This window comes from Streptomyces sp. NPDC091280 (assembly GCF_044768565.1).
In the GTDB taxonomy this organism is placed as follows: Bacteria; Actinomycetota; Actinomycetes; order Streptomycetales; family Streptomycetaceae; genus Streptomyces.
In genome coordinates this window covers 57,159-102,319 of record NZ_JBIVUZ010000025.1, presented here as the reverse complement: position 1 = coordinate 102,319, position 45,161 = coordinate 57,159, and the positions used below count along the sequence as shown (strand labels likewise).

34 protein-coding genes (1 of these 34 only partly in view) are annotated in these 45,161 nt (G+C 67.4%); 17 read left to right on the top strand and 17 right to left on the bottom strand.

The features are described 5' to 3' along the window. Window positions 1-305: 305 nt before the first annotated feature. The 5 genes from ACIQPR_RS47195 to ACIQPR_RS47175 form a co-directional block, all read right to left on the bottom strand. Window positions 306-797, bottom strand: coding sequence for a cupin domain-containing protein (locus tag ACIQPR_RS47195; RefSeq protein ID WP_403663364.1), 492 nt, complete (start codon window positions 795-797; stop codon window positions 306-308). A gap of 49 nt (window positions 798-846) precedes the next feature. Beyond that, window positions 847-1,488 (bottom strand): 3-oxoacid CoA-transferase subunit B, encoded by a 642-nt coding sequence (locus ACIQPR_RS47190; protein ID WP_403663361.1) that lies wholly within the window; start codon window positions 1,486-1,488, stop codon window positions 847-849. Then, on the bottom strand, window positions 1,488-2,141 hold the full coding sequence (locus ACIQPR_RS47185; RefSeq protein ID WP_403663358.1) for a CoA transferase subunit A: 654 nt from the start codon (window positions 2,139-2,141) through the stop codon (window positions 1,488-1,490). The genes ACIQPR_RS47190 and ACIQPR_RS47185 overlap by 1 nt, the downstream gene beginning before the upstream one ends. A 48-nt stretch (window positions 2,142-2,189) precedes the next feature. Continuing rightward, window positions 2,190-3,074: an alpha/beta fold hydrolase gene (locus ACIQPR_RS47180; RefSeq protein WP_403663355.1), complete on the bottom strand. Its 885-nt coding sequence runs from the start codon at window positions 3,072-3,074 to the stop codon at window positions 2,190-2,192. Window positions 3,075-3,135: 61 nt separating this feature from the next. Beyond that, entirely contained in the window at window positions 3,136-4,353 is a 1,218-nt protein-coding gene (locus tag ACIQPR_RS47175; protein WP_403663352.1) for an acyl-CoA dehydrogenase family protein, read from the bottom strand. A gap of 830 nt (window positions 4,354-5,183) precedes the next feature. Between ACIQPR_RS47175 and ACIQPR_RS47170 the strand changes: the two genes are divergently transcribed. After that, window positions 5,184-6,125: a VOC family protein gene (locus ACIQPR_RS47170; protein WP_403663349.1), complete on the top strand. Its 942-nt coding sequence runs from the start codon at window positions 5,184-5,186 to the stop codon at window positions 6,123-6,125. Window positions 6,126-6,383: 258 nt separating this feature from the next. Here ACIQPR_RS47170 and ACIQPR_RS47165 read toward each other — a convergent pair whose 3' ends face one another. After that, window positions 6,384-7,430 carry a LysR family transcriptional regulator gene (locus ACIQPR_RS47165; RefSeq protein ID WP_403663346.1) on the bottom strand — a complete coding sequence of 349 codons (1,047 nt, stop codon included), beginning with the start codon at window positions 7,428-7,430 and terminating at the stop codon, window positions 6,384-6,386. A gap of 1,000 nt (window positions 7,431-8,430) precedes the next feature. Here ACIQPR_RS47165 and ACIQPR_RS47160 point away from each other — a divergent pair. The 5 genes from ACIQPR_RS47160 to ACIQPR_RS47140 all read left to right on the top strand — a co-directional run bounded on the left by ACIQPR_RS47160 (window position 8,431) and on the right by ACIQPR_RS47140 (window position 13,110). Continuing rightward, entirely contained in the window at window positions 8,431-9,297 is an 867-nt protein-coding gene (locus ACIQPR_RS47160) for a fumarylacetoacetate hydrolase family protein (protein ID WP_403663342.1), read from the top strand. Continuing rightward, window positions 9,294-10,226: an amidohydrolase family protein gene (locus ACIQPR_RS47155; protein ID WP_403663339.1), complete on the top strand. Its 933-nt coding sequence runs from the start codon at window positions 9,294-9,296 to the stop codon at window positions 10,224-10,226. The genes ACIQPR_RS47160 and ACIQPR_RS47155 overlap by 4 nt, the downstream gene beginning before the upstream one ends. A 232-nt stretch (window positions 10,227-10,458) precedes the next feature. Continuing rightward, entirely contained in the window at window positions 10,459-11,637 is a 1,179-nt protein-coding gene (locus ACIQPR_RS47150) for a thiolase family protein (protein WP_403663336.1), read from the top strand. 259 nt (window positions 11,638-11,896) lie between these two features. Next, entirely contained in the window at window positions 11,897-12,469 is a 573-nt protein-coding gene (locus ACIQPR_RS47145) for a TetR/AcrR family transcriptional regulator (RefSeq protein WP_403663333.1), read from the top strand. A gap of 41 nt (window positions 12,470-12,510) precedes the next feature. Beyond that, window positions 12,511-13,110 carry a TetR/AcrR family transcriptional regulator gene (locus tag ACIQPR_RS47140; RefSeq protein WP_403663330.1) on the top strand — a complete coding sequence of 200 codons (600 nt, stop codon included), beginning with the start codon at window positions 12,511-12,513 and terminating at the stop codon, window positions 13,108-13,110. A gap of 594 nt (window positions 13,111-13,704) precedes the next feature. Here ACIQPR_RS47140 and ACIQPR_RS47135 read toward each other — a convergent pair. Further along, a complete protein-coding gene (locus ACIQPR_RS47135) occupies window positions 13,705-13,947 on the bottom strand; it encodes an acyl-CoA dehydrogenase family protein (RefSeq protein WP_403663327.1) in 243 nt (80 codons plus the stop codon). A 591-nt stretch (window positions 13,948-14,538) separates the two neighbouring features. Between ACIQPR_RS47135 and ACIQPR_RS47130 the strand changes: the two genes are divergently transcribed. Continuing rightward, entirely contained in the window at window positions 14,539-16,950 is a 2,412-nt protein-coding gene (locus ACIQPR_RS47130; protein ID WP_403663324.1) for a SpoIIE family protein phosphatase, read from the top strand. Window positions 16,951-17,120: 170 nt separating this feature from the next. Here ACIQPR_RS47130 and ACIQPR_RS47125 read toward each other — a convergent pair whose 3' ends face one another. The 7 genes from ACIQPR_RS47125 to ACIQPR_RS47095 form a co-directional block, all read right to left on the bottom strand. Further along, entirely contained in the window at window positions 17,121-17,900 is a 780-nt protein-coding gene (locus tag ACIQPR_RS47125) for an ATP-binding cassette domain-containing protein (RefSeq protein ID WP_403663321.1), read from the bottom strand. 2 nt (window positions 17,901-17,902) lie between these two features. Then, complete coding sequence (locus ACIQPR_RS47120) at window positions 17,903-18,988, bottom strand: ABC transporter permease (protein WP_403663318.1); 1,086 nt, start codon at window positions 18,986-18,988, stop codon at window positions 17,903-17,905. Continuing rightward, a complete protein-coding gene (locus tag ACIQPR_RS47115; protein WP_403663315.1) occupies window positions 18,985-19,983 on the bottom strand; it encodes a sugar ABC transporter substrate-binding protein in 999 nt (332 codons plus the stop codon). The genes ACIQPR_RS47120 and ACIQPR_RS47115 overlap by 4 nt, the downstream gene beginning before the upstream one ends. 982 nt (window positions 19,984-20,965) lie before the next feature. Continuing rightward, the gene (locus ACIQPR_RS47110) at window positions 20,966-21,991 is read right to left on the bottom strand and encodes an aldo/keto reductase (RefSeq protein WP_403663312.1); all 1,026 of its coding nucleotides are present in this window, start codon (window positions 21,989-21,991) and stop codon (window positions 20,966-20,968) included. Between the two features lie 406 nt (window positions 21,992-22,397). After that, a complete protein-coding gene (locus ACIQPR_RS47105) occupies window positions 22,398-23,342 on the bottom strand; it encodes a ribose-phosphate diphosphokinase (RefSeq protein ID WP_403663309.1) in 945 nt (314 codons plus the stop codon). A gap of 293 nt (window positions 23,343-23,635) precedes the next feature. After that, a complete protein-coding gene (locus ACIQPR_RS47100; protein WP_403663306.1) occupies window positions 23,636-24,181 on the bottom strand; it encodes a flavin reductase family protein in 546 nt (181 codons plus the stop codon). A gap of 79 nt (window positions 24,182-24,260) precedes the next feature. Next, a complete protein-coding gene (locus ACIQPR_RS47095; protein WP_403663303.1) occupies window positions 24,261-25,730 on the bottom strand; it encodes an aldehyde dehydrogenase family protein in 1,470 nt (489 codons plus the stop codon). Window positions 25,731-27,068: 1,338 nt separating this feature from the next. Here ACIQPR_RS47095 and ACIQPR_RS47090 point away from each other — a divergent pair. The 5 genes from ACIQPR_RS47090 (at window position 27,069) to ACIQPR_RS47070 (ending at window position 34,521) form a co-directional block, all read left to right on the top strand. Then, window positions 27,069-29,306, top strand: a complete 2,238-nt coding sequence (locus ACIQPR_RS47090) for an MMPL family transporter (RefSeq protein WP_403663300.1) — start codon at window positions 27,069-27,071, stop codon at window positions 29,304-29,306. A gap of 109 nt (window positions 29,307-29,415) precedes the next feature. Continuing rightward, window positions 29,416-30,654: a sensor histidine kinase gene (locus tag ACIQPR_RS47085; protein WP_403663297.1), complete on the top strand. Its 1,239-nt coding sequence runs from the start codon at window positions 29,416-29,418 to the stop codon at window positions 30,652-30,654. Next, entirely contained in the window at window positions 30,651-31,328 is a 678-nt protein-coding gene (locus ACIQPR_RS47080) for a response regulator (protein ID WP_403663294.1), read from the top strand. The genes ACIQPR_RS47085 and ACIQPR_RS47080 overlap by 4 nt, the downstream gene beginning before the upstream one ends. Before the next feature lie 621 nt (window positions 31,329-31,949). Beyond that, window positions 31,950-32,834 (top strand): fumarylacetoacetate hydrolase family protein, encoded by an 885-nt coding sequence (locus ACIQPR_RS47075; RefSeq protein WP_403663291.1) that lies wholly within the window; start codon window positions 31,950-31,952, stop codon window positions 32,832-32,834. Between the two features lie 712 nt (window positions 32,835-33,546). Further along, entirely contained in the window at window positions 33,547-34,521 is a 975-nt protein-coding gene (locus ACIQPR_RS47070; RefSeq protein WP_403663288.1) for an MFS transporter, read from the top strand. A 448-nt stretch (window positions 34,522-34,969) separates the two neighbouring features. On the opposite strand, the gene ACIQPR_RS47065 is transcribed toward ACIQPR_RS47070, so the two are convergent. Both ACIQPR_RS47065 and ACIQPR_RS47060 read right to left on the bottom strand, forming a co-directional pair. Then, window positions 34,970-35,467 (bottom strand): cupin domain-containing protein, encoded by a 498-nt coding sequence (locus ACIQPR_RS47065; protein ID WP_403663285.1) that lies wholly within the window; start codon window positions 35,465-35,467, stop codon window positions 34,970-34,972. A gap of 189 nt (window positions 35,468-35,656) precedes the next feature. Then, complete coding sequence (locus tag ACIQPR_RS47060) at window positions 35,657-36,844, bottom strand: acyl-CoA dehydrogenase family protein (protein ID WP_403663282.1); 1,188 nt, start codon at window positions 36,842-36,844, stop codon at window positions 35,657-35,659. Between the two features lie 456 nt (window positions 36,845-37,300). Between ACIQPR_RS47060 and ACIQPR_RS47055 the strand changes: the two genes are divergently transcribed. From ACIQPR_RS47055 to ACIQPR_RS47040, 4 genes are all read left to right on the top strand, one after another. Further along, window positions 37,301-38,242: a VOC family protein gene (locus ACIQPR_RS47055; protein ID WP_403663279.1), complete on the top strand. Its 942-nt coding sequence runs from the start codon at window positions 37,301-37,303 to the stop codon at window positions 38,240-38,242. Window positions 38,243-38,779: 537 nt separating this feature from the next. Continuing rightward, a complete protein-coding gene (locus ACIQPR_RS47050) occupies window positions 38,780-39,112 on the top strand; it encodes a hypothetical protein (protein WP_403663276.1) in 333 nt (110 codons plus the stop codon). Next, entirely contained in the window at window positions 39,109-40,737 is a 1,629-nt protein-coding gene (locus tag ACIQPR_RS47045) for a hypothetical protein (RefSeq protein ID WP_403663273.1), read from the top strand. Before ACIQPR_RS47050 ends, ACIQPR_RS47045 begins: the two co-directional genes overlap by 4 nt. Before the next feature lie 1,235 nt (window positions 40,738-41,972). Further along, window positions 41,973-42,263, top strand: coding sequence for a HAMP domain-containing protein (locus ACIQPR_RS47040; protein ID WP_403663373.1), 291 nt, complete (start codon window positions 41,973-41,975; stop codon window positions 42,261-42,263). 300 nt (window positions 42,264-42,563) lie between these two features. Here the strand turns inward: ACIQPR_RS47040 and ACIQPR_RS47035 are convergent, their stop codons facing one another. Continuing rightward, a complete protein-coding gene (locus ACIQPR_RS47035; RefSeq protein WP_403663270.1) occupies window positions 42,564-44,051 on the bottom strand; it encodes an NAD-dependent succinate-semialdehyde dehydrogenase in 1,488 nt (495 codons plus the stop codon). Window positions 44,052-44,557: 506 nt separating this feature from the next. On the opposite strand from ACIQPR_RS47035, the gene ACIQPR_RS47030 reads away from it, so the two are divergent. Beyond that, window positions 44,558-45,161 carry the 5' portion of an ornithine cyclodeaminase family protein gene (locus ACIQPR_RS47030; protein ID WP_403663267.1) on the top strand. 419 nt of this gene lie beyond the right edge of the window, so the window shows 604 of its 1,023 coding nt (coding positions 1-604); the start codon lies at window positions 44,558-44,560; its stop codon lies beyond the right edge, outside the window.

Sequence of the window (45,161 nt, the reverse complement as noted above, 5' to 3'; positions counted from 1 at the left end):
TCCTCCGCGCCCTCCCGCGTTCTCACGGCGTGCCGACCTGCTGACGGATCGTAGGCGGGGGCCGGTCGTGGGCGCAGCCGAACCCGGCATCCCGCCGGAGCCGGACCTGCCCGATGACCTACGCCGTGGTCATCGGCCGCCGACCGGCACGAGTACCCAACTCGCCATTCACACCAGACCCGTGACCAGCAACTTCACGATGCACACCGCTCAATGCCGCCCGCTCAGGTTCCACGTGGCGGGCGGCTGGAGCCCAGTGCGGGCCGGGGACGGGACGAGAGATCCGTAATGGGCTTGGGTGTGAATCAGTTGTTGTTCGTCGGGCGGTGGAACGGTGTCGGTTCGAGCACCCGGTCACCGATCTTCACGGGCTCCGCGTCGATCAGGATCCACGCCATGACGACGGGCTCGTCGGTGTCGTTGAACCAGACGTGGTTGGTGCCCCGCTGCACGACGACGTCTCCGGCCTTGAGCCGGACCACATCTCCGCCGTCGAGTTCCATGCCCATCTCGCCCTTGAGGACGAGGCCGTAGTCGACCGAGTTGGTGCGGTGCATGGGGGAGCGGCCACCCGGCTCGAGCTGGCCGACGCGGAAGACCGTGCCGCCCGGGGCGGTGACTCCCACCGCCCGCTCGGAGCCGTCCGTCTCGTCCGTGTTGTCCGCGGGACTGGTGACGGTGGACCAGATGACGCGTCCCAACTGGCTGGGCTCGTCGAAAACGTGGTCCTTGGCGATGACCGCGCGGCCCTCGCTGTCGTGCCCAGTCACCACTCGGCGTACGTTTGGTGCGGCCATCGTGAAGTTCTCCATGTCCTGCGGAAGTCGGATGGTTTTCGGTGTCGGTTCAGATCGCCGAGGTGAACGGTGCGTCGGTGGCTGCGGCCACCTCGTCCTTCGTGACGCCGGGCTGCAGTTCGCGCAGGACGAGTTCGCCGTCTTGCACGTCGAAGACGGCGAGTTCGGTGACTATGACGTCGACCTCGTTCTCGGCGGTGAGCGGGTAGGTGCATTCCGGGACGAGCTTGGAGCGTCCCGAGGAGTCGCGGTGTGTGGTGGCGACGATGACCTTCTTGGCGCCCACGACGAGATCCATGGCGCCGCCGACACCGAGTACGTCGCGGCCGGGGACCATCCATGACGCCAGGTCACCTCGTCGGCTGACCTGGAGCGCCCCGAGGACCGTCACGTCGATGTGGCCGCCGCGGATCATCGCGAAGGCGTCGACGCTGGAGAAGCTGGAGGCGCCTGGGGTGACGGTGACCGGTTGCCGGCCCGCGTCCACCAGGTTCAGGTCGGTCTCTTCGGGTGATGCCGGCGGGCCCACTCCCAGCAGGCCGCTCTCGCTGTGCAGATGGACGCGGCGTCCGTTCAGGAAGGAGGGGATGAGCGTGGGGATGCCGATCCCGAGGTTCACCACGTCGCCGTCCCTGAGCTCGGCTGCGGCCCGGCCGGCGATCAGCTCTTTGACATCGGACACTCTGCTCATCAGGGCACCACCACAGCATCGACATAGAGGTGGGGAGTCGTGATCTCCGCAGGGGGCAGCTCGCCGACCTCCACGACCTCGTCCACCTCGGCGAGGACCAGGCGGGCGGCGGTCGCCATCGCGGTGTTGAAGTTGTGTCCCGCGCCCCGGTAGGTCAGGTTGCCCAGGCGGTCGGCCTGGTGGGCGTGGATCAGTGCGACATCGGCGTGCAAGGCCCGTTCCAGGAGGTAGGCGCGGCCGTCTTCGAACACCCGTGTCTCCTTGCCCTTGGCCAGGACGGTTCCCGCGCCGGTGGGTGTGTAGAACGCCGGTATGCCGGCTCCGCCCGCCCGGATGGCCTCCGCCAGGGTGCCCTGCGGGAGCAGGGTCACCTCCAGATGCCCGTCGCGCTGGGCGGCGGCGACCTCGGGGTTGCCGGAGAAAAAGGAGCCGATCACCCGGCGTACCTGTCCGGCCCGGAGCAGGGCGCCCAGTCCCAGGCCCGGCTGACCGAGGTTGTTGCTGACGATGGTCAGGTCACGCCGACCGCTGTCCAGTAGCGCGTCGATCAGGCGTACGGGCAGGCCAGCGGGGCCGAACCCGCCGACCATGACCGTGTCCCCGTCCCGTACCTGGGCGATCGCCGTCTTCGCGTCCTCGAAGACGGTGTCCATGTGAAGTCCTCCCTGCCTGAAATCTACGTCGGCGTTCGACGCCTGACGTCAGGCCTCGTCGGCCGTGGTCGTGCGGGCGAGGTCCAGGATCAGCGGTGCCGCCTGGGCGTTGAGGTCGAAGGCGTTGTTGGGACCGCCGGTCTTGAGCGTGTTCGCGAAGGCCTTCTCCCAGGCGTCCTCCGCCCACGGCGGCTCCACCACGCGGGAGCCCCTGATCAGTGCGTGGACCGAGTAGCAGGTGAGCAGCGGGTGCTCCTCGTCGTTCTGCCCGCTGCGGATGATGACAGTGGGGGCGGCGATCGAGGCGATGTCGTCGTCCCTCACGCCGGGGATGACCTGGCCGGGGGTCGGCACGAAGGCGGACAGCCACAGCTTGAGGGTCCTGATGAACTCCTCGTCGGACAGCGCCTCGAAGCGCTCCTTGTTGCGGGGGTTCTGCTCGATGCGCTGCTTCCAGTGCGGGAGCTGGGTCACCGCCTCGACGCCGCCCTTGCGGGCGATGGCGATGTTCTCGACGATGTAGCTGTTGCCCAGCGCCAGGGTGGGGTAGATGCCGCCAGCGATGTGCCAGAGGAACAGGCCGCGAGTCACCTCCGGGTACTGGAGAGCGGTGATGATCGAGACCCGGGCGCCCGCGGAGGCACCCACGATGATGGTCGGCCCCCAGGCCAGGTGCTTGATCAGCTGCTGGAGGGTGTCGGCGTGCATGTGGGACTCCGTCGGCCAGCGGTCGGAGAACTGGATGTCCGACTCCCCTCCGTTGGGACGGTCCCAGATCAGGACCTTCATCCCACTCTCCGCCAGGCGTTCACCCAGGGACCGCAGGAAGCCCCTGGGTGCCCGCCCGCCCGGCGTCAGGACGGCCGGTATCCCGTCCTCCTCGCCCAGGATCTCGTAGACGACGGATCCGCCGTTGATCTCCACCGAACTCATCACTGCCTGCTTTCCTTGAGGTGTGTCCCGCTGGGGTTTCCGCTGGTGCGATGGCCGACCGTCACCACACCTCCATGGACGGCTTCACGCCGAGCCGGACCCGGCCGTACAGCTCGGCGATGCTGTCCCATGTCAGGGCAAGCTGGTGGGAGCCGGCGTTGACGTCGCGGTGCATCCGGGAGATCCGGCTGGGGTTGAGGATGGCGCGCGCGCCCGAGGCCGAGTACAGCCGGTCCACGGCGCTGACGGCCAGCTGGGCGGTGTAGCCGTGGTTGCGCCGGAACCGGGCGCGCTCCAGATCGGTCAGCGGCTTGCCGGCTGCGCCAAACGCGATCAGATCACGCAGGTCGGCCCGGAGCAGGGCGACAGCCGCGTCGGCCTCGGCGGACGACTGAGCGAGCCGGATCTGTGCCGCGGTGCCCTCGGCCGCGCTGGGGCGGCCGGGCATCACGGTGCGGTTGCGGGTCCGCTCGGTGAATTCGTCCAGGGCACCCTGCGCGATCCCGATCAGCGGGGCGGCCAGCACGAACGGCATGATCTGGGACTGCGGCGCCCCGTAGGAGGCGCGGCCGTGCCGGTCGCGGGCCTCGGGAGCGGCCGGGCCCGGCCACAGCGTGCGGTGTTCCGGCACGAAGACGGGCTCGTCGATGACCACGCTCTTGCTGCCCGTGCCGCGCAGACCGGCCGGGTACCAGTCGTCCTCGATCCGGATGTCAGCACGTGGTACCAGCAGGTAGGCGAGGCGCTTGACCTCCTTGTCCAGCGCGCCGAGGTACACCCACTCCGCGTGGTCCACCCCGCTGGAGAAGGGCCAGCGACCGGAGATGAGCCAGCCGTCCGACACCCGCTCGGTCTTCCCGGTCGGTGCGAAGGCGGAGGAGGAGATCACGTCCGGAGAGGCGAAGTACTCGTTTTGGGCCTCTTCGGTAGCCGTTCCGATAATCCAGTTGTGGCTCTGGGTGACGGTGTAGAACCAACCGGTGGCGCCGCAGCCCTGGGCCAGACGCCAGCCGACCTCGAAGAGAGTGTCGATGTCCACAGCGTGTCCGCCGTAGGTCTGGGGAGTGGCGACCCGGATCAGCTCCGCGTCGATGAGGTCGCGGACCGACTCGTCCGGTACTCGCCGCAGCTCCTCGGTCCGGGCCGCGCGCTCGGCGAGGATCGGTACCAACTCCTCCGCACGCGCGATCAGCTTGTCGGAGACGGACACAGCGTTCGCGGCTTGGTTTTCAGGAGAGGCCGGCTGCGGCTTGGGGTCTTCGGAAAACAAGTACGACATGGGCCCTCCTAGGCCGCGGGATGCGCAGAAGATCGAAGTGACTTGGGAACGGCGGGCGAAACGGTCTGTCGGCTACGGCGAAGGAACCGACCGCGGTTACGCGGTGCGTTCGGGCCTCTGGGGAGTCCGCGACCGGATCACTCTGTCCGCCAGGCACCGAGCGAGCCGAAGTCGTGGAGGCGCGGAGGTAAGTGCTGTGGCTTCAAGTGACTGTGCTGCAGTGGTGCGAACGTGGCTGACGGCTTGCGCTCGGCGAGGCGATCACAGCCGTCGCGTGCCGCGTTCGCCCTGTTCGCTCGGATGCGGAACAGTTCTCCGCGACCGCAGCCGGGCTCGGCCCGCGCATGTCGTACCAGGGAGCGCGCCGCCCAGCGCGTCCCACGGGCAACGAATTGGAGAACGGGGCGACGGGCTTCACCGTCCGTGCCCCGGGAGACTGGACGCGACAGCGCCGCCGAGTGGGGTAGTTCGGCCTCCCGGAAGCTCGTAACAGTCACTGCCGGCTCTTTCCTGGTGATCCATTGACAGGATTCCTGAATTCCTGTGCCGTGTGACGGTCGTACCCGTAGACGACTCATGCCACTTTGCCGCTGTTGCTCCGACGTGACAAACGTGTGGTGTCGATACCTGCTATGAACGGGCTTCGCACCAGGGATGCGGGAGCGTTCTGTCAGCGGAGTGCGGAGTGCGCGTCAGTGGCCCCATGAATACGCAGCATTAACGGAATCAATTTCATGACGTGTATGACCGCTGGCAGACTTGACGTCCCAGAGGCTATTTACGGCGATGCTGTGCCGCAAATCTGCATCCTATTTCACCGAGGGACGATCATGACCAAGCGCCTTATCACCCATCTGCGGCATGTGGACATCGCCGTGCCGGACTACGACAAGGAGCTCGAGTTCTATTCCGGGGTCTGGGGCCTGGCCAAGGTCGCGGAGGATTCCGGTATCTCCTTCCTGGCCGCGGAGGGCAGCCCGGAGCAGTACGTGGTGCGGCTGCGGAAGGCCGAGGAGAAGCGGCTGGACCTGGTCTCCTACGGTGCCGCGACGACGCTGGACGTGGACGCGCTGGCGGAGAAGCTGCTGGCGGGCGGCGTGCAACTGATCACGCAGCCGGGGCGGATCGACACCCCGGGCGGGGGCTACGGTTTCCGGTTCTTCGACGTCGACGGCCGCACGGTGGAGGTGTCCGCTGACGTGGCGCCGCGCAAGCACCGCAAGATCGAGGAGCGTGAGTCGATCCCGGTGCGCCTGTCGCACGTGGTGCTGAACTCCACGGACCTCAACAAGACCCGGGAGTGGTACGAGCGGCACCTCGACTTCGCGCTGTCGGACACGATCTACCACCCGAAGATCGGTGACGCGATGCACTTCATGCGGGTGAACTCGCAGCACCACTCGATGGCGATCGCCCAGGGGCCGCACATGTCGGTGCATCACGTCTCCTTCGAGATGCGCGGCATTGACGAGTACATGCGGGGCACGGGCCGGGTCAAGAAGGCCGGTACCAAGATGTTGTGGGGGCCGGGTCGGCACGTCGCCGGCGACAACACCTTCAGCTACTTCTGGGACCCGCAGGGCAACATGGTCGAGTACACGACGGAGCTGGAGGTGCTGGACGAGGACACCTGGCACCCGCATGTCTACGACCCGTCCAAGGGAAACATCTCGGATCAGTGGGGGACGGCCAACGACCCGATGGAGGGGAACACCGGCAAGGAGGCCTTCAACGACCCCGACAAGAGCGCCTTCATCGCGCCACCGGTCTGACCGGTCACCCCGGCGGCGGTCGGGGACGCACGCAGCAAAGGCTGGCGGGGGCGCGATTTCCGGACGGTGCATGTGAACGAGGGTGCGCCCGTTCCTGAGCGACGACCTTCGACACCCCCATCGAGACACAGGAGCGTGGCTCGGGTGGGTTCATCACCGAGCAGGGCCCCGACGACTACCGGCGCAGCCCTGGGGGTTCGGATGTGTTCGGAAGGTGCTGTACGCCCCGTGACACGGAGCAGCTGACGGAAAGGGGTCTCAGAGTGCCCCGACTGCGGAGAGCACCCGGTCATCGGACTCCAGACGAGATTGACCAGGTGAGAGGGGCGAGCCAAGGTCGGCCGAAGCTGAGGCGACATCCGCGATCATGCGCCGCAGCCAGGAGTGCGCCGGATCGGTGTGGGCCAGATCACTCCAGTACATCGTCTCGTGGATCTCCGGTATCGGAAACGGCGGTTCGAACACCTTGAGTCCGGCCGAATCACGGAAACGGTGAGCGAGGCGCTCCGGGACCAGTCCGACCAGCCGGGTTCCCTGCACGAGGAAGGGCGCCAGTACGAGGCTGTCGGCAACGACGTCGGCATGGCGGACGGCACCTCGATCCTCCGCCGGACGAGGACCGATGAAGGTGGAGAGCTCGGCGATGAGCGATCCGGCTCCGGGCTTCTGTGTGAGAAGAGCGCTCATCCACGGTTGCCATGCGATGGAGAGGTGGGGAAGGGACTCGAGCAGGCTGAGCGGCAGTTCCTCACCGACGTCCGGATTGTCGGCGGAGACGATGCATACGAACCGTTCAGTGGACAGTCGCTGCGAATGGACACCGTCGAGATCGAGGCCCGGCCCGATGACGAGGTCGGCGCCGCTCTGTCCCAGTATCCGGGGGACCAGGTCGTTGAGCTGACGTGCTTCCAGTCCGATGCCTGGCGCCTGGGTTGCCGTACGGCACAGAGCGGGCTGGAGAATTCGCAGCATCGTGTAGTCGGACATGAACACGGAGAAGCGGCGGGATGCCACGGCGGGATCGAACGTGACTCGGTGTTCGATCGTGCGCCGGACCCGTGCGACCACGTCTTCCACTGGCTCGATGAGGCCCCGCGCGAGTGGCGTCAGTTCGTAGTGGCGGCCGACTCGGACCAGCAGCTCATCATCGAACATGCGGCGTAGTCTGCGCAGCTCGGCGCTGACGGCCGACTGCGTGAGGTTCAGCTGCTCACCTGCCTTGGTGACGCTGCGGGTATGAAGCAGCGCGTCGAGCGCCACCAACAGGTTGAGATCGAACTTCCGGAGATTCACGCCTGACGTCATGATCACCTAGCCAAGGAACGGGGACGTCACGCCGGGCCGTTTCCCGCCGGTGATGGCTGAGGACGGCTCTCTCTGCGGCTCGTCGTGAAGTCCGACTGCTTTGATGCTGAGGTCTGGGGCCCGGCGGTCGCGGGCTCTGTGGGGCCTGGCGGCTCGGATCGCCGACTCGCGAGGCACCGTTCGCGAGTGTGTATCCGTCGTTATAGTAAGGTACCGTACCGTACGATAAATGTAGTGCAACGTCAGGGAAACGCAAGTAGGGCGACGATCTGAACTCGCTTGATCTGCGCGGGGAGCGGTGCCTGCGCAGCGCGGGGCGCGCGGCCGACAGTCTTGATGCTGCCCATCGCCCGGACTGAGACATCGTCATTCGATCTTGAGCTTCAAGAGGCTGATCGCGCGGCGAGTCGCGACATCTGTAGGGCGGTCCGAGGTGGGTTGCTCTTTCCGTTTACTCGCCGCTTCTAAATCGTCCTCGCGGCCCAGCCTCGTAGAGGATTGAACCGTCGGTCATTGCTTCTGGTCATGTCACGGATGGATGAGCGTGCTTTTCCCCAGGTCTTTCCCTCTGCGTTCTCTGCTATCTTCTGCGGAAGGGGAGGGCGGAAGTGGTCATGAAAACGACACCGCCCCCTGCATGGTCGCCGATCCGACTGTGGTGTGAGTGACGTTTCGGTCGTACGAGCATCGAGCCTAGTCGGAACGGGCGGAGCCGCCCTGACTTCCGATCCGTGAAGAGCGGGGAAGTGTCCGGTGGTTCCGAAGCGTGCGAGTCGAGGGCATCAGCGACCGGTGCTTCGATTGACTCCGCCCAATTGGTCGCGTGTCGGTAATTTCATCCGCGATGACTGACGTAAATGTCTCACATTTATGCCAGTCACTATTCGAGGGCTTGGACGTGGGTCCCACCGTAAAGGAAGGTATGCGCATGACTTTCGGACTAGGTACATTCTCCGGCACGGATGGTGTTCCCTTTCCCGGTTTGGTAGTCGACGGTCGTGTGTACGACTTGCGGGCGGAGTTCAGCGACACGCTGTCGATGCTGAACGACTGGGACGCCTGCCTGAGCCGGCTCCACGAACTGGCCGTCGCACCCCCCGGTAACGGCGCGACGCTCGCCAGCCTCCACCCGCACCCGCCGGTGGCCTCCCGCCAGGTGCTGTGCGGCGGCGCCAATTACTACACGCACCTGGAGCAGCTGCACGCCGCGCTGCTGCGCAAGCAGGGTGACACGCGTTCCGACGAGGAGCTGTTCGCCGCGGGCCGGGAGTTCGGGCGGAGCCGCCTGGACGGTGAGGCGTTCGTCTTCGCCGGTCTCCCGAGCGCAGTGAGCGGGGCCACCGACGACGTGGTGCTGTGGGGCCCGGGCGAGCAGCACGACTGGGAGCTGGAACTCGCCGTGGTCATCGGCCGCGGCGGCTTCCACATCAAGGAGAAGGACGCGCTGGACCATGTCGCGGGCTACACGATCTCCAACGACATCAGCACCCGCGAGGTGATGCACCGTCCCAACACAGGGATGACCGACTACCTGATGTCAAAGGTGCGGCCGACGTTCTTCCCCACTGGCCCCTACATCGTGCCCCGCGAGTTCATCCCCGACTACCGGGACCTGCGCATCACGCTGAAGGTCAACGGCGAGGTGATGCAGAACGAGAGCACCGATGACATGATCTTCGGGGTCGAGCAGCTCGTTGCTCATGCCTCGACCCTCGTCGAGCTGCAGCCCGGTGACCTGCTGTTGACGGGTTCCCCGGCGGGCAACGCCGGACACCACGGCAACCGCTGGCTCGTCCCCGGCGATGTCATGGAGGGCGAGATCACCGGGCTCGGAGTGCAGCGCAACCGCTGCGTGAAGCCCGAATGAGGATCGACACTCACGTACACATCAGCTCGCAGAGCCTGCCCGCTCCCCCCGTTCCGGCCGGTGTGCCCGGGGTGCCGGTGGTCACCGCAGACGCGATTCTGGGCATGATGGACCGCTACGAGATCGATGGCGCGGTGCTGTCCCCGATGGCCCTCGGCCTGCAGAGGGCGGAGGGAGCCCAGGCGGGCAAACTGGCGCGGATGGTCAACGAGGAACTCGCGCAGACGGTCGCGTCCCACCCGAACCGTTTCGCCGGCCTAACGGTGCTGCCGCTGCCGGACGTCGACACGGCCCTCACGGAACTCACTCACAGCCTCGACGTCCTGGAGCTGGACGGCGTCCTGCTGATGACGAACTACCGGGGCGCCTATGTGGGGGACGAGAGCTGGGAGCCGTTGTACGCGGAGCTGGACCGCCGTGGTGCTTACGTCTTCTTGCATCCTTCCATGCCCGCCTGCGGTACGGCGCTGGAGCATCCGCCGTGGCTGTACGAGTTCACCTTCGACACGACCCGGGTGCTGGCGAACCTGATCTACAACGGGATTCTCGAGCGCTACCCGCGGATCCGGTGGCAGGTGGCGCACTGCGGCGGCACGGCGCCCTTCCTGGCGGAGCGGATCGCCTCGCTGGCGGTGCGTGAACCGCAGATGGCGCAGAAGGCGCCGGCTGGGGCTCTGGAGTACCTGTCGCGTCTGTACTACGACACGGGCCTGTCCAACAACGAGATCGCCTACCGGACGACCCGTATGGTGGCGCCGGCGGACCGGATCGTCTTCGGTACCGACTGGCCGAACCTGCCGCTGCCGGAAGACACCAATGACCCTGGTCCCGGCCTGGCGTTCCTCGACGAGACGACGCGCTCCGCGCTGGACGAGAACGCCGCCGTGCTCGTACCCCGGCTGGCGAGGGCCATCACATCTTCCGCCTGACCGACCCGGCCAGACGCGGCGACCAGGCCACGTCCAGCTGGCGAAGAAGTACCGCGGGGCTCACGGAACGTGGGCCCCGCTGGGGCACAACGCCCCTTCGTACGCTGCTCTCTCGAAGACCGCACGAAGCGGGCCCCGGCACGCTCAACCGTGACGCGCACTTGCCGCACTCCCGACTGCGGCCCGGCGACGCACGGCCACGCGGGACCATCGCATCGGATGAGGAAAAGGCATGACAGCAAGTTTCGTGTACTCGGCCGTACGCACCGCCTTCGGCCGCCACGGTGGCGCCCTGGCCGGGGTGCGGCCGGACGATCTGGCCGCCACGGTGATCAGCGCGCTCATGGAGAAGACCCCGCAGCTGGAGCCGGGGCGCGTGGACGAGGTGGTCTTCGGCAACTCCAACGGAGCGGGTGAGGACAGCCGCAACGTCGGCCGGATGGGCGCGCTGCTGGCCGGCCTGCCGGTCAGCGTGCCCGCGAATACAGTGAACCGCCTGTGCGGCTCCAGCCTCGACGCGGCCATGATCGCCTCCCGTGCCGTCGAGACCGGCGACGCGGATCTCGTGCTCGCCGGGGGCGTCGAGTCCATGAGCCGTTCGCCCTGGGTGCTGCCCAGGCCGCAGAAGCCGTACTCGACGCGCGACGAGACGCTGGTGTCCACCACGCTGGGCTGGCGGCACACCAACCCCCGTTTTCCGCAGGAGTGGACGGTGTCGCTGGGCGAGTGCAACGAGCAGTTGCAGGAGAAGTTCGGTATCTCCCGCGAGCGGCAGGACGAATTCGCGCTGCGCTCCCACCGGCTCGCCTCCCAGGCATGGGACGAAGGGTTCTACGAGCCGCTCACGACATCGGTCGACGGCGTCGATCTCCGCCGTGACGAGGCTATCCGAGCGGGCTCCACAGCGGAGAAGCTCGCCTCGCTCAAGCCAGCGTTCAGACCCGACGGGACGATCACCGCGGGTAACGCCTCTCCACTCAGTGACGGCGCGTCGGCCCTGCTGATCGGTTCCGAACGAGCGGCGGACCTCATCGGAGCCCAGCCGCTGGCGCGCATCGCCGGGCGCGGCGCGGCCGCACTGGAGCCGCAACTGTTCGGGTACGCACCGGTCGGGGCGGCGGAACGGGCTTTGTCGGCTGCCGGAATCAGCTGGAGCGACGTCGGCGCGGTCGAGTTGAACGAAGCCTTCGCGGTGCAGTCGCTGGCGTGCATCGACGCCTGGGACATCGACCCGGACATCGTCAACGTCCGAGGTGGCGCGATTGCAATCGGCCACCCGCTGGGCGCCTCCGGCGGCCGGGTCCTGGGCACACTGGCCCACGTGCTTCGCGAGCGCGGTGAACGCTGGGGAGTCGCGGCCATCTGCATAGGAGTCGGACAGGGCCTGGCTGTCGTCCTGGAAGCGCTCTGACCGAGATCCGCCCGGACACGTACAGCGTGGCGCGCAATGTCTCCCAGCACCGGCGCGACGAGTCGGCGCTCTGACTCGTTCCACGGAGAACCCTGCCCCACGCATCCACACCGAGATCCTCGGCACCCACACGCATCAGGCGGGCCAGTGATGTCAGTCGTGAACGGAGGCGAGCAGCATGACCACCCCGGAGCCACAGCGACGCCGTCGCATGACGCCCGCGCGTGAAGCAGAGATATACGAGGTTGTACTGAGCATCTTGCGAGATGACGGGTACGAGGCCCTGACCATGGAGGAAGTCGCCGCGCGCACGGGTTGCGGCAAGGCGACCCTGTACCGGTGGTGGGACGGCAAGCTCGAACTGGTCGTCGGAGCCATGCGCTATGCCGTACCGGTCGAGATGGACACGATCGACACCGGTTCCCTGTCCGGTGACCTGGTCGCGTTGATGGCTTCGGAGTCCGACCGTGTGGCTTACCGGCAACCGGCCCTGATACGGGGTGTCGCGGCAGCCGCTCAGCAGAACCCCGATCTGTTGCGGGCGCTGCACGACTACGTCGTCGAGCCGCAGACGGCAGCTCTCCGCCGTTCGGTGCAATACGCCGTCGACCGAGGGAACATCCACCCGGACTGCCCCGCGTTGGAGTTCGTGCCGAGCATGCTGTTCGGAGCGGTGATGGTCCGTGTGCTGGTCGAGGACCAGCCGCCGACAAGGGCGTGGCTGGCCTCGTACATCGCATCCGTCGTACTGCCGGCTCTCGGGTACATGTCCGGGGGAGCCGACGTCGGCAACGCGTATGGTCACGGGGACCGGGAGGTCTCGCTACCGTAGTAAAGTACGGAACCGTACGGTTTTATTGAGGGGTTTCTGGCATGGTCGAGCAAGCAGTGCACAGCTCTGTCCGTCGTCCGCGGATGACGCCTGATCGCGCGATCGAGCTCCTTGATGTCACGCTCGACCTCCTGCGTGAGGTCGGATACGGCGCCCTGTCCATGGATCTCATCGCCTCGCGGGGTCGGTGCAGCAAGTCCACCATTTACCGGCAGTGGGGCAGTAAGGCGCAGATGGTGGCAGCCGCGGTGGCGTCTCTGCGGCCGGCGGAATGGCCTGGCATCGACACGGGGAGTCTCCGTGGCGATCTGCTGCTGTTGTTCGAGCAGTTGGGGGCCCGAGCGGACAAGGACACACCCGTGATCGCGGCTCTGCATCACGCCATGCTGACGGATGCGAAGCTCGGCGAGGCGTTCCGTACGTCCATGCTGGAGCCTGCGCGGGAGGAACTTGCGGGAGTTGTGGAGCGTGCGATACAGCGTCGTGAGCTGTCTCGCCGGCCAGGGGCGGTGCAGTTCCTGCCGCAACTGGTGTGGAGCGCGTTGGTGGCGCGTCCCTTCTTCGTAGGCCACACGGGGGACGCCGACTACCTGGCGCACTTCGTGGATCACGTCATCCTGCCCGCCCTGCGACACTCGTGAGGCGATGGCGCCTCACCATCCCAAGTACTCGGCCCCCGCGACGCCTTGAGTCGTGTCCGCCACGTGGGTCGGGAGCTCAAACGGGCCTCAGGCCGGGACCGTAACGCCCTGCGCCTCCACCTCGAACGGTGTAGGCGCAGGAAGCGAGCGGTCGGGGGACTGCCACGACCTTCCTCGACCTCATGGGGCGAGCGTCACGCGTAGGGGTGTCGCGAGTTCGGCCATGATGGCCTTGTCTCCCGGTGCCGGGGCACGAACACCGGCTCGCCGATGACGATCGTCTTGCTGCCGGTCCCCTTCAGGCCGGAGACGTGCCAGTCGTCGTCGATCGCCCCACGTCGGCACGAGGGACCATCAGCTGGTAGATGCCCTTGGATTCCGCATCGAGCGCGCCGAGCAGGACCCAGTCGGTGTGGTCGACGCCGCTGGAGTACGGCCAGCGGCCGGCGATCCACCAGCCGTCGTCGGTGCGCCTTGTCTGTCCGGTGGGTGCGCCGAGGAGGAGATCACATCGGGCGAGGCGAAGTACTCCTCCGGCGCCCTCTCGGAGGCCGTTCCCATCACTCAGTTGTGGCTCTGGGTCACCGTGTAGAATCAGGCGGTCGCACCGCACACCCGGCCCAGCCGCCAGCCGATCTCGAAACTCGTGTCGATGTCGAGGCCATAGCCTCCGTAGCGGGTGGGATTGGCCACGCGGATGAGTCCCGCGTCGATCAGGTCACGCACCGTCTCCTCCGGGACGCGTCGCAGCTCCTCCGCCTTGGCGGCTCGCGCGGCGATGACGGGCAACAATTCCTCGGTCCGCCCGATGCGTTCGGCCGCACTCCTCGTGCTCACGACTTCTCCTTCCGGATTGCTTTGCTGCCTCTGCAGTCCGGCAAGAGGGTTTTGGCAATCGGAGTGTCATGCCAGACACGTGCGTTGTTCATGCCGACCGGATTGGACGCCCGGTGCACTGTGTTGGCATTTCCTCTGTTTGATTCCGCGTCGGTCGATGGCAGCCGGTCAGCGAGCCGCGCGGATGGGGAGTGCAGTGATCGCACTGATCACGGCGAATACCGCGCCGTACGTTTCGTGTCACGCCTATCCCGACAGTTGCGCCGACCGCAGAGGCTGAATGCCTGGGTGGGGCGAGTGCCGGCTCCGGAACGATCGGCAGCGTCTGCGCAGTCCAAGGTCCGACAGCTCCGCTCCGCCGTCGGCCGTCGGTATCACCCTGTGTTGTTCGGCGATTCCTCGCTGCTGCTCGCAGAGGCTCTGGCGCGCCATGACGGCTGGCCGGAACACACCGGTACGCCGGAGTTCAACAGCAGTACCGGCACATGGGCGAGGTCGCCCGCAGTGACGGAACTGGGCTCCAGGACCACCTGCGTACGGTCATAATGGACATAGCGACCAGGAGCGGGTTCACCGAGTCTGAGGAGCGAGATGCGCGGGTCCACCACCGGTGCCGGAGGGAGAGAGGCCTCGCTCGCCGGTATCGCGACAGCCCTGCTCGACGGCGAGGGCACAGTGCTTCGCTGGTCCCAGGCGGCCGCCGAGCTGCTGGAACGTAGGGCCGAAGAGGTCTGTGGCCGCCCGGTCCGGTCCCTGCTCGCCGACGCATCCGATCACGAATACGGCGCCGCGGGGTGGAAGGCCGGGATCCCGGCGGGGGGCCGAGCACTACTGCGGCATCGGTCCGGCGGCTCGGTCGATGTCGCCTTCCGGGTGCTGCCCTCGGACTCCACCGGGTCCCTCCTGCTGTTCGCGCCCACTCAGCGAGTGACCGACTGGGAGCAGGGCGCGAGTGTGCTGCGTGCCCTGGTCGCCCGGGACCGCGTCGGGATCGTTGTGCACGACGTGGACCTGACCGTCGTGCGGACCAACATCACGCCCGAGACGTTCGGCGGCTTCGCCCTACCCCCGGGCAGCCGACTGACGAACGTGATCTCCCCGCGGGACGCCGAGGTCACCGAGGCCGCGCTGGGCCAGGTGCTGGAGACTGGTGTGCCGCTGATCGGGAGAGACCTGCTGGTGCGGTCGGCGCAGGTACCGGGGCGGCAGTGGTCACTGTCGCTGTCGGCATTCCGGATGGAGGACTCTCGGGGGGCTCCGTCAGGCGTCGTCGCGATGGTCACGGCCACCACCGGGCGGCAGCAGGCCCGCCGCGATCGGGAGCTGCTGCACGAGGCCGCCGCCCGCATCGGCGGCTCCCTCGACGTCACCCTTGCAGCACAGGAACTCGTGGATGTCCTCGCCCCCGCCTTCGGGGACCTGGCCAGTGTCGAGCTCGCCGAAGCCGTACTCGAGGGGGATGAGCCCCCGAAGATCCTCGGTGGGGGAGATCTGCACCTCCGCCGGGTCGCCGTAGCCTCGGCCACCGGGTTCTGGCCCGCTGCCCTTCTTCAGCTCGGTGGGACGCCCCTTCCGGTGCCAAATACAGCACTCCTGCGGAGCTGGCAACAGGGCCGGGCCGTCCTCCTCGACCCGGTGAAGGTAGGCGCTGTGATGGGTGACCCGGCAGTGAGGCGGCTGTTCGTCCCCGAGCACGGGCACTCGGGTGTATGGGCTCCGCTGTTCGCACGCGGCCTGGTGCTCGGATCCGTCACGGTCTGGCGCACCGAGCAGCCGGATTCATTTGAAGCGGGGGATGCAGACCTGCTGAAGGAGATTGCCTCCCGAGCCGCGTTGAGTGTGGACAATGCCCGCCGCTACACCCGCGAGCACCGCGCTGTGCTCGCGCTGCAGCATCGCCTGTTGCCTCCGGCCACCACTGACACCCCGGCGGTGGAGACCGCGGGAATCTACCTGCCTGTCGGCGACGGAACCGAGATCAGCGGCGACTGGTACGACGTCATCCCCCTGCCCTCCCTGCGGGTTGCGCTGGTCGTCGGGGACGTGATTGGTCATGGCCTGAACGCCACCGCCACCATGGGCCGGCTGCGCACCGCCATCCGCACTCTCGCCGACCTCGAACTCGACCCCACCGAGCTCCTCACCCACCTCGACGACCTCGTCCAGCAGCTCGCCAGCGAGACTGACCCCGGACACAAGGACACTGTTGGCGCCACTTGTCTGTACGTCGTATACGACCCTGTATTCCGCCACTGCGCCCTGGCCAGCGCCGGCCACCCACCGCCCGTGGTGGTCCGGCCCGACGGCACCATCGAGGTGATCGATGTCTTCCCTGGACCGCCTCTGGGGGTGGGCGGCATGCCGTTCGAGACCACCATCATCGACCTGGAGCCCGGCAGCCTCGTCGCCCTGTACACCGACGGCCTGATCGAACGCGACGACGGCGACCTCGACAGCGGACTGCTGCGGCTGACGGACCGCCTTGCGGCACTCTCCGACCCCGGCCGCGCCTTGGACGACATCGGTCGCGCTCTCCTGGCCGGCCTCGGCGACGCCCCGCCCCGCGACGACATCGCCCTGCTTCTGGCCCGCAACCGCGCCATCCCGGCGGAGTCCACCGCGAGCCGGGAATTCCCCGCGGACCCGGCCGTCGTGGCCGAGGCCCGCCAGGCCACCGCCCGCCAGCTGGCCGCGTGGGGGCTGGACGAGCTGGCCTTTACCACCGAGCTGATCGTGAGTGAACTTGTCACCAATGCCGTCCGGTACGCCAGCGGCCCCGTCGGACTGCGGCTGATCTGCGAGAATGTGCTGGTCTGCGAGGTCGCCGACCCGAGCAACAGCCAGCCCCGCCTGCGCCGGGCTCACTGGACCGACGAGGGAGGCCGCGGCCTGTTCCTCGTCGCCCAACTCTCCACACGCTGGGGTAGCCGCTACAGCCAGCACTCCGGCAAGACCATTTGGGCCGAACAACCACTCACACCAGCGCTTGGCCACCTCACGTAGCCATGACCGGCAGGTGGCTGCCTCGCAGTCGCCGGCGAGGGCACCGTCATCACCACGGTCCTCCCAGAAGCACTCTTCGCCACCGGCCGACAGCGGCCAGTCTCGTCTACCCACTGTCGGTGGCGCTGACCGTGACAACCACGGCTTCAGCCGTCGGGTCGGCTCACCTGTCAGGGACCGAACATCGAGGACCGGGAACCGGTGATCCAGCCGACGACGTCATCGCGGTCGGCATCGGCAGTCGCGATGTCGGCGACCCTCCGCCCGCGATTGAGAATCACCATCCGGTCGGTCACCTCGAAGCAGAGCGGCAGATCGTGCGAGACGACCACGACCGCCGTGCCCTGCTCAGACAGCCGGCGGATCAGATCCTCGACATGACGGGTCTGCTCGTATCCCAGCGCGGCGGTCGGCTCGTCCAGAAGGAGGACCCCGCCGCCCGAGGCCCCGCTGACGCGGATCGCACTGCGGGCGAACGCGATCGCCTGGCGCTGGCCGCCCGACAGCATCTCCACCGGGCGGGTCATCGGCGCGCTGCGGATGCCGAGCTTGTCGAGCTGTTCCTCCGCCCGGCGCCGTTGCGCCCGGTGGTTGACGAAGCCGAGCCAGCCCAGCGGACCTCGGCGAAGGATCTCCTCGCCGAGATTCAGATTGGTCGCGATGTCCTGGGGGTTCACCAGGGCCAGGTCCTGGTAGACCATCTGGATTCCCGCGGCGGTGGCGTCCTTCGGGGCGTGGAAGGTCTGCGGCTCGCCGTTGACGCGGATCTCGCCGTGTGTCGGACGGTGCGCCCCCGACATGACCATCAGCAGGGTGGACTTGCCCGCTCCGTTGTCGCCGAGCAGGCCCACGACCTCTCCGGGATCGACATGGAAGTCGATGCCGTCCAGGGCGCGCACGTACCCGTAGTGGTGTTCGATGCCGGAGAGTTCCATGGCGGGAACGGACATACTCAGACCTTCTTCTGGTGAACCGAGAGATTGGCGGACATCAGCCGATTGGCGACACCGGCCTGGATGGCCCGTTCGAAGAAGAGCGAGCCGATGAGGAGAACTCCGGTGGACACCGTCGCCCAGTACGGCTGCACCCCGCGGATGAGCAGGCCGTTGGCGATGGTCGCCAGGATCAGCGAGCCCACGAGGACACGGGGCAGGCTGCCGCGGCCTCCGCTCATGGCGATGCCCGTGAGGGACACGGCGGTGAGTGAGTCGAAGATGATCCCCGCGCTCGCCGTCGGGCTGGCCTGGGTCACCGTCGCGGTGCTGACCAAGCCACCGAGGGCTGCAAGGGTTCCGGAGATGACGAAGCCGATGACCTTGTAGAGGCCGCTGTTGATGCCCGCGCGCCGTACCGCTTCTGGGTTCGCCCCGACCGCCATGACCCGCAGTCCGTCACGGGTCCGTGTGAGGAACACGAATCCGATCGCGTAGACTGCCGCCACAATGAGAACCGGCGCGGGAACGCCGGCGAAGCCGCCGAACGCGAAGTAGTGACGCGTCCCCATGAACTCGAGCTGGGTCAGGCCGGGGAACGTGTTGCCGCTCGTGATGATCGCCGCGAGCCCCGACAGTACCGAGAACGCACCGATGGTCACGATGATCGAATTGAAGCCGCGCAGGACGATCAGGCCGTTGATGAGGCCGATGACCAGACCGCAGGCGAGGCCCGCGAGCAGGGAAAGCCAGGTCGGGCTGCCGTGGGTCAGGAGCCAGCCGCACACACAGCCGGCGACGGCCGCCGTTCCGGGCAGCGAGAGGTCTAGTGAACCGGTCATGACGCCTATTCCGACACCGGCCGCGAAGATCGCGGTGACCGCCCCGGCGTTCGCCACCAGCATGGCGTTGTCCACGGTGAAGAAGTACGGCGAGCCGACGAAGGCGAAAACCACGATCAGCACACCCCAGAGCACAAAGACGCCCTGATCTCTGAGGAAGACCAGCGCCGACACCGAGCGGGGCAGTTTCGGTGTCGCCGTCGGGGTGGGGGGCAGCTCGTCGTCGGTGGGCACGGTCTGCGGATCGGTCGGAATGGTTGTCACTTGTCCGCCTTGGTGGTCTTCTGCGGCACGGTGAACTGCTTACCCATGGCCTTCGGGTTCTTCATCATGCCCATCAGGGCGTCCATGGCCTGGGCCATGTCACGCTGGAAGTCGAGTGCGACGAGCGCGTAGAGCTTGCCGGACTTGACAGCCTGCTCACCTTCCGGGGAACCTCCCGCGGCGACCGCGCAGGGGAGGCTCTTGCCCGCGGACGCGTACGCGCCCAGAGCACCGAGCGCGCCCGTGTCGATGTTGGCCAGGACCGCGTTGGCGCTGGGGTGTCCCTGGAGGGCGCTGGCGAAGTCCGTCTGGGCCTTGGCCTGATCGACGGTTATCTGCACACTCGTGACGATCTTCGCGCCCGGCGCGGTGGCCGCGATAGCCTTTCTCTCGGCCGCCTCCGTCACGCTTGCACCCGGGATGCCAGGGGCGGCCACACCCAGGATGACCTGTGCCTTGCCCCCGAGCTTCTCGTTGATGCACGTACCGAGTTCGGTGCCGGCAGCCTTGCCAACGGCCGCGGAGTCGGTGTAGTCGAGGCTGACCCCCGGCACGAGCCCGGAAAGTCCGTAATCGGCGGGCAGCCCCGTCGCGAACACCGGCACACCGGCCTTTCGCGCGGCCTGTATGACAGGGCCGGCCGACTTCGAGTCGAGCATGAGGGCGTAGACGCCCCCGGCCTGCCCGTTCCCGATCGCGCTCGTCAACTGGGTGACCTGCGTCTGCGGGTTGTTGTCCGCGTCCTGGACAATCACCTTGTAGCCGTGAGCCTGTCCGTAGGCCTTCACCCCGTCGGCCAGGGCCTTCAGGGTCGACACCTTGGTGGTCCCCGGCGAGAAGATGATCGTCTTGTTCCCGGAGCTGGCGCCACCGGATTTCGACGCGGCGGTGTCGGCAGCGGGGGCTGTTGTGCCGCCGCAGGCGGAGAGCGCGACGAGCGCGCCGGCGGAGAGCGCAGCGATTGCTGCAGGGCGAAGGGGGCGGGCGAAGTGCATTGGTGCTCCTACTTCCGAGGACGGCTTCATTTCGTCCGGGGGCTCGTACCAGCGGTGCTCACGAGCAACCGACGTCTGCGCGGACAGCACCGGCGTCGTCGCTCCGGTCTTGCGATGTCGAGAGGGTCGACATCCGATCGAGGTTCCCGAGCTGCTCCTCGTGCTGGACACAGTCCCTGAAGAGCGCAACGAGTTCGTCCCGAGCTGCGTGATGATGCACCACCACGTATCGGCCGCAACCGTAGGTCCTGCACCACAAGTTCTGCGAGTTTCGTGCACAGCACTGTCGTCAATAATGGATATTCACGGCACCAATGGCGCAGGGACTCGCGCGGGCAATGCTTTGCGGTGAATCTCTTGCCGGTATCGAGCGGCAATTAATCGAGGCCGAAGACCCATCCGCGTCCCGTTCACAGAACAGCATCCTCTTCTCCCGGGCTTCCAACTGGCCGAGTAAAACGTCACCTGATTCACGTTCGAAAGGCGGAAGCCTCATAGGCCCAGCAGGCCGTCGACACCAGGGTTGCTTCCTGGGAAGTGGTGCACTGGCTCCCACCCTGATCCGGGCGGTTGCTCCGGCGACTCCCCGAACGCGAAATACGGGCATGTCAGCCACGTGCGGGGCAACACCAGTCAGCGCGACGTTCGGTGGAGCGGGCGGCTGGCGGGTCCGCAGCCAACCACCGCACACAGCAGGGTGTCCGGCTGCAGGATGAGAGTTGCTTGATCGGGGTTCAGGATCAGCGCGTCTGCCTGCGGCTACGGGCGTGAGGGCGGACTGGTTCTGTGTCGATCCACGCGTGTAGCGCCCGAGGCGGGCGGCACTGCCTCTCGACGCGGTGGCGATGGCGCGCGCCTTGCCGGGGTGGAACGGGCGAAGAAGAAGCGATGCGTTTGAGGTCAGGCGAGCGACATGCGGCGCGTGGACTGGGATTCGGGTGATCAGCCCCATGTCCAGGGCGAGCGCGCGGGTGCGGTGACGTCAGCCGGGCTCGTGGAGAAGGGTGTCGATCGCCGCGCGCTCCTCGACTGTCAGATTTCGCTCGGCCGCGGCGACTTGGGGAGCCAGTTCCTCCGGGGTGTTCGGGCCGATTAGCAGGGCGGTCACCGGTTGTTGGGCAAGGACCCAGGCCTGCGCCAGTTCGCCGACGGTGCGGTCGTGGGCGTGCGCGATGGCGGCGAGCCGGTCGAGGAAGCGGAAGGTGGACTCATTCCAGTACATGTCCGTGTACCGCTGGAGGGAGCCGAGGCCGCCGGGCTTGTCCGAGACGCTGGTGAATACGCCGGTGAGCAGCCCACCTGCGAGTGACTGGTGCGCGAGGAGGCTCACTCCGGCAGCCTTCGCCGCGGGCAGGTGGTCCTCGAGCGCTGTGCGTTCCAGCAGGTTTACGCGTGTCTGCACGCATTCGTAGCGGTTGAGGCCGTGCTTGTCGCTGGCCCACAGCGCGCGGTAGAGCTGCCACGGCGCGGTCTGTGAAGCGCCGAGATAGCGGACCTTGCCCGCCTTGACGAATCCGTCGAGGGTGTCGAGGGTTTCCTCGATCGGCGTTTCGTAGTCCCAGAAGTGCGCGGAGTATACGTCGATGTAGTCGGTGCCCAGGCGGGTCAGGCTGGCGTCGAGCGCCCGGGTGAGGTGCTGGCGCGAGAGCCCGCGCGAGTTGGGTGAGACGCCCTGGCGCCACAGCCGTGCGTGGTCTAGTGGGCCGTCGCCGTGTGTTGCGGCCCGTTCCTGACCGCTGACCGGGGTGGCTGGGGTACCGACCCGGTACCCGGCCTTGATGATCAGGACACTGTCCTGCCGGCGCGGTCGGACGAGTCTGCCCAGGGCCTCCTCGGCGGTTCCGTCACCGTAGGTGTCCGCAGTGTAGAAGGTGTTCACACCACTCTCCCACGCTGCGCGGAAGACGTCGGCGGCCTGGTCTTGCGCCAGCGTCTCGCCGAGGTGCAGGCCTCCGAAGACGAGGCGGGAGATCTTGAGGCCGGTTCGGCCGAGATTCTGGTACTCCATGCGTCGAGTATCAGAGGTGCAGCGGATCTCCGGTCATTGCTTTCGTTCATGCCTGTGATGAAGCATCTGCTTGTCCTTCAGGTGCAACGGGCGTGGCCGTAGGCCTGGTTCACTTGGGAATCGATGCCGGCGAACACCAACTGGTCCCTACCGGGCAGCAGCCCGCGGGTGCGCTGGTTCGCGCTCGAACACGAAGGCGCGTGGCACCGCTCTCCGGGCTGTTGTTCGCCCGCCTCAACTGGCGGATCCTGCCGCGGACCGGACTGGCAAGACCACGGCGTTGCTGCGCCGTCGTACACAGGCGGCGGCCGTGTGTGACGACTGCCCGTGACCGATCCGAACGGCTTGCCTTCGGCGGCGACGGCACCCGCCCGGCGCCGCCTCCATCGCCTCGCCCTTACCCGTATCAGGACGCGTCGAACAGCGCACTCACTGATTCGCCGTTGTGGATGCGCCGGACCGCTTCGGCCAACGCCGGGGCGATCGACAGGACCCGCAACTTGTTGGTGCGGTGCTCGATCGGTATCGGCACCGTGTTGGTGCACACGATTTCCAGCACATCAGGCTGGTCCGACAATAGCTTGAGGGCTCCTGCCGAAAACAGTCCGTGCGTGCACGCAACACGGACCGAGCGTGCTCTCAACTCGCGCAGGCGGTCCAACAGCTCGAGGACGGTACTGCCCTTGGCGATCTCGTCGTCCAGCACGATGACATCCCGGCCGGCGATGTCCCCGATGACGGAGCTGATGCTCACCCGGTCATCGGCGAAGCGCTGCTTGGCCCCGGCAGCCACCTTCGTGCCCAACAGCCGGGCGAAGGCCGCCGCTTCCTTCGCATTGCCCAGGTCCGGAGACACGACCGTCGTGTTGGACAGGTCGTAGCGGCGGAAATGCTGTGCGAGCTCCCTCAGCGCATGCAAATGGTCCACCGGAACAGAGAAGAACCCGTGCACCTGCGGTGAGTGCAGCGTCAGCGTCAGAGCACGGCTTGCTCCGGAAGTGGCCAGCAGGTCCGCCATTAGGCGCCCGCCGATGGAGATTCTCGGCGCGTCCTTCTTGTCGGACCGAGCGTAGGCGTAGTGCGGCATCACCACGGTGATACGGCTGGCGGAGGCACCGCGAGCGGCGTCACACATCAGCAACAGCTCGACGAGGTTCTCCTGCACGGGGGTGACCAGCGGCTGGATTAGAAAGACATCCCGTTCCCGGCAGTTCGCCTGCAGCTGCACCTCCAAACAATCGTTCGCGAACCTGTTCACCCGAGCCGGACTCAGAGGAACTCCCAGGTGAGCGCAGACTTCCAGCGCCAGCTCGGGGTGGGCACTACCGCTGAACACGGCGATCTCACGCACGACACTCCTTGCTTGATCGATTCGGGGCCGCATACTGATCGACAAGCTTCGCGACCGGGAACCAACTGTTTCACCAATACGGTCGACCATCGCCTCGTACGCACGGCCCAGGACATCGCCCCGTTCGCGCTGTGCGACCGTACGGAACGCGTCGGCGACATCGGCCAGTGTCTGGCCGGTTGCCGATCTGTCCACGGGGAGCGTGCGCCGCCGACTGTGTCGGACTACTGGCCGCCGATGTACAACTGCCCTTGAGGTCGGCTACGGACGTGGGACGGCCCCTGGTCCGTGGGTCAGGACGCGCGGGGTATGGCGTGCGTGTGGTGCGGCACGTCGGCGTCGCCGTCCGTGGGGGCGAACGTCCCGTACTGTCCCTTGAAGAAGACCAGTGGGCCGCCGGTGGTGGCTGCTTCGATTGCGGTGACGGTGGCGAGGACGATGGTGTGGTCGCCGGCTTCGTATTCCTCGACGATCTCGCATTCCAGCCAGGCGAGTGCCTCGTCGAGGCCGGGGCCGGTGGAGCGGCTGTGCCAGGCGACGTCGGCGAAACGGTCGGTGCCGCGTCGGGCGAAGGTGCGGCAGAGGGGTTCATGGTGGCTGGCCATGACGTTGACGCAGAAGGTGCCGGCTTCGCGCATGGCCGGCCAGGTGGTGGAGGTCTTGGCCGGGCAGATCAGGATGAGCGGGGGGTCGAGGGAGACGGAGGTCAGGGAGTTGGCGGCCATGCCGGCCAGGGTGCCGTCGGCCGCGTAGGCGGTGACGACGGTCACGCCGGTGGGCAGGTGTCCCAGGACGCGGCGGAACTCCGAGGCGTCCAGCTTCGACGATGCGGCAGTCATGTCGTTCAAGATCCAATCCGGCCGGAGTGTGCTCCGGCCTTTCGTGCTGACAGAAGGGGTGCGCCGATCGGGGCGTTTGTCAGATGGGGTAGTGGCGAGTGCCGTCCTGGACGGTGAGCCAACGCAGATCGGTGAACTCCTCGACGGCGGCGGTGCTGCCGAAGCGGCCCCAACCGGAGTGCTTGACGCCGCCGAAGGGCATGGCGGGTTCGTCGTGGACGGTGGCGCCGTTGATGTGGCAGATGCCGGAGTCGATACGCCGGGCCACGTTCTCGGCCGCCGTGACGTCGCGGCCGAAGACCGCTGCGGACAGGCCGTACTTGGTGTCGTTGGCGACACGGACGGCCTCGTCCGGGCCGTCGACGGCGATCACGGTAACCACCGGGCCGAAGGACTCCTCGGCGTACAGGCGCATCTCCGGCGTGACGTCCGCGACGACGGTCGGCTCCACCAGGAGTCCCTTCGTGCCGCCGCCGGTCAGCACGCGCGCGCCCTTCGCCTGGGCGTCCGCGACGAGGTCTCGGATGCGCCCGGCGGCCGCCTCGTTGATCACCGGTCCGATCTGGGTCTTCGGGTCACGGGGGTCACCGACGGTCAAGGCTTCGGCCTTGGCGACGAGCTTCGCCTCGAACGCGGCGGCGACGCTGCGGTCGACGACGATGCGTTCGGTGCTCATGCAGATCTGGCCGGAGTTCATGAAGGCGCCGAAGTTCGCCGCCGAGGCGGCCTCGTCCAGGTCCGCGTCGGCGAGGACGACGAAGGGGGCCTTGCCACCGAGTTCGAGGAGCGTGCGCTTGAGGTGGGTGGCCGCGGTGCGGGCGATGAGGGTGCCGACGCGGGTGGAGCCGGTGAAGTTGACGCGGGCCACGGCCGGGTGGGCGATGAGGGCCTCGACGACCCCGGGCGCGTCCTCCGGGTGATTGGTGATCAGGTTGATCACGCCCTTGGGGACGCCAGCGTCGTGGAGCGCGGCGGCGATCGCGGCATGAGTGCGCGGGCACTCCTCGGATGCCTTGAGCACCACCGTGTTGCCCAGGGCCAGGGGGGCAGCCACGGCACGCGCCGCGAGAATGACGGGGGCGTTCCACGGGGCGATGCCGGTCACGACCCCGGCCGGCCGGCGTACAGCCCTGGCGTTGAGGCCCGGGACGTGCGACTCGATCGCCACTTCCTTGTCGACCTCGCCAGCCAGCGTCGCTGCATGCCTGAACACCCCTGCCGCCAGCGTGCAGTTGAACATGCCCCAGCCGAACGTCGCCCCGCACTCGGCCGTCATGGTGGCGGCGATCTCCTGGGCCCGCTCCTCGATCAGGTCCGCAGCGGCACGCAGCAGGCGGGCGCGCTCCTCAGCCGGAGTCGCCGCCCAGGCCTCGAAGGCGTTGTCGGCGGCGTCGGCGGCGCGCTGCGCGTCGGTGGCCGATGCCGCGGCGGCTTCGGTGACCACCTTGCCGGTGAACGGGTCGGACTTTTCGTAGGTCTGGCTGCGAGAGGCCTCCCCCCATGCCCCGCCGATCAGCAGCGGCTGCTCCTGTTTGATGACACCAGTCATGCTCTTCCTCACTCTCCCAGCGGGCTTTCACCGCGGTTGTGCGCGGCATCCGTCGCGGCGGCTACGGCGGGGTCGGCTTCAGCGACAGGGCAATAGATCGTCACCGGGGCGACGGCCGCGTTCGGTGTGTCAGGGCCGACCCGGCCCGCGATCAGGAAGTCGACTCGGGGTTCGGCCCCTGTGCGCTTCCTCCGGTTTCATATGGTCGGGAGGTGGGTGCCTTCTGTCCAAGGACTGCTGTCAATACCTGACATGGCGATACGCCCGGATACCTCCTGCTGCCGGGCCGCGTTCTTGTGTGCTGACCTGTGGCGGCGTCCGGATCTGGGCGTCCCCGGAGCTTGGGACCGCGTGATGGCGGTTCCGTTTGGCCCGCGGGTGGCTGCGCGGTGTTCGGAAGTCATCGACGGTGCGAATGGCAGGTAGTCAAGAGCGTGGCTTACCCGCCGGGCTGTGACGCCCCCAGGATCGTTGCCCGGAGGGCGACGGCTGCGCCCCGCCGCGGTGCTGGTCCGATCGCCCGTGGTGTGGACGCTTAGACCGCCGACGAAGGACGCCCACGGCCGCGACGGCCCCGTCCTGCAGACCTGCGCGTTCCGCGCGTGCCTGGCCCGACCCGTCTCTGATGGTTCGGTGGGCATCACCCACTTGCGCGCCGTGGCAAATCAGCCTGTCAGAAGGAGCCGTTGCCGTCCCGGCAGGTTGCAGGTTCTTGGCGGAAGCGGCGCAAGCCCCGTGGTCTGCGCCGTCGTGCTGACTCAGCCGACATGGCCGCGGGTTGGCAGACCTCCGCCGCCGGACAGCTCCGGCAGGCCGAATCGGCGCCGTGATCCGGATATCCGCTGGACGACCGCGCCTGTCGAGGGGCTTCTGCCCGGTATGCCCACCCGGGACTTTGCTGCACCGGCAGGGCGGGACCATGGGCAGGTCGGCGGCACCGCCGACCCCACCAAGGAGCACATGCGTGCGCACAGGTCCCGGTCCGAACAGTTCGGGCCGCCGCGGTGGACTCGACCGCCGCCACGCCCGTCCACCGCCCGGCGAAGCTGATCACCTCATCTGAGTGCCCGGTCGGAAGTCAGCTCCACGCAGGACCGTGTCCTCCTCACGAACTACTTGAGCCTCGCCGGACAAGACCGGATCTCCTTCTACGGCAGTAGTCGCGATTGCGTGCCAAGCGACGATGCCGATGAGAGACCACTCCACGAAGGATGGCCTGTACATCCCGCCTCCGCACAGGCGTGAACTGCTTCCCCCCCCCCGCTACTGCGGTGGCCTGCCGTGCCTCGCGGCCTGCGCGTCGCCCACTGCCGAGATTCAGACTGGAGAGCCTCCCTCGTGGCCACGTTTCTCTATCGACTGGGCCGAGTGTCGTTCCGGAAACGACACTGGTTCCTGTTGCTCTGGGCGGCGATACTCGCCGTCGCCGTCTTCGGTGCGGTCAAGGCCCCCGCCGCACCCCAAGACTCCTTCTCCATTCCCGGAACCGAGTCCCAGAAGGCGTTCGACCTCCTGGACCAGCGCTTCCCCAACAGCGGCAGCTCCGACGGAGCCACCGCCCGGCTCGTCTTCGTCGCCCCCGACGGGCAGAAGATCACCGCGGTCGACAACAAGGCCGCGATCGAACATACGGTGCACGAGCTCGCCAATGGCAAGCAGGTGAAAAGCGCTCTTGATCCCTTCACGGCGCATGCCGTGAGCAAGGACGGAACCACCGCGTACGCCACCATCAACTACGCGAAGCCGAACAGCCAGCTCACCGACTCCACGACCACCGCCCTCAAGGGCGCGGCGCAGGACGCCCGTGACGCCGGTCTGACAGTGGAGATCGGCGGCGACGCCCTGCAGTCGATGGAGATGTCCGGCACGACCGAGGTGATCGGTGTCGCCGCCGCGGCGGTCGTCCTGCTGATCACATTCGGATCTCTAGTGGCAGCGGGCCTGCCGCTGATCACCGCGCTGCTCGGCATCGGTACCGGCGTCGCCACCATCACGGCCCTCGCCAGCACCATCGGCTTCTCGTCCACGACCACCACACTGGCGCTGATGCTCGGACTCGCCGTCGGCATCGACTACGCCCTGTTCATCGTTTCCCGCTACCGGTCCGAACGGGCGGAGGGCCGAGATCCGGAGGAAGCCGTCGGGCGGGCCGTCGGTACGGCGGGCTCCGCCGTGGTGTTCGCCGGCCTCACCGTGATCATCGCCCTCGTCGGCCTGTCCGTCGCCGGTCTTGGGATGCTCACCAAGATGGGCATAGCCGCGGCGTTCACGGTCCTGATCGCGGTACTGATCGCCCTGACGCTGCTGCCCGCGCTGCTCGGCTTCTTCCCGAAAGCCGTGCTGTCCCGGTCCGTGCGCAAGAAGGCCAAGAACGGAGAGACTCCTGCACACGGGGCCCGCACTGCGGAGAAGCCGGGCCTGAGCACCCGCTGGGCTCGCTTCGTGATCCGCCGGCCACTGCTCGTGCTCCTGTTCGGTGTGGTGGTGCTGGGTACCTGCGCAGTGCCGGCGCTCGATCTCCAACTGGGTAACCCGGGCGACGAGGCGAAGCCCACGTCGACCACCGAACGCCGGGCCTACGACGACCTGTCCCACGGCTTCGGCCCCGGCTTTAACGGTCCGCTGACCATCGTCGTGGACGCCAAGGGATCCCACGATCCCAAGGCCGCGGCCAACACCGTTGCCGACGACCTCAAGGCGACGCACGGTATCGTCAGCGTGACGCCTCCTATGTTCAACAAGGCCGGCGACACCGCCGTCCTCACGGCCACCCCGTCGACCGCTCCCAGCAGCACCAAGACCAAGGATCTCGTCCACACCATCCGGGACGAGGCCGATGGCATCAAGACCGCCACCGGCGCGGACATGCTGGTCAGCGGCACCACCGCCGTGAACATCGACATGGCCGACAAGGTCACCGGGGCGATCCTGCCCTACCTCGCGCTGGTCGTCGGTCTGGCCTTCCTGCTCCTGATGGTGGTCTTCCGCTCGGTCCTCGTTCCGCTTAAGGCGGCGCTCGGCTTCCTGCTGTCGGTGGGCGCGGCGCTCGGCGTGATCGTCGCGGTCTTCCAGTGGGGCTGGCTCGCCGACCTGCTCGGCATCCAGACGGTGGGACCGATCTCCAGCATGATGCCGATCTTCCTGATCGGGGTGGTCTTCGGCCTGGCCATGGACTACGAGGTCTTCCTCGTCACGCGCATGCGCGAGGCCTACGTGCACGGAGAGCGACCGGGGCAGGCGATCATCACCGGTTTCCGGCACAGTGGCAAGGTGGTCGTGGCCGCAGCCGTGATCATGATATCTGTCTTCGCCGGATTCATCGGGCTGAGCGAATCGGTGATCAAAATGATGGGACTCGGTCTGGCCTCGGCGGTCTTCTTCGATGCCTTCCTCGTCCGCATGACCATCGTCCCGGCCCTGCTCGCGCTCCTCGGGGACAAGGCCTGGTGGCTGCCGCGCTGGCTGCAGAAGGTCCTGCCAAATGTGGACGTCGAGGGCGAGAAGCTGAACCGGACACTCGAGCCCGCGCAGGCCTCTGGGCTCGATGAGGCGGAGCGTGAACCGAGCCGCGTCTGACCGACTGCTCTCGTACGGAGCGGTAGGCCCCCGCCGGGGGGCCTACCGCTCCGCTGCGGGGCACGAGCAGCATCGGGGATGCTGGTGAGGGAAGGAGCACCCAAGGGACATGGCTGAGAGACACATCATGATCAGGGACTGGCGGAGCACCTCGGGTCGCCACCCGCGTGCGACGGACGGTGCCCTGGCCCTGGCCACCTTCGCCATGGGGGTCCTCGGGAGCGCTGTCCCCCCCGGAAGCCACGCGCATCTGCACGTGCCCGATACGCTCGCGGTGGTCACCAGCGCCGTGGGGGCGGCGTGCCTGTTCCTGCACCGCGATCACCCTCGGCTGACGACGGGGCTCACCACGGTGTGTGCGCTGGTTCTGGCCCTCGCGGGCGTCCAGCTCAACCCCCTGCTCCAGGCACCGTGTCTGGTGTCGCTCTTTCTCCTCGCTCTGCGCACCGATCGGCGTACGGCCCGTATCGGAGCGGGCGCGGCCACCACGACCCTGCTCGCTGCCTCGCTGGCCCACGAGCCCGCATTCCCCTGGGGGGCCTTCGTCATCGGGATGATCTCGTGGACGCTGCTGCCGGGGGCCGTCGGAGACGCGGTGCGCAGCAATACCGAGTATCTCGCCGCGGCCGAGGCCCGGGCCGAGCTCGCCGAGCACACACGCGAGGAGGAGGCCCTGCGCCGCGTGAGCGAGGAACGTATACGGATGGCCCGTGAGCTCCACGACGTGGTCGCCCATCACATCGCGCTCGCCGCCACGCAGGCCCGCACGGCCACATACCTCATGCGCCACCACCCGGAGCGCGCGCCGGAGATGATGGAGAACCTGTGCGACTCCACCGACGAAGCGCTAAGGGAACTCCGGGCGACCGTCGGCCTGCTGCGCCAGCGCGGTGACACCGACTCTCCGCGAGACCCGGCCCCCGGACTCGCTCAGCTTCCGGACCTGCTGGGCTCCTTCGAGCGTGCGGGGCTGAGTGTGGACGTGACCACAGAGGGGCACGCGCAGCCCTTGTCGCCCGGTGTGGATCTGACGGCCTACCGGATCATCCAGGAAGCACTGACCAACGTCACCAAGCACGCGCGCACCGCCAGCGCCAGGGTGCACCTCGAGTACGCCCGAAGCTGGGTGACGATCACCGTCGCCGACGACGGCCGCCCCGACGCCCATGGAGCCCGTCCCGGTCGCCCGTCCGGCTACGGGCTGATCGGCATGCAGGAACGCGCACAGTCCGTCGGCGGCCGGCTGCAGGCAGGGCCCAGGGCTGAAGGCGGCTTCACCGTCACACTCGGACTGCCGATGCACAAGACGGCACAGCACCCGAACCCTCAGGAGGTACCGCACCAGTGACCATCCGCGTACTGCTCGCCGACGACCAGGCCCTCATCGTCGGCACGTTCCGGATCCTGATCGATCTGAGCGAGGACTTCGAGGTCGTGGGTGTCGCCGCCAACGGCAGAGAGGCCGTCGACCTGACCCGCGCCACCCACCCCGACGTCGTAGTGATGGACATCCGCATGCCGATCCTCGACGGGCTCGCGGCAACGGCCGAGATCACTGCGGACGAGACACTGCGCACCACGAAGGTCCTCGTGCTCACCACCTTCGAGACCGACGAGTACGTCGCCGAGGCCATCCGCGCGGGGGCTTCCGGGTTCCTCGGCAAGGGCATCGGACCGGAGGAACTCCTCGCGGGGATCAGGACGGTGGCCGCCGGCGACGCACTCCTGTCGCCCGCTGCCACGTGGACACTGATCGCACGCTTCCTCGCCGCGCCCGAGCCTAGTGGGCCCACCACGCAGAGCGCGGATGCCCTTCCCGAACTCACCGCCCGCGAACGGGAGGTGGTCGCCGAGGTGGCGGGCGGCCTGTCCAACGACGAAATCGCTGAGAAGCTCTACGTGAGCCCGTTGACCGTCCGCAGCCACGTCCAACGCGCCATCGCGAAACTCGACGTGCGGGACCGGGCCCAACTCGTGGTACGGGCCTACCAGTCCGGCCTGGTCCGGGCCACAGGCGAGTAGAGCGGGAGGGAATGGTCTCGACGCCACAGCCCTCACCACCCCTCGGCGGTCGGTCCGTTCCCCCTGGTCGAGCACGGTCGTCCGCCGGACACGCCTCGACCCGGTCGCCACCACTCATTCCCAGTGATGCGAGATGGCCGGCGGACCGGGCAGGTGCGGGAAGGCGGGTTCGGGGGTCACAGCAACCCGGCACCATCTTGAACACCTCTTGCCTGTCAGGCGAGCCTCCAGTAAGAACAAGCCGAAGTTGTTTCTTTGTGAGGCGTACGCCAATGCCCGGACTGGGACCTGCTCAAGACCGAACTCGACGAGATCCGACGCCGTGGCTATGGTAGGAGCTTCGGTGAGAGCGAAATCGGCCTGCACGGCGTCGCAAAAAAGGCGAGGGGGATCAGCACCGGCCTCTCCGTCGATGTGGCATGGTCACCGCAAGATCATCATTGTCCTAAGGTCGCTTTATGTCGTCCATTTCCCCCCCCTCATGGAAGCCGTAAATGGTTCGCACGCTCACCGTTCATTAAACGAGGGCTTGGAAGTCGGCCCGAGGCAGGCGAAAGTGTGCGCATGGCTTTCGGACTCGGTACATTCTCCGCCGCAGACAGTGTTCCTTTTCCCGGTTTGGTGGTCGACGGTCGTGTCTACGACCTCCGGCCGGAGTTCAGCGACACGCTGTCGATGCTGAACGACTGGGACAGCTCCCTTGCACGGCTCCATGAGCTGGCCGCCACGCCGCACGGCGAGGGCGTTGCGCTCGACGAACTCCGCCCGCTGCCGCCGGTAGCCTCCGGCCAGCTGCTGTGCGCTGGCGCCAACTACTACACGCATCTGGAGCAGATGACCCTCACGATGCTGCGGAACCGGGGCGACGAGCGGCCGGATGAGGAACTGCTGGCTGAGGGCCGGAAGTTCGCGAAGAGCCGCCTGGACGGGGGTGCGTTCGTCTTCGCCGGGCTCCCGAGCACCATGACCGGGGCCACCGGCGACGTCATCCTGTGGGGACCAGGTGAGCAGCATGACTGGGAGCTCGAACTCGCCGTGGTCATCGGCCGCGGTGGCCACTACATCGACGAGAAGGACGCGCTGGCCCACGTCGCGGGCTACACGATCTCCAACGACATCAGCACCCGCGAGGTGATGAGGCGCCCCGACCTCGGGCCAATGACCGACTTTCTGGCGTCGAAGGTGCGGCCGACGTTCTTCCCCACCGGGCCCTACATCGTGCCGATCGAGTTCGTGCCCGACTACCGGGACCTGCACATCACGCTGAAGGTCAACGGCGAGGTCATGCAGGACGAGAGCGTCGGCGACATCATCCATGGAGTCGAGCAGGTGGTCGCCCATGCGTCCAAGATCGTGGAGCTGCGCCCCGGTGACGTGGTGCTGACGGGTTCCCCGGCGGGCAACGCCGGACACCACGGCAACCGCTGGCTCGTCCCCGGCGATGTCATGGAGGGCGAGATCACCGGGCTCGGAGTGCAGCGCAACCGCTGTGTGAAGCCGGAATGAGGGCGAGGCGATCCGCTCGCACCCGGACCGCCTCGCTGGCCTGACGTTGCTGCCGCGGTCACGCGCTCCGCGTCGAGGGCGAACGTTTCTCGCTCGGAAGGGAGCCGCATGGCCCGATCCGCCTGACCACTACGCCGAGTGCAAAATGAAGAGGGGCGGGCCTGGGCACGCGACGCGCCTGCTCCATCCGTTGCTGTGCCCGGTCGGTGTTGCGTCGAAGGCAAGAGATGCTCCGACGCCTCCGCGAGCCACACCTCTAGCGCTTCTTCTGCGGCGCTGGTCCGGCCGACGACGAGTTCGTCCACCCGGCGATGGGCCTGTTGACGGCCGCAGACCGGATCCTGGCAGGACCGGCGGCCGAACTGCACGCTCGTCGACAAGGGATGAGCCCCGGTTCGAGGCCTGGGCCCTCTCACCACCGTAGCCCGCGCCGCGCCGGACATGGACGCGGAAGTGCCGGTTCCGCTGCTCGCGGCTCAGATCGCCGCGGTCAAGGGCCGGCACACGATGAGAGTACGTACCGCCTGATCCGCCGGCGATTGCCGCCGCGGGCGGTCCACGTCACACAAGTGCGGGGCCTCTGCCCCGCCGACCCTGCCACCGGTGTTCCCGCGCGACGGCGCTTGACCGGCACGGGCTCGACGGGAGAGCACCGAGCCGGTTGTCGGCGGACGCCCGGACCAGGCCGCGCACAGCGGCGGGATGAGGAACAGTGAGTAACGAGACAACAGGCGAGCCGCGCGTGGAAACCCCGCGAACCACGCTCGAAGCGGAAGGCGTGGAAGCGGAGAGGCTCGACATGTGCCCCTCGGACGCGAACAACATGGATGAGGAGCCGGAGGGCATCCAATCCGCCGCTGGGATATCGGCCAGGCTGGAGCGGCTGCCGTTCACGCGCTACCACCTGCAGATGGCGATCGTCCTCGCCCTGGGAGGTGTCTGCGCCACCTTCGATCTCACGTCGATGGACGTGATGAGCACCGCCGTGCGCGACACATTCCACCTCACCGCGGTCGAAGCCGGTTGGGCCGGCGCGATCGCCCTGGTGGGAGCGGTCGTGGGCGGACGCCTCACCACGGTCTTCGGGAAACGCCTTGCTCCCAGAAGGGTGTTCGCGGTCTCCCTCATCGCGTACGGCGTGTTCAGCGTCGTGTCGGGGGTGGCTTGGAACTTCACCAGTCTGCTGGTCTTCCGCACCCTTTTCGGGTTCGGTCTGGGCGCCATGATCTCCCAAACCGCCGCACTGGTCCTTGAATCGAAGGGTTCGCCTCGCCACCGATGGCTCGCCGCCGGGGCCGTGATCAGCCCGGCGCTCGGCGTCCTGATCTCCCCCCAGCTCGGTCCTGCGCTCCTGTCCGCCTTCTCCGACGAGACCGCTTGGCGGGTGATGCTGTTCATCGGAGGGTTTCCCCTACTGGTCGGCCTGTACGGTGTGGCCCGCCTGCCGGAATCGCCGCGCTGGCTGGCCGCACATGGGCGCTACGCCGAGGCGGACCGCATCGTGCGCGCCACCGAGGACTCTGTCCTGCGGAAAGGCGGTCACCTCCCGGAGCCACAGATCAAGGATCAGGCCGACCTCGACCCCCATGTGCCCGCGGTGTTGGCCAAGCCGTTCGTGCGGCGCACCATTGCCTGTGTGGTGCTGGCGGTGACGTGTCTGTTCACTTACAACGTCTTCTTCAAGTAGTTCCTGGCCTGCTCTGTGCGCCTAGGCGAACCCTCGGCCTCCCGGGCACACCTACCCCCGGGAGGCCGGCCTCGTAGTCGATTCGGTCGGGATACGCCCAGGCCTGCCCGACCACGACACCTGTAACTCTGCAAGCACCCGGCTGGATCAGCGCTCCGATCCGGACTGCGGTGCTTTCACCACGACGAACTGGCAGAAAGCATCGAACCTGACGCATGCGCTGGTGCGCCGGCTCCTGCAGCACTCGTGGGAACGTGATTGAAGATCCCGCCGACCGATCGGCGTCGGCAGCACGGAGGGACAGACGCCGCCCTGCCCTCCTTCGAGGTGCCCTGCCCCGCTTTCCGGGGCAGGGCACCTTCGTGCCGCGTTCGGCTGACCATGCGCGACGGCACGACGTACTCGCGTACGTCGTGCCGTCGGGTGTGTTTCGAAGGGGCGGCGTCGGCTACCGGCTGCCGTTCGGGGCCGGCAACGAAGGCGGCGGCGTCTCGAGGACGGTGTCGCCGATCTTCACCGGTTCCGCGTCGATGAGGATGAAGGCCACGACGCACGGTTCTTCGGTGTCATTGAACCAGACGTGGTTGGTGCCTCGCTGTACGAATACGTCGCCGGCGTTGAGCCGGACCTGCTCGCCGCTGTCCAGCTCGAGGCCGAGTGTGCCCCGGAGGACCAGGCCGTAGTCGATGGAACGGGTGCGGTGCATCGGGGAGCGGAGGCCGGGCTCGAATTCCCCGACGCGGAACACCGTGCCGCCGGGCACGGACGGGCCGACCTTGACCAGCCCGCCGTCTGTCTCGTCCGAGTTGTCCGCAGGGCTGGTCAGCGTGCTCCAGATCTGACGACCCATGCCACTCGGCTCGCCCAGGATTTTGTCGCTGATGATGACAGCGCGTCCTTCGCTGTCGTGTCCGGTGACGACTCGTCGTACCGCCGGTGCGCTCATGTGGGTCTCCTTGGTCTTGTCCTGGTATGTGTTCGGTGTGCCGTGAAAGCTCACGGCGGACGGCACGGCGCCGGTCTTCGGGCGGTGAAGAGCCGAAGACCGGTATCGATGTCCGTCAAGATCGTGTCGCGCTCGCTGCCCTGGATTCGCCTGCGGGAACTGCCCCACGCATCCTCGTGGTGACGGCTTTCACCACATGGCAGCCGATGGCTCGACGCCGAGGCGGACCCGTCCGTAGAGCTCTGCGATGTCATCCCACAGGAGGGCCACCTGGTGGGAACCGGCGTTGACGTCGCGGTGGATCCGTGCCAGGGGGCTGGGGTCCAGGATGGCGTTCGCCCCGGCCGCGTCGTAGATGCGGTTGACCGCGTTGACGGCCAGCTTGGTGGTGTAGCAGTGGTTGCGCCGGTACCGTGCGCGGTCGATGTCGCTCATGGGTTCGTCGCGGGCCCCGAACTCGATCAGTTCGCGCAGGTCGGCGCGGAGGATGGCGACGGCCGCATCCGCTTCGGCCGCCGACTCGGCGATCCGGAACTGCGGGCCCGGGGACTCGGCCGCCGACTTCTGGCTGGAGCCGAGCTTGACAACCCGGTTCTTCGTCCGCTGCGTGTACACCTCGACCGCTCCCTGGGCGAGTCCGATGAGCGGGGTGGCGAGCACGAACGGCATGACCTGGCGCAGCGGCACACCGTAGGACGCACGGCCGTGCCGGTCGCGGGCCTCCGGGTTGACGGGTCCCGGCCAGATGGCCCGGTACTCCGGTACGAACACCGGGTCGTCGATGACCACGCTCTTGCTGCCGGTGCCCCTCAGGCCGGCCGGGTGCCAGTCGTCGAGGATCGTGATGTCGCTGCGCGGCACCTGTAGGTAGACGAGACGCTTGCTCGCGGGGTCGATCGCCCCGAGGAAGACCCATTCGGCGTGGTCGACGCCGCTGGAGAACGGCCACCGGCCGGAGATCAGCCAACTACCCTCGGCGCTTTCAGCCTTGCCGGTCGGGGCGTAGGCGGACGAGGAGATAACGTCGGGGGACTGGAAGTACTCGTCCTGGGCCTCTTTCGTTGCCATGCCCATCATCCAGTTGTGGCTCTGGGTGACGGTGTAGAACCAGGCGGTCGCTCCGCAGCCTTTGCCGAGGCGCCAGCCGACCTCAAAGAGCGTGTCGATGTCCACGCCATGGCCGCCGTAGGTGCCCGGCGTGGCCACCCGGATCAGCCCGGCGTCGACGAGATCGCGGACCGTCTCGTCCAGGACGCGGCGCTCCTCTTCGGTGCGCGCCGCCCGCTCCGCCAGGACCGGGACCAGCTCCTCGGCGCGGGCGATCAGCTCCTCGGCCGTCAGCGTTTCCGGGCGTGTGACCACCGTCTGCTCAGGCATGTAGCACCTCCGACTTGAAAGGGCAACTGCATGACATTAGCCCTCCCTGACCATGAATTTCCTCGTAGGGCGCCCACCTTATTCGCGAAAGGGGTTGGGTGGTTCGGAAGGATGTTGATACCAGCGACAAATCAGGGAAATGTGAGGTGGCACCGGCACGGGAACCGGCAAAACCTTCACGGGCGACCGTAATTCGCACGTCGCGGCATCTCATGAATCCTGTTCATACTCGACATGTAGAGGGGTCATTTCTGAATCCGCACTATGGATGGGACAGTGAGCCCAGAGGTGCGGCAACGGGTCCACAAGGATGCGGCATGCGACTGCGCGTCACAAAGGACCCTGTCCGAAAACGCCGCCATCAGGGCATGTCCCATGCCTCCGGCGCGGACACGAACCGGTCACCAGCACCGATGTCACGACACCTCAGCCGTCGATCACCGAAGAAGGACGATCATGACTGACCGCCTTATCACCCACCTGCGGCACGTGGACATCGCAGTGCCGGACTACGACAAGGAGCTCGACTTCTATTCCGGAGTCTGGGGCCTGACCAAGGTCGAGGAGGATTCCGGTATTTCCTTCTTGGCAGCGGAGGGCAGTCCGGAGCAGTACGTGCTGCGCCTGCGGAAGGCCGAGGAGAAGCGGCTGGACCTGGTGGCCTATGGCGTCGCGACCACGGTGGATGTCGATGTGCTGGCGGAGCGGCTGTTGGCCGGGGGCGTTCAGCTGATCACGCAGCCGGGGCGGATCGACACGCCGGGCGGAGGCTACGGCTTCCGGTTCTTCGACGTCGACGGCCGCGCGGTGGAGGTCACGGCAGACGTGGCGCCGCGCAAGCACCGCAAGATCGAGGAGCGCGAGTCGATCCCGGTGCGGCTGTCGCACGTGGTGCTGAACTCGCCGGACATCAACAAGACCCGGGACTGGTACGCGCGGCACCTGGACTTCGCGCTGTCGGACACGATCCGGCACCCGAAGATGGGCGAGTTCATGCACTTCATGCGGGTGAACTCGCAGCACCACTCGCTGGGGATCGGCCACGCGCCGCATCTGTCCCTGAATCACATCTCCTTCGAGCTGCGCGGCCTCGACGAGTACATGCGTGGTACGGGCCGGGTCAAGAAGGCCGGTATCTCGGGGATGTGGGGGCCGGGGCGGCATGTCGCCGGCGACAACACGTTCAGCTACTTCTGGGACCCGCAGGGGAACATGATCGAGTACACCACGGAGCTGGAACAGCTGGACGAGGACACCTGGCACCCGCACATCTACGACCCCTCCAAGGAGGAAGTCATGGATCAGTGGGGGACCTCCAACAACCCGATGGAGGAGAACCTCGGCAAGGAGTCTTTCAACGACGCCGACAAGAGCGCCTTCATAGCCCCGCCGGTCTGAACAGCCACCCGGCCGGTCCGCTGCCTACGCCGGCCTCCGCACCAAGCGGGTCACCAAGCCTTCCCGTCCAGAAACGCTGGATCGCGGTGCTCTGTTCCTCGACCCGGTACCGCGATGACCTGGAAGGCGACGGGTGAGCTACCTCGGCCGGTCGCTGAAAGGTGAACACCACCGCCCGGTGGGCGCCCCGAACTCCGACCCACGTTCCGGAGCGCCAACCACATCCCCACTCTGCTCGACGGCGTGACTGTCGCACGGTCGCGTGGTTTCGTGGCCGACTCAGGGCCGCGGCGACATTCCGCCGCGGCCCTGCTGGCTCGATGCTCCGGCGCCGTCCAGCAGAAACCTCGCACGTGCCGCCCCGTCCGCACCTGGCGCGCATACCTCGAATCTCTGCGTGGCGCTCGGGACCCCCAGATCGCTGGCCCCACGTGTTCCCGGCAGCCCCTTCTCACCTTGGCGGAGCCAATGTACGCGTCCCCTCATACACCCGATTCGCCCCTGGACCCCGGAGGCTCCCATGACCGAACGGATACTGTGCTGGCCGAGATGCGACGGGTGTCCGGAAAGTTGGATCGCGCCGTTCTCATCGCCGTCGCCCTTTGCTTCACGCTGACCGTGGCACCCGGCTTGGTGGGAGGCGATGTGTTCGCCGCCAAGGTGCTGGGCACACCTGTGACCGCAGGCTTCCTGCTGTGTCTCATCCTGGCGCTGGCGCTGCTGTGGAGCGTGGACCGCTACGACCGACGCTGTGTGCGAAGCCTGGAGCCGCTCGGTCCGCAGGCTCGTGATGCCGAATCGACAAGGGCAGGACATGTGAGGCAGGCACCCCACACGCTCTTCTCAAGACCCGGAGACAACCAGTGGTGAGGGCACTGGCCCTGAGCGCGGTCAGCTCCTACGACCACGGCTTTGTGGTGGTCGGCTTCATGATCTTCATTGTCGTGGCCCTGTTCCTGGCCATCATGGGGGGCCCGGACGGTGACAGCCCGGAAGAGTTCGCCGTGGGGTCACGTACCCTTACACCCTTCAAGAATGGTGCCGCGCTATCGGGCACCTACCTGGCGACGACCGTCTTGTTGAACGTGACGGCTACCGTGGCACTCGTCGGCTTTGACGGCATCACCGTGGCGGTCGACCTGTTGCTTTCGCTGGGTCTCCTGGCCGTACTCGCCAGACCGCTCCGGCAGAGCGGCGGTCGCACCCTCGGTGACCTCTTCGCTCTGAGATTCTCCGGCGCCGCCCCCCGGATCGCGGCAGCAGTGGCCACGCTCGCCGTCAGTGTCCCCTTCCTGGTCATCCAGCTCAGCAGCGCCGGAGACGTCACGGCCCAACTGCTCGGCATGTCCTCGATCGGCGCCAAGCAGACCTGCACTGTGGTGCTCGGTGTACTCGTGGTGCTGTGTCCCATGCTCGGTGGCATGAAAGGCCACACCTTGGTGCAGATCCTCAGCTGCGCGGTCACCGTGGTCGCGCTGGGCGTGGCTACCTTGGCCCTTCTCGCCCATTTCCACGGCGATTTCGGCGCCCTGGTGTCTCAAGCCGCACAGAACAGCGGACAGCACGATCAGTACCTCCAGCCGGGGCACGCGATGGGTACCACGTCCCTGGGCCGGCTTGACCATCTCGGGCTGCAGTTGGCGCTGGTGCTGGGCACGCCCTGTATGCCGCACATCCTTGTACGGATACAGGCCAGTGGCGACGGTGCAGCCGCCCGCCGTTCTGTACGGAACGCCTGCTTCATAGTGGCCGCTGTCTGCCTGACACTGGTTCTCCTCGGCTTCGGCGCCGCAGCGGTCGTCGGCGGAGGCGCGATCATCGACGCCGGGACCGACGGGAATTCATCCCTCCTGTTGATCGCCCATTCCCTGCTGGGAGGCTCCACCAGCGCACTGGGGAACCTACTGTTCACCGCTGTCGCCTGCGCCGCGTTTCTCAGCGTGCTGTCAGTGGTCGGGGGCGCAACGCTGACCGCAGCCTCGTCCATCGCCCGTGACGTGTACCTTCACGCCCCCCGGCGAAGGCAGTCCGTGCCCCGCGGCGAGGTACCGGTAGCTCGCGCTGCTGCTGCCGTGCTCGGGTGCGTCGGCATCTTCATCGCCGTCGTCCTGCAAGGTGCGTCCACAGCCTTCGGCTCCCAGCTCACCATGGGCATCGCCGCGTCGTCGATCCTGCCCGCGCTGATCTACAGCCTGTACTGGCGTGGATACAACCGAACCGGGCTGGTGTGGACCATCTACGGAGGAACTATCCTCGCCCTCGTACTCCCGGTCTTCTCACCCAGGTCCGACACATCGTCAACATTTGTCCCCCATGTGGACTTCGCCTGGTTCCGGTTTCAGAGCCCCGCACTGGTGTCGGTTCCCCTGGCCTTCCTCTTGGGATGGATGGGCAGCCGGATGGGGCGCTCCCGAACCACGGCCACTGACGAGCGGCGCCGCCTTGAGGCGGACACGCTCCAGCTCATCGGAGCCGGAGCAGAACGGACCGGCTGACCCTGCACCCGTGCAATCGGTGTTGCGGCCACACAGCATTGAAGAGCCGGAAGCCATGCCTCGCTCCCACGAGTCCCGGACCGACGCGGACCTTTCGCCCACGGGCCGGCACGGCCTCGTCCCTCCCGCTGCCTCATCAGCGATGGAGCGAGACTGACCAGATCAGACACACTGCGGCTATAGGGGATCCGGGGCAGGGCTCCGGTATCGAGGCAGCATTGCGGCTGTCGGCGATAAGGGCGGTCGCCGACAGCCGGGCCGTCAGGGACGGCCGTATCAGGGGGCGAAGCACCACAGCCACGGCCAGGACTTCGGTCCTGGCCGCCCGTCTTCGACAAGGCTGGCGGGGCAAGGTGCCACGAACCGAGCGGCCATTGGACGATGACGGCGGCCTACTGGTTTCGTTCGTGGCTGACCTGCGACGGTTATGAGTGCGGGCAGGAAGCCAGCCCTACCGGGAGCTGGACCACAGGGTTCACTACTCCTCGACGACGCTCGCGGACGCTGCGTCGGGCCGGAAGGTCTGCCTGCCACACTTGCCTATGTTCGCGGATGCGACGGCGGTCCAGCATAGTGGGAGGTCCGCTGGAGAACTGCCTGCGGCTTCCCCAAGGTCACGGCACGGGAGTCGATCGGTTATCCGCCGCCGGTGGATGCGCGGCCCGCGCTCGCTACGCGGCCGGCTCGTGTGGGGTGTGACCCTGCTGGCCGCGGCCGCCGTCCAGACCGCCCAGATGATCGGCGCCGTGGTGATGCAGTTGGGTGCTGAAACGGGTCGACAGGCAGTTGGAACAGTTCGCGCTCCCGAACCAGGCCTTAGCGCGGCGCGCCGAGCCAGCCGTTGCACCCGTGCCGGACGTCACCACCCTTCCCTCGGACTTCCCAGTCACCATTTCGGTGCCTCCGGCAAGGAGCAGGGCACCCTCGGCGGAGGGAGAACACCGGATCCGGATCTCACCCGGCGGTCGGCGAACTGCATCTGACGCGGGGACAGGCCACGGTCCCCGCCGAGTCGGGAGATGTCCCCGGCAGGTTCTACGGCCAGTTGGGCCCGGCGCGAGGACCACGCACGTGTCGCCCTGCCCCCGGCTCGGTGGAGGGGGGGCGTGTCGAAGCAGACGCCCTCAGCGCGGTCGTCCTGGCCGTGGTCGTGGCCGGTCTGATCGCCGTCGGCCGGTCGGTGGTCCGCCTCGGCCTGCTGCAGCTGACCCGTATGGTGCACATGACCCAGTGGGATCGAGGCCGGGAGCCTCGGCCTGCGACTGCCCGACACGGACCAGCGTGCCGAGACGGGCCGATTGGGAGCCGCACTGAACGACATGCTCGACCGTCTTCAACAGGCCCTACCACCAGAGGGATTCCCGGAGGTCGGCTGCGGCGGGTCGTGGCGGACGCCGGGCATGAGCTGCGGACGCCGCGCACCACCGTCCAGGGCTTCGCCCAGCTCGGCCTACGCCAACCGGACCGTCCAGCCGAATAGCGCCTGGAGGCCGACCAACAAGTCGCCCGCAGCGACGAGCAGATGACCTCCCCGTACGTCCTGCTCTCCGGGCGTACGCCATCACGGTCGGCAACCCTGCGGATCCCAGTGTGTGGAACCGCAGCCGACGACTGACCTGCGGATGCCCATGGCAGGCGGTGGCGGCGGGTGCGGCAGCAGTTGCCGCCTGTGCAAAGCCTCAGTTCCATGTAAGGGGAAGTGCGGGTGCGCCCCTGAGACGTTTCGCGTACAGCAGGGGTAGCGCGGCATCCCCGAAGGCGTTAGCCGCCAACCGGCGACTTTCACCAGATACAAACCAGTGACCGGCTTGCAGTTGCGATGCCGGTCAGGATGCCCCTGCCCCCTCCCAGGCCAGGTATTTCATTTCCAGGTACTCGTCGATCCCGTACACGGACCCTTCGCGCCCGAGTCCGGACTGCTTGATCCCACCGAACGGTGCCACCTCGTTGGAGATCAGGCCCGTGTTGATGCCGACCATCCCGTATTCGAGTGCTGCCGCCACGCGCCACGTGCGTTCGGCGTCGCGGGTGAACAGGTAGGCGGCCAGGCCGTACTCGGTGTCGTTGGCGACCCGCACCGCCTCCGCTTCGTCGCTGAAGCGGATCAGCGGAAGGACGGGGCCGAAAGTCTCCTCACGCGTGATCCGCATCGCGGAGGTGACCTCGGAGAGCACGGTAGGCCGGAAGAACTGGCCGCCGCCCGCGTCGCGGGCGCCGCCGCAACGGATGCGCGCGCCGTGGGTCACCGCGTCCTCGACGTGCGACTCGACCTTCGCCACCGCGGCTTCGTCGATGAGCGGGCCGATCTCGACGCCGTCGTCGAAGCCGTTTCCGACGACGAGCTGCTCGGCACGCGCGGTCAGCAACTCGGCGAACTTGTCGTACACGCCGTCCTGGACATAGATCCGGTTGGCGCCGATGCACGACTGGCCGGTGTTCCGGAACTTCGCGGCGAGCACCCCGGCCACAGCGGTCTCGAGGTCGGCATCGTCGAAGATCAGGACGGGCGCGTTCCCACCGAGTTCCATGGACGTCTTCTTGACCGTGTCCGCGGACTGGGCGAGCAGGAGTCGGCCGACCTCGGTGGAGCCGGTGAAACTGACTTTGCGTACCAGCGGATGGTGCGTCAACTCGGCACCAATCTCTCGCGGGTCGCCGGTGACGATGTTGAGGACGCCCTCGGGGATGCCGGCACGGGTACCCAGGTCAGCGAGGGCGAGCGCGGTCAAGGGTGTCTGTTCAGCCGGTTTGACCACCATCGTGCAACCGGCGGCGAGTGCCGGAGCCGCCTTGCGAGTGATCATCGCGGCGGGGAAGTTCCACGGTGTGATGGCCGCGCACACGCCCACGGGTTCCTTGAGCACCGCGATACGCCGCGACGCCTGGGGCGCAGGGAACAGGTCGCCCCGCACTCGCTTGGCCTCCTCGGCGAACCATTCGATGAAGGATGCCGCGTAGGCGACCTCGGCTCTGGCCTCAGCGAGGGGCTTTCCCTCTTCCCAGGTGATGAGCCGCGCCAGGTCCTCCGCGTTGGCGGTCACAAGATCGAACCAGCGGCGCAGTACCCGTGCGCGATCGGCGGCTGATCGCACCCGCCAGGCGGCGTGGGCGCGATGGGCCGCGTGAATGGCCTCGGTGGTCTGGGCGCGACTGAGCATCGGGAGGTCGGCGATCCTGAGGCCGTTCGCCGGATCGCGGACGGAGTAACTGCCGGACTCTCCCTCGCCGATCCATTCCCCGTCGACGTAGGCACCTGTATGCAGCAGCGACAAATCTTTTAGGGACGACCTGTCGCTGGATGGGGTGCTGGTCATGGGCTCTCCCGGATCGGATTCTGTCTATCGGTGCATGGTCCACGCTGCTCGTCGAGGCTGCCGGGGACAAATCAATGCTGCTCATGTCCACAATTCCTGGGCGGAATGAATTCAGGTCGCCTTGGAGAATCAGCCCTGTCGGTGTGACCAGTCACCTTGTGCATACGGGACATCAGCACAATTGATTTTTGATTGTGACGCGGGGAGCGCAGAGTGGTGTCGCGGCGACGAACATGGGACGGCATGCCTGCCAGGAAGTCCTCTTATGCTCCGCCGTGGCCTGGTGGGCCGGAGCCCGTGTCGCGACCTATGCCGTTGGCGGTGACGCTGACCGGGCCGATGCGGCAACAGCACGTGCTGGTGCGGCAGCACGTGCTGTTGCCGCAGTACGGGGACTTCGCGGTAGCCGGGGCGCGGCTCCACCGCCGAGCCTTGTGCGGCCCTATCGCGGGCCGTCGCCACCGCGCCCGCATGAGCCGATCAACTGCGTCAGGAGAGCCAGCACGATGAATGAACAGGTGGACGAAGCGCCGTACTTCGTGTCGAACCAGACCGCGGAGGCTGTCTTCGACATGGGAGAGGCGATCGCCGCGCTGCAGCGGGCGTACGCCGGCCCCGTCACCAAGGCGAACAATCCCTCCCGGACCAACGTGCATGGCGAAGGCGTGGACTTCCGGGTGCTGCCGGCCGCGCCCGCAGGCTCGCGGTACTTCGGCGCCAAGATCATGGGCGTCACGTTCCAGCCAGGAGGCGGGGGGTTTAAGGGGGCTGGCTACGTCATCGTCCTGTTCGACCGTGACACCAGCAAGGTCGGGGCGTTCGTCGACGGCAAATTCATCACGGGCTACCGGACGGCAGCGACCTCCGCGGCGGCCCTGGATCGTCTCGCCGCTCCCGGCCCCATCCGGTTGGGCGTGCTCGGCAGCGGCTTCGAGGCCACGACGCACGTAAGGGCCTTCGCGGAGGTCCGAGAGATCAGCGAGATCACGGTCTACAGCCCGACCCCGGAACGCCGGGCCGCTTTCGCGCGGACGATGACCGAGTCGCTCGGGATCCCCTGCGTCGCGGCGGAGAGCCCGGAGGCGGCCCAGGCGTACTTCCGCGAGAGCG

Excerpts from the sequence above, each read along its gene's own strand:
- ACIQPR_RS47195 (WP_403663364.1), bottom strand. The coding sequence starts at position 797 with ATGGCCGCACCAAACGTACGCCGAGTGGTGACTGGGCACGACAGCGAG.
- ACIQPR_RS47190 (WP_403663361.1), bottom strand. The coding sequence starts at position 1,488 with ATGAGCAGAGTGTCCGATGTCAAAGAGCTGATCGCCGGCCGGGCCGCA.
- ACIQPR_RS47185 (WP_403663358.1), bottom strand. The coding sequence starts at position 2,141 with ATGGACACCGTCTTCGAGGACGCGAAGACGGCGATCGCCCAGGTACGG.
- ACIQPR_RS47180 (WP_403663355.1), bottom strand. The coding sequence starts at position 3,074 with ATGAGTTCGGTGGAGATCAACGGCGGATCCGTCGTCTACGAGATCCTG.
- ACIQPR_RS47175 (WP_403663352.1), bottom strand. The coding sequence starts at position 4,353 with ATGTCGTACTTGTTTTCCGAAGACCCCAAGCCGCAGCCGGCCTCTCCT.
- ACIQPR_RS47170 (WP_403663349.1), top strand. The coding sequence starts at position 5,184 with ATGACCAAGCGCCTTATCACCCATCTGCGGCATGTGGACATCGCCGTG.
- ACIQPR_RS47165 (WP_403663346.1), bottom strand. The coding sequence starts at position 7,430 with ATGACGTCAGGCGTGAATCTCCGGAAGTTCGATCTCAACCTGTTGGTG.
- ACIQPR_RS47155 (WP_403663339.1), top strand. The coding sequence starts at position 9,294 with ATGAGGATCGACACTCACGTACACATCAGCTCGCAGAGCCTGCCCGCT.
- ACIQPR_RS47150 (WP_403663336.1), top strand. The coding sequence starts at position 10,459 with ATGACAGCAAGTTTCGTGTACTCGGCCGTACGCACCGCCTTCGGCCGC.
- ACIQPR_RS47140 (WP_403663330.1), top strand. The coding sequence starts at position 12,511 with ATGGTCGAGCAAGCAGTGCACAGCTCTGTCCGTCGTCCGCGGATGACG.
- ACIQPR_RS47130 (WP_403663324.1), top strand. The coding sequence starts at position 14,539 with ATGCGCGGGTCCACCACCGGTGCCGGAGGGAGAGAGGCCTCGCTCGCC.
- ACIQPR_RS47125 (WP_403663321.1), bottom strand. The coding sequence starts at position 17,900 with ATGTCCGTTCCCGCCATGGAACTCTCCGGCATCGAACACCACTACGGG.
- ACIQPR_RS47115 (WP_403663315.1), bottom strand. The coding sequence starts at position 19,983 with ATGCACTTCGCCCGCCCCCTTCGCCCTGCAGCAATCGCTGCGCTCTCC.
- ACIQPR_RS47110 (WP_403663312.1), bottom strand. The coding sequence starts at position 21,991 with ATGGAGTACCAGAATCTCGGCCGAACCGGCCTCAAGATCTCCCGCCTC.
- ACIQPR_RS47100 (WP_403663306.1), bottom strand. The coding sequence starts at position 24,181 with ATGACTGCCGCATCGTCGAAGCTGGACGCCTCGGAGTTCCGCCGCGTC.
- ACIQPR_RS47095 (WP_403663303.1), bottom strand. The coding sequence starts at position 25,730 with ATGACTGGTGTCATCAAACAGGAGCAGCCGCTGCTGATCGGCGGGGCA.
- ACIQPR_RS47085 (WP_403663297.1), top strand. The coding sequence starts at position 29,416 with ATGGCTGAGAGACACATCATGATCAGGGACTGGCGGAGCACCTCGGGT.
- ACIQPR_RS47065 (WP_403663285.1), bottom strand. The coding sequence starts at position 35,467 with ATGAGCGCACCGGCGGTACGACGAGTCGTCACCGGACACGACAGCGAA.
- ACIQPR_RS47060 (WP_403663282.1), bottom strand. The coding sequence starts at position 36,844 with ATGCCTGAGCAGACGGTGGTCACACGCCCGGAAACGCTGACGGCCGAG.
- ACIQPR_RS47055 (WP_403663279.1), top strand. The coding sequence starts at position 37,301 with ATGACTGACCGCCTTATCACCCACCTGCGGCACGTGGACATCGCAGTG.
- ACIQPR_RS47035 (WP_403663270.1), bottom strand. The coding sequence starts at position 44,051 with ATGACCAGCACCCCATCCAGCGACAGGTCGTCCCTAAAAGATTTGTCG.